General features: G+C 65.5%; 49 protein-coding genes (2 of these 49 running past the window's edge). 20 read left to right on the top strand and 29 right to left on the bottom strand.

Translation table 11 applies throughout. The annotated features are described in order from the left end of the window. Both CK227_RS27980 and CK227_RS27975 read right to left on the bottom strand, forming a co-directional pair. Positions 1–451: the 5' portion of a PQQ-binding-like beta-propeller repeat protein gene (locus CK227_RS27980; RefSeq protein WP_095775206.1), read on the bottom strand. 182 nt of this gene lie to the left of the window's left edge; 451 of the gene's 633 nt are visible here — the first part of the coding sequence; its start codon is at positions 449–451; its stop codon lies off the left edge, out of view. A 102-nt stretch (positions 452–553) separates the two neighbouring features. Continuing rightward, the gene (locus CK227_RS27975) at positions 554–1,774 is read right to left on the bottom strand and encodes a helix-turn-helix domain-containing protein (RefSeq protein ID WP_095775185.1); all 1,221 of its coding nucleotides are present in this window, start codon (positions 1,772–1,774) and stop codon (positions 554–556) included. Positions 1,775–2,161: 387 nt separating this feature from the next. Here CK227_RS27975 and CK227_RS27970 point away from each other — a divergent pair, with 387 nt between their 5' ends. The 3 genes from CK227_RS27970 (at position 2,162) to CK227_RS27960 (ending at position 4,430) form a co-directional block, all read left to right on the top strand. Continuing rightward, a complete protein-coding gene (locus CK227_RS27970) occupies positions 2,162–2,911 on the top strand; it encodes a thioredoxin family protein (RefSeq protein ID WP_095775184.1) in 750 nt (249 codons plus the stop codon). Between the two features lie 194 nt (positions 2,912–3,105). Next, on the top strand, positions 3,106–3,375 hold the full coding sequence (locus tag CK227_RS27965) for a hypothetical protein (RefSeq protein WP_095775183.1): 270 nt from the start codon (positions 3,106–3,108) through the stop codon (positions 3,373–3,375). Positions 3,376–3,425: 50 nt separating this feature from the next. Then, entirely contained in the window at positions 3,426–4,430 is a 1,005-nt protein-coding gene (locus CK227_RS27960) for an NAD(P)-dependent alcohol dehydrogenase (protein WP_095775182.1), read from the top strand. Positions 4,431–4,474: 44 nt separating this feature from the next. Here the strand turns inward: CK227_RS27960 and CK227_RS27955 are convergent, their stop codons facing one another. Both CK227_RS27955 and CK227_RS27950 read right to left on the bottom strand, forming a co-directional pair. Beyond that, positions 4,475–5,233, bottom strand: a complete 759-nt coding sequence (locus CK227_RS27955; protein WP_095775181.1) for an ABC transporter ATP-binding protein — start codon at positions 5,231–5,233, stop codon at positions 4,475–4,477. Further along, positions 5,226–6,386, bottom strand: a complete 1,161-nt coding sequence (locus CK227_RS27950) for a hypothetical protein (RefSeq protein WP_095775180.1) — start codon at positions 6,384–6,386, stop codon at positions 5,226–5,228. The genes CK227_RS27955 and CK227_RS27950 overlap by 8 nt, the downstream gene beginning before the upstream one ends. 216 nt (positions 6,387–6,602) lie before the next feature. On the opposite strand from CK227_RS27950, the gene CK227_RS27945 reads away from it, so the two are divergent. Next, positions 6,603–6,875, top strand: a complete 273-nt coding sequence (locus CK227_RS27945) for a hypothetical protein (protein ID WP_095775179.1) — start codon at positions 6,603–6,605, stop codon at positions 6,873–6,875. Positions 6,876–6,894: 19 nt separating this feature from the next. Here the strand turns inward: CK227_RS27945 and CK227_RS27940 are convergent, their stop codons facing one another. The 6 genes from CK227_RS27940 to CK227_RS27915 form a co-directional block, all read right to left on the bottom strand. Further along, the gene (locus CK227_RS27940; protein ID WP_245318292.1) at positions 6,895–7,056 is read right to left on the bottom strand and encodes a hypothetical protein; all 162 of its coding nucleotides are present in this window, start codon (positions 7,054–7,056) and stop codon (positions 6,895–6,897) included. A gap of 77 nt (positions 7,057–7,133) precedes the next feature. Beyond that, positions 7,134–8,282 carry a substrate-binding domain-containing protein gene (locus CK227_RS27935; protein WP_095775178.1) on the bottom strand — a complete coding sequence of 383 codons (1,149 nt, stop codon included), beginning with the start codon at positions 8,280–8,282 and terminating at the stop codon, positions 7,134–7,136. Positions 8,283–8,355: 73 nt separating this feature from the next. Further along, positions 8,356–9,342: an ABC transporter permease gene (locus CK227_RS27930; RefSeq protein ID WP_095775177.1), complete on the bottom strand. Its 987-nt coding sequence runs from the start codon at positions 9,340–9,342 to the stop codon at positions 8,356–8,358. Further along, positions 9,339–10,910: a sugar ABC transporter ATP-binding protein gene (locus CK227_RS27925; RefSeq protein ID WP_095775176.1), complete on the bottom strand. Its 1,572-nt coding sequence runs from the start codon at positions 10,908–10,910 to the stop codon at positions 9,339–9,341. The genes CK227_RS27930 and CK227_RS27925 overlap by 4 nt, the downstream gene beginning before the upstream one ends. Before the next feature lie 113 nt (positions 10,911–11,023). After that, positions 11,024–11,767, bottom strand: coding sequence for a DeoR/GlpR family DNA-binding transcription regulator (locus tag CK227_RS27920; RefSeq protein ID WP_095775175.1), 744 nt, complete (start codon positions 11,765–11,767; stop codon positions 11,024–11,026). 332 nt (positions 11,768–12,099) lie between these two features. Further along, entirely contained in the window at positions 12,100–12,714 is a 615-nt protein-coding gene (locus CK227_RS27915; protein WP_095775205.1) for a TetR/AcrR family transcriptional regulator, read from the bottom strand. 245 nt (positions 12,715–12,959) lie between these two features. On the opposite strand from CK227_RS27915, the gene CK227_RS27910 reads away from it, so the two are divergent. Genes CK227_RS27910 through CK227_RS27900 form a run of 3 tightly spaced genes read left to right on the top strand, consistent with a single transcriptional unit; the run spans position 12,960 to position 16,722 of the window. Then, positions 12,960–13,433, top strand: a complete 474-nt coding sequence (locus tag CK227_RS27910; RefSeq protein WP_095775174.1) for a (2Fe-2S)-binding protein — start codon at positions 12,960–12,962, stop codon at positions 13,431–13,433. Continuing rightward, complete coding sequence (locus tag CK227_RS27905; protein WP_095775173.1) at positions 13,430–14,413, top strand: xanthine dehydrogenase family protein subunit M; 984 nt, start codon at positions 13,430–13,432, stop codon at positions 14,411–14,413. Before CK227_RS27910 ends, CK227_RS27905 begins: the two co-directional genes overlap by 4 nt. Then, the gene (locus CK227_RS27900) at positions 14,410–16,722 is read left to right on the top strand and encodes a xanthine dehydrogenase family protein molybdopterin-binding subunit (protein ID WP_095775172.1); all 2,313 of its coding nucleotides are present in this window, start codon (positions 14,410–14,412) and stop codon (positions 16,720–16,722) included. The genes CK227_RS27905 and CK227_RS27900 overlap by 4 nt, the downstream gene beginning before the upstream one ends. Before the next feature lie 57 nt (positions 16,723–16,779). Here CK227_RS27900 and CK227_RS27895 read toward each other — a convergent pair whose 3' ends face one another. Next, positions 16,780–17,790, bottom strand: coding sequence for an NAD(P)-dependent alcohol dehydrogenase (locus CK227_RS27895; RefSeq protein ID WP_095775171.1), 1,011 nt, complete (start codon positions 17,788–17,790; stop codon positions 16,780–16,782). A 96-nt stretch (positions 17,791–17,886) separates the two neighbouring features. On the opposite strand from CK227_RS27895, the gene CK227_RS27890 reads away from it, so the two are divergent. Continuing rightward, on the top strand, positions 17,887–18,816 hold the full coding sequence (locus CK227_RS27890; RefSeq protein ID WP_095775170.1) for a LysR family transcriptional regulator: 930 nt from the start codon (positions 17,887–17,889) through the stop codon (positions 18,814–18,816). Positions 18,817–18,905: 89 nt separating this feature from the next. On the opposite strand, the gene CK227_RS27885 is transcribed toward CK227_RS27890, so the two are convergent. Next, positions 18,906–19,289: an SgcJ/EcaC family oxidoreductase gene (locus tag CK227_RS27885; RefSeq protein ID WP_095775169.1), complete on the bottom strand. Its 384-nt coding sequence runs from the start codon at positions 19,287–19,289 to the stop codon at positions 18,906–18,908. A 142-nt stretch (positions 19,290–19,431) separates the two neighbouring features. Here CK227_RS27885 and CK227_RS27880 point away from each other — a divergent pair, with 142 nt between their 5' ends. Both CK227_RS27880 and CK227_RS27875 read left to right on the top strand, forming a co-directional pair. Continuing rightward, a complete protein-coding gene (locus CK227_RS27880) occupies positions 19,432–19,641 on the top strand; it encodes a hypothetical protein (protein WP_095775168.1) in 210 nt (69 codons plus the stop codon). Positions 19,642–19,675: 34 nt separating this feature from the next. Continuing rightward, the gene (locus CK227_RS27875) at positions 19,676–20,065 is read left to right on the top strand and encodes a VOC family protein (RefSeq protein WP_095775167.1); all 390 of its coding nucleotides are present in this window, start codon (positions 19,676–19,678) and stop codon (positions 20,063–20,065) included. A 235-nt stretch (positions 20,066–20,300) separates the two neighbouring features. Here CK227_RS27875 and CK227_RS27870 read toward each other — a convergent pair whose 3' ends face one another. From CK227_RS27870 to CK227_RS27860, 3 genes are all read right to left on the bottom strand, one after another. Then, on the bottom strand, positions 20,301–21,059 hold the full coding sequence (locus CK227_RS27870; RefSeq protein WP_095775166.1) for a slipin family protein: 759 nt from the start codon (positions 21,057–21,059) through the stop codon (positions 20,301–20,303). Then, a complete protein-coding gene (locus CK227_RS27865) occupies positions 21,056–22,495 on the bottom strand; it encodes a nodulation protein NfeD (protein WP_095775204.1) in 1,440 nt (479 codons plus the stop codon). The genes CK227_RS27870 and CK227_RS27865 overlap by 4 nt, the downstream gene beginning before the upstream one ends. Positions 22,496–22,811: 316 nt before the next feature. Beyond that, the gene (locus CK227_RS27860; RefSeq protein WP_095775165.1) at positions 22,812–23,957 is read right to left on the bottom strand and encodes a helix-turn-helix transcriptional regulator; all 1,146 of its coding nucleotides are present in this window, start codon (positions 23,955–23,957) and stop codon (positions 22,812–22,814) included. A gap of 280 nt (positions 23,958–24,237) precedes the next feature. Between CK227_RS27860 and CK227_RS27855 the strand changes: the two genes are divergently transcribed. Further along, positions 24,238–25,200 (top strand): AraC family transcriptional regulator, encoded by a 963-nt coding sequence (locus CK227_RS27855; protein ID WP_095775164.1) that lies wholly within the window; start codon positions 24,238–24,240, stop codon positions 25,198–25,200. 230 nt (positions 25,201–25,430) lie between these two features. Then, on the top strand, positions 25,431–29,975 hold the full coding sequence (locus tag CK227_RS27850) for an autotransporter outer membrane beta-barrel domain-containing protein (RefSeq protein WP_095775163.1): 4,545 nt from the start codon (positions 25,431–25,433) through the stop codon (positions 29,973–29,975). A 59-nt stretch (positions 29,976–30,034) separates the two neighbouring features. Here the strand turns inward: CK227_RS27850 and CK227_RS27845 are convergent, their stop codons facing one another. The 5 genes from CK227_RS27845 to CK227_RS27825 all read right to left on the bottom strand — a co-directional run bounded on the left by CK227_RS27845 (position 30,035) and on the right by CK227_RS27825 (position 38,106). Then, entirely contained in the window at positions 30,035–30,916 is an 882-nt protein-coding gene (locus CK227_RS27845; protein WP_095775162.1) for a DMT family transporter, read from the bottom strand. A gap of 139 nt (positions 30,917–31,055) precedes the next feature. Further along, positions 31,056–31,742, bottom strand: coding sequence for an aspartyl/asparaginyl beta-hydroxylase domain-containing protein (locus CK227_RS27840; RefSeq protein ID WP_095775161.1), 687 nt, complete (start codon positions 31,740–31,742; stop codon positions 31,056–31,058). A gap of 177 nt (positions 31,743–31,919) precedes the next feature. After that, positions 31,920–33,215 carry an HlyD family type I secretion periplasmic adaptor subunit gene (locus CK227_RS27835; protein ID WP_095775203.1) on the bottom strand — a complete coding sequence of 432 codons (1,296 nt, stop codon included), beginning with the start codon at positions 33,213–33,215 and terminating at the stop codon, positions 31,920–31,922. Positions 33,216–33,226: 11 nt separating this feature from the next. Further along, positions 33,227–34,960 (bottom strand): type I secretion system permease/ATPase, encoded by a 1,734-nt coding sequence (locus CK227_RS27830; protein WP_142885590.1) that lies wholly within the window; start codon positions 34,958–34,960, stop codon positions 33,227–33,229. A gap of 365 nt (positions 34,961–35,325) precedes the next feature. Then, positions 35,326–38,106: a hypothetical protein gene (locus CK227_RS27825; RefSeq protein WP_095775159.1), complete on the bottom strand. Its 2,781-nt coding sequence runs from the start codon at positions 38,104–38,106 to the stop codon at positions 35,326–35,328. Positions 38,107–38,582: 476 nt separating this feature from the next. Here CK227_RS27825 and CK227_RS27820 point away from each other — a divergent pair, with 476 nt between their 5' ends. After that, the gene (locus CK227_RS27820; protein ID WP_095775158.1) at positions 38,583–39,431 is read left to right on the top strand and encodes a response regulator transcription factor; all 849 of its coding nucleotides are present in this window, start codon (positions 38,583–38,585) and stop codon (positions 39,429–39,431) included. Positions 39,432–39,479: 48 nt separating this feature from the next. Here the strand turns inward: CK227_RS27820 and CK227_RS27815 are convergent, their stop codons facing one another. The 6 genes from CK227_RS27815 to CK227_RS27795 form a co-directional block, all read right to left on the bottom strand. Further along, positions 39,480–40,970: an efflux transporter outer membrane subunit gene (locus tag CK227_RS27815; RefSeq protein WP_095775157.1), complete on the bottom strand. Its 1,491-nt coding sequence runs from the start codon at positions 40,968–40,970 to the stop codon at positions 39,480–39,482. Positions 40,971–40,981: 11 nt separating this feature from the next. Beyond that, the gene (locus CK227_RS27810; RefSeq protein WP_095775156.1) at positions 40,982–44,125 is read right to left on the bottom strand and encodes an efflux RND transporter permease subunit; all 3,144 of its coding nucleotides are present in this window, start codon (positions 44,123–44,125) and stop codon (positions 40,982–40,984) included. 3 nt (positions 44,126–44,128) lie between these two features. Further along, the gene (locus tag CK227_RS27805; RefSeq protein WP_095775155.1) at positions 44,129–45,424 is read right to left on the bottom strand and encodes an efflux RND transporter periplasmic adaptor subunit; all 1,296 of its coding nucleotides are present in this window, start codon (positions 45,422–45,424) and stop codon (positions 44,129–44,131) included. Then, entirely contained in the window at positions 45,408–45,794 is a 387-nt protein-coding gene (locus CK227_RS36385) for a hypothetical protein (protein ID WP_142876931.1), read from the bottom strand. The genes CK227_RS27805 and CK227_RS36385 overlap by 17 nt, the downstream gene beginning before the upstream one ends. After that, positions 45,775–45,987 (bottom strand): hypothetical protein, encoded by a 213-nt coding sequence (locus CK227_RS27800; protein WP_095775154.1) that lies wholly within the window; start codon positions 45,985–45,987, stop codon positions 45,775–45,777. The genes CK227_RS36385 and CK227_RS27800 overlap by 20 nt, the downstream gene beginning before the upstream one ends. 132 nt (positions 45,988–46,119) lie before the next feature. Then, positions 46,120–46,800 (bottom strand): hypothetical protein, encoded by a 681-nt coding sequence (locus CK227_RS27795; RefSeq protein ID WP_095775153.1) that lies wholly within the window; start codon positions 46,798–46,800, stop codon positions 46,120–46,122. A 224-nt stretch (positions 46,801–47,024) separates the two neighbouring features. Between CK227_RS27795 and CK227_RS27790 the strand changes: the two genes are divergently transcribed. The 7 genes from CK227_RS27790 to CK227_RS27760 all read left to right on the top strand — a co-directional run bounded on the left by CK227_RS27790 (position 47,025) and on the right by CK227_RS27760 (position 54,746). Next, entirely contained in the window at positions 47,025–47,750 is a 726-nt protein-coding gene (locus CK227_RS27790) for a response regulator (protein ID WP_095775152.1), read from the top strand. Beyond that, positions 47,747–48,988, top strand: coding sequence for an ATP-binding protein (locus CK227_RS27785; protein ID WP_095775151.1), 1,242 nt, complete (start codon positions 47,747–47,749; stop codon positions 48,986–48,988). Before CK227_RS27790 ends, CK227_RS27785 begins: the two co-directional genes overlap by 4 nt. 317 nt (positions 48,989–49,305) lie before the next feature. After that, positions 49,306–49,650 carry a hypothetical protein gene (locus CK227_RS27780; protein ID WP_095775150.1) on the top strand — a complete coding sequence of 115 codons (345 nt, stop codon included), beginning with the start codon at positions 49,306–49,308 and terminating at the stop codon, positions 49,648–49,650. Then, positions 49,650–50,822: an acyltransferase gene (locus CK227_RS27775; protein WP_095775149.1), complete on the top strand. Its 1,173-nt coding sequence runs from the start codon at positions 49,650–49,652 to the stop codon at positions 50,820–50,822. The genes CK227_RS27780 and CK227_RS27775 overlap by 1 nt, the downstream gene beginning before the upstream one ends. Continuing rightward, positions 50,819–51,934: a glycosyltransferase gene (locus tag CK227_RS27770; RefSeq protein WP_095775148.1), complete on the top strand. Its 1,116-nt coding sequence runs from the start codon at positions 50,819–50,821 to the stop codon at positions 51,932–51,934. The genes CK227_RS27775 and CK227_RS27770 overlap by 4 nt, the downstream gene beginning before the upstream one ends. Next, entirely contained in the window at positions 51,931–52,962 is a 1,032-nt protein-coding gene (locus CK227_RS27765; protein ID WP_095775147.1) for a glycosyltransferase, read from the top strand. Before CK227_RS27770 ends, CK227_RS27765 begins: the two co-directional genes overlap by 4 nt. Next, entirely contained in the window at positions 52,962–54,746 is a 1,785-nt protein-coding gene (locus tag CK227_RS27760; RefSeq protein ID WP_095775146.1) for an ABC transporter ATP-binding protein, read from the top strand. Before CK227_RS27765 ends, CK227_RS27760 begins: the two co-directional genes overlap by 1 nt. Before the next feature lie 558 nt (positions 54,747–55,304). Here the strand turns inward: CK227_RS27760 and minE are convergent. From minE to minC, 3 genes are all read right to left on the bottom strand, one after another. Then, entirely contained in the window at positions 55,305–55,577 is a 273-nt protein-coding gene (gene minE / locus CK227_RS27750) for a cell division topological specificity factor MinE (protein ID WP_027047075.1), read from the bottom strand. After that, positions 55,574–56,389, bottom strand: coding sequence for a septum site-determining protein MinD (minD, locus tag CK227_RS27745; protein WP_010910549.1), 816 nt, complete (start codon positions 56,387–56,389; stop codon positions 55,574–55,576). Before minD ends, minE begins: the two co-directional genes overlap by 4 nt. A gap of 105 nt (positions 56,390–56,494) precedes the next feature. After that, positions 56,495–57,097 carry the 3' portion of a septum site-determining protein MinC gene (gene minC / locus CK227_RS27740; protein WP_095775145.1) on the bottom strand. The gene runs 219 nt beyond the window's last position, so the window shows 603 of its 822 coding nt (coding positions 220–822); its start codon lies off the right edge, out of view — the gene reads right to left on this strand; the stop codon is at positions 56,495–56,497.

Here is a 57,097-nt window from a genome sequence, read left to right as displayed (position 1 = left end):
CGTGCCACAATTCGCCATCCACCCAGGTCACACCGGTGACGAAGCGGCTGGATTCGATGCTGCGCAGGATTTTCCCGGTCTCGGGATCGATCTGGTGGATCTTGCGCTCGCGGTACTGCCCCACCCAGAGCGTGCCTTCGGCCCAGGTGAGCCCGGAATCGCGGCCGCCGCCGGGCGCCGGGATCGTGGCGAGCACCGCGCCGGTATCCGGGTCGATCTTCTGGATGCGATCATTGGCGAGCTGGAAGAAATGCCGGCCGTCAAAGGCGGTGCCGGCATGAGCGGCGACATCGATCGAACGCAGCGTCTGACCGCTTTGCGGATCGAAGGCGTTCAGCCTGTCGCCCGAGGCAAACCAGACGTTCTCGCCGTCATAGCTCACCCCATGTATCCGCTCCACACCCGGAAAGGGTCCGTATTCGCGCAGGATTTCGGCCGGTGAATGCTTCATGTCTTGATCCTCGATTGTGGTCGTCATCCGCTGATCTTCGGTACGGGATTTAGGTGGGTCGAGATTCCGGTCAGGCTGGCCTCACCTGAATCTCGCCACACCTTAGCCGTTCGGCAGCGGCGCCGGGAGTAACAAGGTGGTCGTGAATCCGGCCACCGGCGGCGTCATCCAGCGGCGCGCCCGGCCATGGCCGAAAGACTGCACCTTGCCGGTCTCGGCGAGCGGCTCGAGCGCCCGCTGCACGCTGCGCTGGCCGGTTCCGAGCGCCAGCGCCAGCGCCGAGCTCGACCAGGATTCGCCATCGGCGAGCAAGGCCAGCACGGCGGCGTGCCGTTCTTCGATCGGCCGCGCCAGCACCATCACCGCGCGCGCCAGGTGCGGCGCCAGCGTGAAACCGCGCTTGGTGGCGCTGATGTCGGCCAGCGCGGCAAGCTCGGCGCGCAGCCGGCCGATCTCGACGCGCAGCCGGGCGCGGTGCGATTCATCGGCATGCTTGCCGCCAAAGGCCCGCGCCACGAGTTCCTCGCGCGAGACATCTCCGGGCGAGGCTTCTGCGAGTGCGCGCGCCAGCGCGAACAGCACCGGCCGGCTCGCCAGCGAGACTGTTCGGTCCCCGGCGCGCACGGTGTAGCGAAAGGCATCGACGACCAGCGCCGGCGATGCCTGCAGCGCCTCGACCTCCTCGAGCAGCAACGGCCGCTCCGTGCCTTGGGTGATCAGCCGCGCCGCCGGCGTTTCCAGCGCCAGGGATGCGCTGTCGACTTCGGCCATGAGGCCTGGAATACCCGCCTGGCGGGCGGCGTTGCGCGCCCATTCCAGCGCCGCGCGCGCCGGCCGGGTCCGCAGGCGCCGCATGGCGATGCCGGCGACGGCGAGCTCATGCGCGGCCCGTGCGGCCGGCGGCAGCGGCGTCGGGTCGAGCCCGGCCAGCACATGCTCAGCCTCGTCGAGCCGGCCGATCAACAGTAGGCGCCGCACCTTGAGATGACCCGCATGCGCCGCGTTCAGCCGGTCGCCATGCTTTTCCAGCGTCGTGCGCGCCGCGTCGAGCGCCTTGGCCGGCCAGCCCAGGTCACGCGAGACCAGCGCGATCTCGGCCTCGGCGACGATGCATCTGGCGCGCGCGACGGCCTCTTTCGGGCTGAAGGCGCGCGCCGCCCGCCGCAACAGAAGCTTGGCGCGGTCGAAGTCGCCGAGCTGCGCCATGGCGATGCCGCGCAGCGCCAGCGCCGGCGCATCCTCGCGCAAGGCGACGCGGTCGAGCGCGCCGAGCGGATCGCCCGCCGCCAGCGCCAATGCCGCCGCGGTGATCAGCGAGTCCATGCAAATCCCGTCAAACTTGTAACTCCCACCGCGGCACGTTTGCGCCCTAGCTTAAATCACCACCGCCGGTCAGCAAGTCGCAACGGCGCGATGGAGACCTAGCCATGTGGCTGAGGCCGTCATCGGCACCGTTGACGCCAATTCCGGCACTCGCTAGCCTGAGCATCTCAGGTATTAACAGTAAGCATCTCATTAGGGATAGTTGAAAATGCCTGCAACCGACAATCTCGAACACACCGCACGGCCCCGCCACCCCTGCTGCGCCGGGCCGGACGATTCAAATCCCGTCGCGGATGTAACTCACCCCACCCCGCCTCATCGCTCTACCCTGGATCCCAACGCGATCGCAGGCCGCGACGGCGCCATGACTGACAAAGGAGAAGACCAATGACCAAGCACATGACGATGAAGACCCCGCCGGTCGTTTCGCGGCAGGAATGGGACGCCGCCCGCGAAAAGATGCTTGTGAAGGAGAAGGCGACGCTGCGCGCCAAGGACGCGCTCGCCGCCGAACGCCGGCGCATGCCGTGGATGGAAGTGGACAAGGCCTATGTGTTCGAGGGCCCCAACGGCAAGGCAAGCCTGCTCGACCTGTTCGAAGGCCGCCGCCAGCTGATCGTCTACCGCGCCTTCTACGAGCCGGGCGTCTATGGTTGGCCCGATCATGCCTGCCGCGGCTGCTCGCTCGGCGCCGACCAGGTCGGCCACCTCGCCCATCTCAACGCCCGCAACACCACGCTGGCCTACGCCTCGCGCGCGCCGCAGGCTGACATTGTCAGGCTGAAGGCGCGGATGGGCTGGGAGATGCCCTGGTACACGATCACCGACAGCTTCGACAAGGATTTCGGCGTCGACGAATGGCACGGCCACAACGTCTTCATCCATGACGGCGACCGCGTCTTCCGTACCTATTTCATCAGCAGCCGCGGCGACGAGCAGATGGGCACGGTCTGGAGCTATCTCGATGCCACCCCGCTCGGCCGCCAGGAGATCTGGGAGGATTCGCCCGAAGGCTATCCCCAGACGCCGCTCTACAGCTGGTGGAACTGGCACGACAATTACGAAGCTGGCGCCGACAAGAAATGGGCCGAAGTGGCCGCCGCCGGCGAAGCCGCCTTCAGGGACAAGGGTGAGTAGCAGGAACTGGCGAGAGCCAAGCCCCTGTCCAGCCTGGGTTCCTCGCTCGAGAGAGGTGGCTCGGCGAAGCCGAGACGGAGAGGCTGCGCCCGAAGGTCCCCTCTCCGTCCGCTTCGCGGACACCTCTCCTCCGCCTGTGGCGGGGGCGAGGAACCCAAGTTCTGACGGGCCGCAACCATCACGGGATCAAGATCATGAGCGATATCCATTCTGGTACCGGCAGCGCGACCCCTGAAAACACCAGCACCCTTGGCATCGCCGACTGGCTATGCCTCGCGGCGGCACCCACCTTCGCCCTGATGGCCCTGCTCTCCTGCCTTCAAGGCGGCGACGCGGCGATGCTGTGCATGGGCGCCTCGCCGCTGACCGGCCCGTTAACCGGGATGCCGGCCATGTATCTCCTGATGAGCGCCTTCCACCTGGCGCCCTGGCTGCGGGTGATTTCCGGCCGCCAGATTCGATAGCGCCGGCGCGCGCCGCCTGCATCAAACATCCCACATTTCGGAGAAGGCAGATGAAGCTCGTCAGGCTTAGAGCGCCGGGTGGCCTGGACAGGCTCGACCTGGTCGAGGAAGATCCGCCCCAGCCGGGACCCGGCGACGTGATGGTCAGGATCCGCGCCTGCTCGCTGAACATGCGCGACGATTTCGCCGTGCAGGGCAAGACACCCCTGGCCGACCGCCGCGTTCCGCTGTCCGACGGTGCCGGCGACGTGATCGCCGTCGGCAGCAATGTCGATGCGCTCAAGCCCGGCGACAGCGTCGTCAGTGTCTTCTATCCCTGGTGGCTGGATGGCGACATGACGCCCGCCACCAGGCGCGACATTCCGGGAGAAAGTTTCGACGGCTTCGCCAGCGAATATGTCTGCATGCCCGCGCAGGCCTTCACCAAAGCTCCCGCGGGCTATACGCACGCGCAAGCGGCGGCGCTCACCTGCACCGGCGTCACTGCCTGGCGAGGCCTGGTCGTGTGCGGCAAGGTCAAGCCCGGAGACACGGTTCTGGTTCTCGGCACCGGCAGCGTGTCGCTGTTTGCGCTGCAATTCGCCAAGGCCGCCGGCGCCAGGGTCATCGCCACCTCCTCCGATGAGGAAAAGCTGGAGCGGTTAAGCCGCCTCGGCGCCGACGCCGTCATCAACTACAAGGCCGTGCCGGACTGGAGCCGCAAGGTTCGAGAGTTGACGGACGGACGCGGCGTCGATCACGTGATCGAAGTCGGCGGCCCGGCCACGCTGGCGCAATCCCTAACCGCCTGCCGGACAGGCGGCCACATCGCCCTGATCGGCGTGCTCACCGGCTTTGCGGCTGATGTCTCGATCCCGGCCATATTCTCGAACCAGATCCGCATCAGCGGCATTTCGATCGGCAGCCGGGCGGACCAGGAGGACATGATCCGCGCGATAGAGGCCAATCGCATCAAACCCGTCATCGACCGCCGCTTCCCCCTGCGCGAGATAGCCGCCGCCTTCACGCACTACGCAGCGCGGAAGCATTTCGGCAAGGTATGCCTGGAGGTTTGAGCCCTGCGTGACCGCAGCGATCGCGAAACGACTGCAACGTGCCCTCACCCATCGACCGCCTGGACCGTCAGTGCCTGCATGACTTCGGCTTCGAAGGCGCCGGGCATCTGGCCAGCCTCGGCCAGTTGCCTTGCGTGCCAGTCGCGCGCCATGCGGCCATCGGCCAGGAGGACGGCGCGGTTGCACAGTCCCGGCACCGCTTCCACGACATGGGTGGAGATGATGACGGCATGGCGGCCACTGGAAGCCAGGGCTAGGATGATGCGCTTCACCTCAAAGCCGGCGAGCGGATCGAGGCCGTTCAGGGACTCATCGAGGATCAGCAGCGGTGGCGCGCCAAGCAAGGCCGCGGCAATGGCGATCTTGGCCCGCGTGCCGAGTGAATATTCGGCGATCGGCCGTTCAATCCAGCGCTTGAGCCCGAGCCGTTCGGCGACATCGACGCCAGGCCAGTCGTCTTCGGCGCAACCGCGGATCGAGGCGACGAGTTGAAGGTATTGCCGCCCGCTCAGCGCCGCCGGCAGGTCGGATGGATCGACGGCAAGGCCGAAGCCTGACTTGGCGCGTTCCGGTGCCCTGGCAAGGTCGGCGCCGTCGATCGCCACGGTCCCTCCGAGCGGCCGGATCTGGCCCGTGATCGCCCTGAGCAAGGTGGACTTGCCCGAGCCGTTGGCGCCGAGCAGGCCCAGCACGTCGCCCCGTTCGAGCGACAGATCGATGCCGCTGACGACCGCGCGACGACCATACCCGGCGCTGAGCCCGCGAACCGCGAGGATTTCGGCGGGATCGACGCTGCTATCCATGGCGATATCTCCGTTGCGCCTGGTGCCACAGAAACAGGACAAGGGCGGCAAAGCCGATCAGCACCGTGCGCCCATATTCGAGCGTCTCGTAGCTGGCGTAGGCAATGGCGCCGAGGAAGCTCAGCGCGGCAACGAACGGCGCGGTCATGAAATAGGCGGCAAACACCGCATAGGCGCCGTTCAGCGCCAGCAGCCAGAAGCCGCTGGCGAGCGGCATCGCCCAGGCCGACGGCTCCGCCGCCAGGGCGGCGCCCGCCGGCAAGAGAAAGAAGGCAAGCGACAACTGCAGCGGCAGCCGCGCCAGGCGCAGCCAGGCCCTGACGAAGCCGAGCGGAGCCGTGCGCAGCACCGGCGAGCCGAGCGGATGGAACCGAGCGCTCAGCATGAACACCAGAAGGCCCCCGGTCAGCCCTGCCATGGCCGCCGGCACGGCATCATGGTGGACAAGGCTGATGGAGCCGGCAACGACCGCCGCGAGGCCGAAAAGGATGCCTGCTCCCGCCAGCCGCCATGAAAACCTTACGCGCCCGGCGGGCAGACCCCAGGCCCAGCTCGAGAGCCAGGCCGGCGTCGATCGATCGAAGGCGCCGAGCGACGGGCGGCGCCCGCCCGGATCGCTCACCGGATCGGTATTGTCGGCGTGGACCAGGTCGCGAGCGCTCCGCAGGCGCAGCACCGCCGCCGCGCCAAATCCGGCGCCAAACAGCATCGCGGCACCGAGACCCCAGGCCGGCGCCAGCGGCTTTGCGATGACGAAACAGCCAAGGCCCACTGTCGCCGCGACGATGAAGGCAAGGGGAACGCCCAGCGCGCATGCCGCCACCGCCGCCATGCGCCGGCGCTCCATGAGTGAAAGCGGCAGTGCTTTCAGGAACGGCGCGAAGGCACACGACAGGCAAAGTCTTGCGATTGCACTGCCGGCGAAGCCGCCAAGGCAAAGAAGCGATCCCGGCAGGCCGGCCGTCCACAGCGCCTGTGCCTGCCGCAGCCCGGTGGATGCCGCCTGCAAGGCGACGACGATGTCGGCAATGGCGTAGGCGAGCAGCGCCCCGCCGCCAGCGACGATCCATGCAAGGTCGCGTCGGCGCATCGAGCGCAGGCCAGCCGAGAGCTCGCGCCAAATCAGGGTCAGGACAAGCCTGTCGTGCCGCATTGTTCCATCTTTGCGATCGCCAGCGGTTGGACATCGACATAGGTCGGCGACGATTGTGCCGCCAGTAGGGCCGTCGTGGCTCAGTCCCCGGGACGGACGTATATCAGCAACCGCTAATTGACAGTCTACGGGAAACAGCGCTCACTGGCCCGTACAGGTGGATCGCAGCATCAGGCGGGCGATATCGACCGCCGGCGTCACCCTGGGGAGGATGCCATGCCAACCGTAATCGGCCATCACAACATCTCGAAAGACAGCAAGCACTGGCTCAGTTCACCCAAGCGCAAGGAGCTTTTCGGCTCGCTGGGGATCACCAACATCCGCACCTTCGTCGATCCGCAGAACCCGAAGCGGGTGGCCGTGATGATGGACGTGCCGGACATGGACAAGATGGCCGCGCTGATGCAGAGCAAGGCGGCCGCCGACGCCATGGCGCACGATGGCGTGGTGCCGGAATCGCTGGTGATCCTCATCGAAGCGAAAGCGTAGCCGCGCCAGATCAGGCACTTCAGGTCGCGATGTCGTTGACGGGCAGCAAGGGCTTGGGCAGGTCAGCCTCGCCAAGTCCGGCGCGCAGTTCGATGTCGCGGCAGATCTGCGAGATCGGAACGTCGTTGGCATTGCCTTCGAATGGGTTGGCGCTGCTCTCGCCGACCTGGTCGAGAGACATGTAGGCCCAGCCCAGAATGGTCGTTCCGGCTGGTGGGGCGGGATCTCTCCCGCGCCCACGCAATTACCTCAATTACCTCAATTGCACTTCGGCTTGGCGCTGTTGCAGGCGTCGACGAGCTCGGCCGGCGGATCCTTGTGGAAGACGGTCTTGAAGGATTCCAGCACGTTGGACTGCACCACCGGCAGCGACTGCACGCCGACCCAGGCCGGCGTGGGTTGCCCGATCAGCGCCTTCATCATCGCCATCGCTTCGGCCACACCCTGGTCATAGGGGCGCTGAGAGCCGGTAGCCTTGAGCGGGCCGCCCTTGGCGATTTCGATCGCCGACTGCAGGCCGAGATCGACCGTGGTGATCGGAATGTCGATGCCTTGCGCCCGCATCGAGGACAGCGTGTCCAGCGCCGGCTGGTCCCAGACCGCGAACAGGCCCTTCACATCCGGATTGCCGGTGAGGAAGTCGCCGGAGATCTGCGAGACCTTCGAGGGATCGGTGAAGTCGACCTGCTTCATGACGATGTCGGGCCGGTTCTTCTTCATCCACTCGCCGACGCCCTTGGTGCGCTCATTGGTGCTGAAATAGTCGACGCCGAAATTCACCAGGCCGATCGTGCCGCCCTTGGGCATGCAGGAGGCCAGGATCTGCGCAGCGATCTGGCCGTTGCCCTGGCTGTCGGCCGAGATCATCGAGGCAAAATCCTTTGGAGATGAGAGGCCAACCGGGATGCTGTCCATGAACACCAGCTTGATGCCGGCCTCGCCCACCTTCTTGTAGGTCGGCGCCGTCGCGGTGAAATCGACGGGAATGGAAATGATGCCGTCCGGATGCTGCTGGATGGTGTTCTCGATATCGGCGATCTGCTTGTCGACCTGATATTCGGCCGACGCCACGCCGGTGACGGTGACGCCATATTTGGCCAGCGTTTCGCTAATGCCTTGCACCTGCAATTGCGACCAGTCGAGGTTCACCGTCTGCATGGAAATGCCGACCTTGAACTTGCCGGCCTTGACCTTGGCGGCCTCGTCATCGGTCAGCTTCAGCTCGTCGGGCGAGGCTGCCTTTTCACCGTGCGGGCCTTGGCCGACAATGCCCTTGGGGCCGAGCGTCGCCATGTCGACGCCGCTAACGCAGGTGTCCGGCGTTTGCGCGAGGCTGAGGATCGTCGACAGCGCGAAGGCGCTGGCGGCGAGGCTCAATGTGCAGAAAAGCGAGTGAACCGATTTCATGACTTCCTCCGTTGATTGTTGATATTGTCTTGCCGTTTGGAGCCGGCGGCTTCTGCTGATTTCCGCGTGCGCCTTACCTCCTCGTGAACGCGACAGCGGCGACGATGATTGCTCCTTTAATGACGAGTTGCAGTGACGAGCTGACGCCGAGCAGCACCAGCCCGTTGTTGAGCGTGCCGATGATCAGGCTGCCGAGCAGCGTGCCGAGCACGAAGCCGCGGCCGCCGAACAGACTGCAGCCGCCAAGGATGACCGAGGCGATGACATCGAGCTCCATGCCTTGCACCACATCGGGCCGCGCCGCGTGCGAGCGCGCCGACAGGATCAGCGACGCCAGCCCGGCGAGCGTGCCGGTCAGCACGAAGGCAAGCGTCGTGACCTGCTTGATATGCACGCCGGAATAGAGCGCGGCCGTCGGGTTGCCGCCGGCGGCGTAAACCCGCCGCCCATAGACGCTGTAGTGCAGCAGCAAGATGCCGGCGATGGTGACGCCGAGCGTCCACAGGATCGGCGCCGGGATACCGAGCACCGAGCCTTCGCCGAAGATCGCGAAATAGTACTCGTTGGTGATGATGACCGGCTTGGTGTTGGTGACCATCAGCGCCAGCCCGCGTGCGCCGCTCAGCGTGCCCAATGTCACCAGGAAGGACGGGATTTCCAGACGCGTGGTCAAGACGCCGTTGAGCAGCCCGATCAGCGCCCCGGTGCCCAGCCCGGCCACGGCGCCGACGACCCAGTTGTTGGCGACAAAGGCCATCGCCAGCGACGCGCTCATGCCCGAAAGTGCCAGGGTCGAGGCCACCGACAGGTCGATCTGCCTGGAGATGATGACGAATGTCATGCCCACCGCAATGATCGACACCAGCGTCGTCTGACGGCCGATGTTGAGAAAATTGTCGATAGACAGGAACCATGGTGACGCCAGGCTGAAAACGATCAGCATGACGGCGAAGGCGACATAGAGCATGTAGGGACGCTCGCCCTTGAGCAGATGCTGCAAGGCCGAGCGCCCGCTCGGCTGGTTGGTGGCGGCTTTTGCCGGGCTCTGGATGTCGGTCATGCCGCGTGCTCTTCCGATGGCTGCGAAAGTTGAATGAGGTGATGCAGGTCCTCGGCGCTGCCGAATTCCGGCCGCGCGATCGTCCTGGTGATGCGGCCATCGACGACGATGGAGATGCGGTCGCAGAGCTGCAGCAATTCGGAGAGATCCGAAGACACCAGCAGCACCCCGCTGCCGGCCGCCGCAGCCGTGCGAATGACGCCGTAAATCTCCTCGCGCGCGCCGACATCGACCCCGACCGTCGGCTCGTCGAGCAACAGCACGCGCGGCCGCGGCTCGTTCCATTTGCCGAACACGACCTTCTGCTGGTTGCCGCCCGACAGGTTCTTCACCATGGTCGACGCGCTTGGCGCCTTCACGGCCAGCCTGCGCATCGCCGCATTGGCATGTTCGCTCGCCGGCCGGCGCTGCAGCCAGCCAAGGCGCGAGAAATAAGGCAGCCGCGGCAAGGTCAGATTGCGCTCGATCGAATGTTCGAGGACCAGGCCCTGGACGTGCCGGTCCTCCGGCACCAGTGCGATGCCTTGCCCGATCGCCGCCGCCGGGTCTGTTCCCTTCAGCGACACGCCGTCCAAGCTGGCCTCGCCCGACTGGATGGGCCGCAGGCCGAAGATGGTCTGCAGGATTTCGGTGCGTCCGCTGCCGATCAGCCCGGCAAGGCCGTGGATTTCGCCCGCGCGCAATTCGAGACTGGCCCCGTCGAGCCGGTCATTGCTGACGCCTTTCAATTCGAGCACGGGCTTTTCAGAGGAACCGGCGGACGGCGCCTGCCCTTGTCCGGATGCGGCGCCATCTGCTTTTAGCACAGCGTGATCCGGCCCGACGATCGCGCCGACCAATTGCCGCATATTGGTTTGCGCCGTGACGAAAGTTCCGGCGTTCTGGCCGTCGCGGAACACCGTCACCCGGTTCGAAATGCGGAACACTTCGTTGAGGCGGTGGGTGACGTAGATCACCCCGACGCCACGTGCTGCAACCGCCCGGATCGCCTCGAACAGGATCTTCTCCTCATCATCGGTCAGCGCCGAGGTCGGCTCGTCGAGGATGAGCAGGCGGACATCGCCCATCAGCGCCTTGGCGATCTCGGTCATCTGGCGATAGGCGAAGGGCAGCGAGCCGACCATGGCGCGGGCATCGAGCGGAATGTTCTGCGATTTGAGGAAGGCCTCGGCCTGCGCCACCAGCTGGCGCTTTTTCAGGAAGCCGAGCCGCGTCTGCGGCTCTCGCCCCAAAAGCAGATTGTCGGCGACCGACAGCGACTCGACCAGGCTCAGATCCTGGTAAACCACCGCCACGCCGGCATCGCGCGACTGGGCGGGCGAAGAAAACGAGACAGGCTTGCCGTCGATTTCGATCGAGCCGCCATCATGCACGTGCACGCCGCTCAGGATCTTGATCAGCGTCGACTTGCCGGCGCCGTTTTCGCCGAGCAGTGCGTGGACTTCACCGGACAGGATCTCGAGACTGACGCCGCGCAGCGCATTGACGCCGCCGAACCGCTTTCTGACGCCCTCGACGCGCAGCAAGGGAGCCTCGGAAATCAGCGCAATCGAACCCTGTTCGACCATGACGCCCGCACTTCCTCCCGTTGACGCGTCCTCTACCCCTGCCGAGCCCCTTTTGAGACTTCTCTTACTTTTTTTGTGACTTTTCCATCAGACCGGTGAAATGTCAAACGGAGTCAGGCCTGCGGCAGGAATGAATCCGGCCCGACCTCGCCATGTTCGGTGATGATGGCGTCGAAGCCGTCCATGGCCGAAAAAAAGGCGCGCTTGAGCTTGCCGATCTTGCTCGAGTCGATGACCAGATAATTTTCGCGCGCCAGGCTCATCACCTTCTGCTTCACCACCGCTTCGTGGAAATGCTCGCAGGTGGCGCCGCGCTTGGCGTCGACGCCGGCGGCCGACAGGAAGGCCGCGTTGATGCCGACGCTGTTCAAAATGTCGAAATCATGCGTGCCCGAGAAAGACGCCGAGGCCGGATGATAGACACCACCCAGCATGATGATGGTGACATTGGGCTTGCGGCTCAGGCGTTCCGCGACATTCATGGCGTAACATATTGCCGTTATTTGATAATTGTCGGGAATGAGATCGATCAGATGGATCAGCGTCGTGCCGCAGTCGATGAAGATCGTCTCGTCGGGCCGTATCTTGCGCACCGCATGCGCGCAGGCTTCGCGCTTGGCCGCCGCATGGCTGTCGGCCGCGGTCGCCAGTTCATAGGGAATATCGGGCTCGATCTCGGCCGCCGCCAATATGTGCCCGCCGAGATAGGCGATCTGCCCCTGGTTGGTGGCGATGTCACGCCGCACCGTCATCTCGGAAACGCCGAGCAGCGCCGCGGCTTCGCTGAGATGGATAACCCGCCGCTGCGACAGCAGATCGATAAGCCGTGCCGTCCTTTGCGCCTTGCGAGCCGTCATGCGTGGGCCTGTGCATCCCTTGAAATGTGAGGATTTTAACAACCGCTCGCATTTGGTTGCAAGCCCTGCGTCCCGCTTCGCTCTAGATCTCTTTAGGTGCGGCGCGAAAGATAATCGCGAAGGCGATGCAAGCGCCGTTGAATCTCCAGCTTATCGAAGAGAAATGGGCCGCCGCCGGGTCTGTAGCTCGCAAGGTCTATGACCACATCTTGAACAAGCTCATCATCGGGATAGGCCGCGTCGAGCAACGCTTCCAGACTGTTGGCGGCTGCCAGGCTGGTGTCCTCCCCGCTGACGAACCAGTCAGCAGCAAGCTGAGGTCGTCCACGATGTCAGCCCTTCCCCGCCCCGAACCGCAGCCCGTCCATCAACAGCTTGACCAGCCGCCGCGAGCGGTCGCGCCACTCCGGCGTGTCGGGCGCGGAGTAGATGCCCGACAGCGCGTGCAGCACGTCGGAGGCATCGACGTCGCCACGGATGGTCCCGTCGGCCACCGCCGCCTCGACCAGTTGCCGCAAGGCCTGCGAGACCCGCCCCGACGTGTCGGAGAACAGCGTGGAATTGGTTGTCAGCAGGATGCGCAGGCTGGTCGCCAGGCCGCGCTTGGTGGCGATGTAGTCGACGAAGCGCCGCATCCACTCGTCCAGCGCGACATCGGAGGGATGTTTCGCGGCAAGCTCGCCGGCGGCGGCGCACAGCGCCTCGACCTCGCGGCGGTAGACCACCTCGACCAGATGCTCGCGCGTCGGGAAATGCCGGTAGAGCGTGCCGATGCCGACGCCGGCGCGACGCGCGATCTCCTCCAGCGAGGCATCGATGCCGCGCTCGGCAAACACCGAAGCCGCCACCTCGACCAGCCGGTCGCGGTTGCGCCGGGCATCCGCGCGCAGCGGCTTTTCCTCTGCGGCGGTCTTCGTTTCGGCGATTGCGGACGGCTCGACGGCCAATTTTTTCTCCACATTGTGTCAGGGGCTTGAACCCGGCCGGGTCAGCCCCCACGTAATAAACGGAGGCACCTCCGCTTTAGTGGAGTGCCTTCATCATATAAGAAGGGGAACGGGTATGTCACGTCTTTCAAAGCCGCTAGCCACAGCTCCCCTGCCAGCCGGGGATTGACGAAGACGCCCTTGCCCTCCCCCGCCCCGACACCAGATCATTCCCCTCAGCGTCAAGCAACTGGAGCCAGACGCCCATGACGAAAATCCCCGTCCATCTCGACATCAACGGCCGGCACCACGAATTGCAGATTGAGCCGCGCGTGACGCTGCTCGATGCTCTGCGCGAGCGGCTCGGCCTGACCGGCACCAAGAAGGGCTGCGACCATGGCCAGTGCGGCGCCTGCACCGTGCACATAGACGGCGAGCGCGTGCTGGCTTGTCTGACGCTGGCCGCGCAAGCCGAGGGCCGCGCCATCACCACCATAGAGGGGCTTGCACGGGAGGGCGAACTGCATCCCGTGCAGGCTGCCTTCCTCGAACAGGACGCCTTCCAGTGCGGCTATTGCACGCCCGGCCAGATCATGTCGGCGGTGGCCTGCATCCGCGAGGGCCATGCCGGCTCCGACGAGGAAATCCGCGAATACATGGCCGGCAATCTCTGCCGCTGCGGCGCCTATCCGCACATCGTTGCCGCCGTCCGCCAGGCAGCCCAGGAGTTCGCATCATGAGGGATTTTTCATACCTGCGCGCCACTTCGACTGACGCCGCACGCCAGGCGGCCGCCCTGCCCGGCGCCATGCTGCTGGCCGGCGGCACCGCGCTGATCGACCTCGCCAAATGCGGCGTCGCCGAGCCCGACACGCTGGTCGACATCACCCATCTCAAGGGGCTCGACCGGATCGCGGTCGACGAGCGCGGCGCCACCATCGGCGCGCTCGCCAGAATGGGCCATGTCGCCGACCATGCCGACATCAAGAGCCGCTTCCCCGCCATCTCGGAAGCGCTGTGGCAGGCGGCGTCGGCGCAGATCCGCAACATGGCGACCATCGGCGGCAATCTGATGCAGCGCACGCGCTGCCCCTATTTCCGCGATCCCGTGAATTTTGCCGCCTGCAACAAGCGTGTATCAGGCAGCGGCTGTTCGGCCATCGGCGGAGTCACCAGGGGACACGCGGTGCTCGGCACCAGCGAGGCCTGTATCGCCATGTATCCCGGCGACCTCGCCACCGCCTTGGTCGCCTTCGACGCAACAGTTCATCTGGGCGAGCGCAAGCTTCTGGTGGATGACTTCTTCCTGCTGCCCGGCACCACGCCCGACAGGGAACACGCGATCGAGCCGGGCGAGATGATCACCGCAATCGCAATCCCTGCCTCCGCGGCAGCCCGCCGCTCGACCTATCTGAAGATCCGCGACCGGCAATCCTATGAATTCGCCGCCGCGAGTGCCGCTGTCGGCATCGAATTCGAAGCAGATGGCCGCACCATCCGCGATCTGCGCGTCGCGCTCGGCGGCGTCGCGACCAAGCCCTGGCGCGTCCGTGCCGTGGAAGACGCCCTGAAGGGGAAGGTGCTGGAGCCGGAAACCGTCCGTGCCGCCAGCCTGCTCGCCGTCGAAGGCGCCGTCGACCATGGCGCCAACCATTACAAGATCGAGCTCGCGCCGCGCGTTGTCGCGCGCGCCATCCTCAAATTGGGAGAGACGGCATGACCGTTCACAACATCAGAGTTGGTGAATCGAAACGGGGCGACGCCTCCGACGGCACACTGGCGGAGGCCGTCGGCGGCCGGCTGTCTCGCGTCGACGGCCCGGCCAAGATCACCGGTGCCGCGAAATACGCGGTCGAACAGCAGCTCGAAGGACTGGCTTATGCCGTGCTGGTCGAAAGCACGATCGCCTCGGGCAAGGTACGCGCGATCGACACGGCAAGCGCTGAAGCCTCGCCCGGCGTGCTGCAAATGCTGACGCCGGATACCATCATCAGCCTGAGGACCGCGTCGGACTGGCTCGGCACGACGCCGCCGGACAAGCCCTATTGCCCGCTGGCCCGCGACATCACCTTCTCGGGCCAGCATGTCGCGGCGGTTGTCGCCGAAACCTTCGAGCAGGCGGTCGCCGCCGCAGCCCTGGTCAAGGTCAGCTACGACGAGACGCCTTCCATCGTCGACCTCAGCGACGGCAAGGCCGGTGACGGCATTGCGATCGACGCCATGACCAAGGAATGGGGCGATGCGCCCGCCGCCTTCGCCGCCGCGCCGGTGCGCATCTGCGCCGCCTACAACACGCCGCGCGAATACCAGGCGCCGATGGAGCCGCATGGCCTGATTGCGCGCTGGGAAGGTGATCGTCTGACCGTGTGGGAGCCGAGCCAGTGGCTCGACGGCATGGCCCGCACCTATGCCGAATGGTTCGAAGTGCCGTTCGAGAATGTGCGGCTGGTCTCGCCCTATATTGGCGGCGGCTTCGGCTCCAAGGCGCTGGCGCTGAGCCACGGTGCGGTGGCGGCAAGTGCCGCCAAAATGATCGGCCGCCCGGTGAAGCTGGTGATGACGCGGCCGCAGACCTTTACCGGCTATGGCGGCCGCGCCGCGACGCGCCAGACCGTGACCATCGGCGCCGACCGCGACGGCGTGATTCAGTCGATCGTGCATCGCGGCGTCAATGAAACGTCCATCGACGGCATGTGGGTCGAGCCGCTGGGTTCGGTCACCTCGATCATGTACGCGACGCCGAATTTCTCCTCGAAGCAGAATGTCGTGCGGGTCAATTCCGTGGTGCCGGGCGCCATGCGCGCGCCGGGCGAAAATCCCTCGGCCTTCGGCATCGAAAGCGCCATCGACGAGCTCGCCTATGAGGTCGGCATCGATCCATTGGAAATCCGCCTGCGCAACTATGCCGAACAGGATCCGCACGCGAAAAAGGCCTGGTCGACCAGGCAGTTGCGCGAGGCTTTTGCCGCGGGCGCCGAACGCTTCGGCTGGTCCAGGCGCTCGCCGAAACCGCGCTCGATGCGCGACGGCAACCAGCTGATCGGCTGGGGCGTCGCCGCCGGCACCTATCCGGTGCGGCGCGCCTATGGCGAGGCCGTCGTGCGCATCCTGGCCGACGGCTCGGTCGAGGTCGAAAGCTCCTCGATCGACATGGGCCAGGGCACCTACACCATCCTGGCGCAGACCGCCGCCGAGACGCTCGGCGTGCCGGCCGACGATGTGGTGGTGAAGCTCGGCGACTCCCGCTTTGCCCGCGCCGGCGTCAGCGGCGGTTCGCGCCTGGCCGGCGTGATGACGGGTGCTGTTCACAAGGCCGCGACCTCGGCGCTCGATCAACTGGTGGGGCTCGCCATCAGTGATCCGCGCTCGCCCTTCCACGCACTGCAGGCCAACACTCTGGTTGTCGCCAATGGCCGCATCGGCTCGCCGCGCGGCGATGGCCCCGATGTCTCGATCGCCGAACTGTTCAAGAGCGTCGGCCGCGACCGCATCGAGGCGACCGGCGACACCATGCCGGCCAATTCGACCGCCGAGGACCGCTACAAGAACTACACCACCATCGCCATGGCGTTGCCGCACACCGAGGGCGACTATTCGCGCTATTCCTGGTGCGCGCATTTCATCGAGGTCCGCGTCGACGAGGATTTCGGCACGGTGCGCGTCTCGCGCGTGGTGTCGGCGCTGGATTCCGGCCGGCTCTACAACCCCAAGCTCGCCGAAAGCCAATGGAAGGGCGGCATCATCATGGGCATCGGCCAGGCGCTGCTGGAAGAAGGCATCATGGATCGTCGCCATGGCCGCATCGTCAACAACAACCTCGCCGACTACCTGGTGCCGACCAATGCCGACATCCCGGACATCGAGGTGATCTCGGTCGGCATTCCCGACCCGCACTCCTCGGCGCTCGGCGGCAAGGGTGTGGGTGAGCTCGGCATCGTCGGTGTCGCGCCCGCGATCGCCAATGCGGTGTTCCACGCGACGGGGAAGAGGGTACGCGATTTGCCGATCACGCTGGAGAAGCTGATCTGAAATGGAGCGCGTAATCTCCTTTTGCGGTGGAGATTACGCGCTCGGTCACTTTCGCCCCTACCACTCCAGCCCGAACACCAGCTTGCCGAAGTGCAGGCCGCCGGCGGCCATGTGGGCGTAGGCCTCGGTCGCCTCGTCAGGTGAAAACACCTTGTCGACGACCGGCTTGATCCCCGCGGCGCCGATGGCGCGGGCGGCGTCGCGAAGGTCGGACACCGACCCGGTGTTGTTGCCGATCACCTTCAGCGCCTTGATGATGATCGGCAGCAGGTTGATCGTGGCCTCGGCGCCGGTGACGAAACCGATGGTGAACAGCGTGCCGCCGGGCGCGGTGGCGTTGACGGCGCGGGCGAAGGTGGCGGTGCCGCCGGTCTCGACGACGAGGTCGGCGCCGAGCCCGCCCGTCAGCTCAAGCACCTTGCCGTCCCAGTCTGACGTCGCGCGGTAGTTGATGAGATGATCGGCGCCCAGCGCCTTCGCCCGTTCCAGCTTCTCGTCCGACGACGAGGTGATGATGACGGTGGCGCCGGCCGCCTTGGCAAGCTGCAGGGTGAAGATCGAGACGCCGCCGGTGCCGAGCAGCACGACGACCGAGCCCGGCCCGACATTGGCGGCGCGGATGGCATTCCATGCCGTGGTGCCGGCGATCGGCAATGTCGACGCCGCCTCGAAGGAGAGATGCGCCGGGACCGGCACGAGCGAATTGGCCGGCAGCGCCACATATTCGGCCAGCGACCCCGGCAGCGAGATGCCGCGCATCTGCGTCATCTCGTAGGGCCGCGGCCGGCCGCCGATCCAGCGCGGCTTGGCATGGGCGACGACGCGATCGCCGGTGCTGAAACTCGTAACGCCCTCGCCCAGAGCGACGATCTCGCCGGCGCCGTCGGCGACGGGGATGAGCGGAAAGCTCGGGCCCGGATAATTGCCGCTCGCCACCGCGACGTCGACGAAATTGAGGCTTGCCGCACGCTGGCGGATCAGCACCTCGCCGCGCTGCGGTTCGGGGGTGGCGACGGTGGCGGCACGGAAGGCGTCGAGCCTGGGTTGGCTCAGTTCGATGGCTTTCATGGTTTCACTCCGGTGAGATGATTGAGGGTTGAGTGAACCTATCTGTTGCGCTATTTATGGATAATCGTTCCATTTTGCATTTGAGTAATGCGAAACATGCAGCAATCTCATGAACCGGCGGCCCTTGCCGAAATGGCGGCCTTCGCGGCCATCGCCGAGGCGCGCTCCTTCACCAGGGCGGCGGCGCGTGTCGGGCGCGACGCGACCATCCTGTCGCGGCGCCTGCAATCGCTGGAGGAGCGGCTGGGGGTCAGGCTGCTGCATCGCACGACACGCAGCGTGTCGCTGACCGAAGCCGGTGCCGAATTCCTGGTGCGCGTGCGCGCCATCCTCGCCTCCGTCGACGAGGCCGAGGCCGCCGCGTCGGCGCATGCCGGTGGCAGCCCGCGCGGCCTGCTCAGGCTGGCGCTGCCTGGCACGTTCGGGCGCATGTGGATTGGACCGCTGCTGCCGCAATTCCTTGCCGAATTTCCCGATATCCGCATCGAGGCCGAATTCTCCAACCGCTTCGCCGATCTGGTCGCCGAGAATTTCGACGTCGCCGTGCGGCTCGGCGCGCTGGAGGATTCGCGCCTGGTGGCACGCAAGGTGGCGACGCGGCGCCGGCTGCTTTGCGCCGCCCCCGCCTATCTCGCCCGAAGAGGCAGGCCACGGACGCCGCAGGCGCTGCTCGAACATTCCTGCCTGGGCTTCAGCGGCTTCCAGACCTTTCCGGCCTGGGAGATGACCGACCACGAGGGCCGGCGCGCACGCGTCGAGGTTTCCGGGCCGTTGGTCAGCGACGATGCCGAGGTGCTGGTCGAGGCCGCGGTGCAGGGCCTCGGCCTGATGATGAGCACCGACTGGCTGATCGGACGCGAACTCGCCGACGGACGGCTGGTGCCTGTCCTGGAGGAGTGGACGCTGGCCGATGAAGGCGCGGTCTATGTCGTCGTGCCCTCGGCCAAGGGACAAGCCGCCAAGACCCGCGCCTTCGCCGACTGGATCGGTAAGCGATTTTCGCCGGAGCCACCCTGGCGAAGGTAAGGGCGACGTAGCGGGCGTTCGCGCCGGCGATCGAACGCGGTGCACACACCCCAAAAAAAGGGGAGATAGGCACTTCCGGCGGTCGCGCCCTACCCTTTCGCCGCCAGCAAATTCGCATCCCGCGCCAGCCGCCAGCGGCCGTCATTCTCCTTGCGCAGCAACGTCAGCGTATAGCCCGACCGATGCACCGGCTCGCCGCCGGGCGGTGTCGCCGTCATATCGATGCGGTTGCGTATATAGGCCCAGTCGCCGAGCAGTTTGAGCTCAACGATCTCGCTGTCGCCATCGATCTTGGTCTCGCCCATGCTCCTGGAGGTGGCGGCGAAGGCTTCCTTGCCGAAGGGCTCCTTGCCGGGAACCATGAAGACGACATCGTCCGTCATCAGGCCAAGCACGGTCTCCAGATCGCCATTCCGGCTCGCCGCCATCCAGGTCTCGACCACGTGGCGGATCGCGGTTGCGTCATCGGTCATCGGTTTATCTCCTTGCAATCGTCGGCGATCGGATTGTCGTAAATACCTAGTGCAATCGCCTTCGCCAGCAACGCCGCAGGCGGAACCCGAGCGCTATCGCCCGCGTTTTGTGACGGAGGACTCCACGAAATGGAGAAGGACAATGGCAAGCGCAGCTGACCGCGATCCGCGGCACCACACACAGAAGATGCAGAAGGCATTCAAGGAGATTCAGGACCACCTGCGGGAAGATGTCGCAAAGGTCGATGAGCCCCAGTTCAAGGCGATGTTCGAGACGTCGGCGGAGGTTCTGGGCGGATTGATCAAGGCGTTCCAGGATTATGAGCAGAAGAATGAAGCAGCTTGGCGGTAGCCTGGCTTCGTCGTGAAAAAAGAGAGGCAGGACCATGTCCGCGTCCGCGACTGTCAATGTCCGCTATATGGTCAGCGACGTCGATGACGCCGTGGCCTGGTACACGCAGCATCTGGGGTTTGAGCAACTTTCGAACCATGCGCCGGCGTTCGCGGACGTCAGACGCGGAGCGCTTCGCCTGCTTTTGAGCGGTCCGACCAGCTCGGCGGGCAGACCGATGCCCGACGGTGAACGGCCGGGACCCGGAGGTTGGAACCGCATTCATCTGATCGTCGAGGACCTGGCGGCGGAGGTCGCCCGGTTGCGCACTGCGGGCCTCAACTTCCGCAATGAAATCGTGACGGGGCCAGGCGGCTCGCAGATCTTGCTGGTCGACCCTTCCGGCAATCTGGTGGAACTGTTCGAGCCGGCCAAGAGCAGATAAGCGATCCACTCAGGGGAGATTGGCAGCTCGCCGGTTTTCACCAATCTCTATATGATGCCCCCGCCACGGTCGGGACCGATAATGAAAAGCGCGCTGGCAATCGTCGCACTAGCACTTGTAGCCACCCCTTTCGCCCATGCCGCACCTTGCGACTGGTCGCCCGGATGGAGGAGGACGAAGGCGGCGAGGCCGATTGACTCTGCCGACGAGGGAAGAGACCGGCAGCGTCAATGCCTCACTTCCCCTGCCCCTTCATGAACTGGCTGAGCAGATCCACCGGCAGCGGGAATACCACCGTCGACGAGCGCTCGCCGGCAATGTCGTGCAGGGCCTCGAAATAGCGCAGTTGCATGGCCTGCGGCTCGGCCGCCAGCATCCGGCCCGCCTCGACCAGTTTCGCCGCCGCCTGCTGCTCGCCATCGGCATTGATCACCTTGGCGCGCCGCAGCCGCTCGGCCTCGGCCTGCTTGGCGATGGCGCGGATCATGCTCTCGTTCAGGTCGACATGCTTGATCTCGACATTCGAGACCTTGATGCCCCAGGCGTCGGTGCGCTGGTCGAGGATCTCCTGGATGTCGCTGTTGAGCTTGTCGCGCTCGGCCAGCATCTCGTCGAGCTCGTGCTTGCCGAGCACCGAGCGCAGGGTGGTCTGCGCCAGCTGGTTGGTGGCGGCCATGTAGTCCGCGACCTGGATGATCGCGCGCTCGGCGTCGACGATGCGGAAATAGAGCACCGCGTTCACCTTCACCGAGACGTTGTCGCGCGAAATCACGTCCTGCGGCGGCACATCCTGCACCACCACGCGCAGGTCGACCTTCACCATCTGCTGCACGAAGGGGACGAGGATGATGAGGCCAGGACCCTTGACCCCGGTGAAGCGGCCAAGCGTGAAGACCACGCCGCGCTGATATTCCCTGAGGATACGGACAGCCGCCGACAGGAACATGATCACGACCAGCGCAACGACCAGATAGGCCACATAACCAACCATCATTGTCTTGCTCCATTCCTTGCCGCATCGCGCCGCCGCACGGTCAGCACGAGGTCGCTTATCTCGGTGACCTCGACGCTGTCGCCGGCTGCGATCGGTTCGTCCGCCCTTGCCCGCCAGCGCTCGCCCAAAGCCAGCACATGGCCCTCGCCGCCCTGCCAGTCGAGGATCTCGACCGGCAGGCCGCGCATCGCCTCGCCGCCGACGCGCGGCGGGTTCCTGCGTGCCGCCCAGACATAGGTGCCGGTCAGCAGCGCCAGCCCAAGCGTCAGCGCGGCGGCGGGGCCGATGACGGCCCATGACATGGCAAAGCCCGGCCCCTCCACCCTCAGCAGCATGGCGGCGCCGAAAAGAAAGGCGGCCACGCCGCTGACCCCAAGCAAGACGGTGGGATTGAGGGCCTCGATGATGAGGAAGGCGATGCCGAGCAGCATCAGCGCAAGGCCGGTATAGTTGATCGGCAGGAGGTTGAGTGCATAGAGCCCGAGCACCAGGCAGATGGTGCCGATGACGCCGGGCGCGACCGCGCCGGGACTGGTGAACTCGAAGACGATGCCATAGACTCCGACCAGCATCAGGATGACCGCGATGTTCGGATCGGTGATGACCGAAAGAAGCTGGATGAACCAGCCGGGCTCCAGCGTCTCGACCGGCAGCCCCTTGGTCGCCAGCACCACTTTTTTGCCGGCCACATCGACGGTGCGCCCATCGGCCAGTTGCAACAGCTCGGTGGTGTCGTGGGCGACGAAGTCGATGACATGCTGCTGCAGCGCCGCATTGGCCGACAGGCTTGCCGCCTCGCGCACCGCCTTCTCGCCCCAGTCGCCATTGCGCCCGCGCAGTTCGGCGAGCGAGCGGATCAGGGCGACCGCGTCGTTGGTCACCTTGGCCATCATCGCGTCGCCCGCCGGCCGACCGTCCTCACCCTTCTGGTCGCCTTGGTCCTTTTGGTCGCCCCGGTTCTTCTGGTCGCCCTGGTTCTTCTGGTCGCCCTGGTTCTTCTGGTCGCCATTGTCGCCGCCCGGCAGCGACGGCAGCCCGCCGATCTCGACCGGTGTCGCCGCGCCGAGATTGGTGCCGGGCGCCATCGCCGCGATATGGGTAGCGTAGAGGATATAGGTGCCGGCACTCGCCGCATGGCCTCCGGCCGGCGCGACATAGCCGATGACGGGCACCGGCGAGGCCAGGATGTCGGCGATCATCTCGCGCATCGAGGTGACCAGCCCGCCGGGCGTATCGAGTTGCAGGATGAGGACTGCGGCGTCCCGCTTGGCGGCGACATCGAGCGCTTCCTCGAGTTGCCTGGTGCTCGCTGGCCCGATGGCGCCGTCAATGGCGACGCTGAGCGCAACCCTCTCGCTCCCAACCGAGGCGAAGGGAGAAAATGCAGCCGCGGCGACAAAAGCCACGGCAAGAAGGGCCACCCGCGCGAAGGACACGCTCAACGCTCCATGGACTCAATATGGGTGGTGTCCCGGCGAAGTCCAATGGAAGCTGATGGCGCCGATTGGGGCGAAGGCCGATGTGACGGCGAATGGCGTTTCCCCGCGCGGCACGTGCGCGGGGCGTTCGGCGACGCGCCGGTGTTGCATTGTCCCGCGCCTGGCGTCTTGGGCTGGATCGCACTGGAATTGCCCTGGAATGCACCGCCGCGCTTTCCCGATCGCTGTGGCCGATCAGCCGCGGCCGATCGGCGCGTCAGGAAATCGCTGATTCCTCGGCGAGGCGGAGATTGGCAGCCTCAGGCGGCCCGCACTATGATCCGGGAGCCGCGACGGGCGTGCCAATATCCGCAATGAGTTTGACCAGATCGGCCTGGCGGCGCGTGCCGGTCTTGGCGAAGATGCGGTTGAGGTGGGTCTTCAGCGTGTTCTCGCCGATGCCGAGCGACAACGCGCTTCTGGACGCGGACAATCCGCTGCCGATGCGCAGCAGTACCCGCGCCTCCGCCGGCGTGAGATCGAACAGCGTGGTCAGGACGGCCTCCGGCAGTGGCGAAGAGGACGTCGTGGTCGAGACGAAGACAGCGGCACAGGCGGGCCGGAAAGCCGCGCGCGCGGTGCCTTCGCTCAACGGCAGCACATAGGCGACGGCGGGCGGCTGGCCCGGGGCCGAAATGGGCAGACCGATGCCGCGTGACCCAAGCGAGCCATCCGCCTCCGCGGCGCCGGCGATCGCTTCCAGCAAGGCGCGGGCAACCGCCGGATTCTCCGTCTGCAGCACGCCGTTCCTGGAAAGAATGGGACCATGTCCCGAGAGCATCAGCTCGGCGGCTCCATTGGCATGGAGGATCGCGCCGTTGGCGCCGGTCAGAACGACCGGGACGGCGAGATGGTCAAGCGCCGCGCGATAGAGATTGGCGGCCATGCGGGCCTGATCGAGCAGATCGCCGATCAGCGACGCACGGCGCAGATGCGGCGAGAGCATTGCCAGGAAGCGCTGCTCCTCGGCCGAAATCACCCCCCTGCTTGCCCGCGTGGTGCAACCCATGAGCCCGATCCGGTCCGGCGTATGAACGAATTTGGTGATGCAGCCCTCACGCAATCCCTGCGGTTTGGCCCAATTCTGAAAAAAGGGCGTCCGCTGGAGGTCAGCTTCGCTCATATGCGACAGTGTCGCGACGGGCGTGTCGATATCGCCGACGACCGCGGCCTTCAGCCCGGGAATCGCGTCAAAGTCATAATCCTCCTGGAGCACGCGCATCCGCTCCGGATCCCACGGTGATTGGGCCGCGAAGCGGCCGTGATTGCCGGCGGTGCTGGCAAGCGCGATGGTGGCATAAGCCGCATCCATGGCTTCGGTGATGCGGACCATTACCCCAGTCCACCCGTCGGGGTTCAACACGCAGTCGTAGATATCGCCGACAATCGAATAAAGGACTTCGCTGCTCAGCCTTTCCACCGTTTCTCCTACACCCCGGCATGCCCGCCCCTCCCATGATGGATGGTGGGCAAAAGATGAAACCAGCAATTTTGGACGGCGGGCCGGTGCAAGGACGCCGACCGCGTCTGGACGATTTTGCTGGCGTCATACTTTCGGGTGACGCCAAGCGTGATTGAGCTCGACTAAAGGTCCAATTCGATCCGTTGAACGCTTGGCGACCTATGTCGCTGGTTATTCCTGGAATGGGAAGCGCCGCGTTCGATTTTTTTGAGACTGCGGGTTTAGCGGGGGCGCTTCCTTGTCAAGAAAGACGGTGTTCTCATCGACCGATTTGCCGCCGCATCTTGGCGAAAGCGACCGTTTTTCCCTCTGGCAGGACATCCATGTCGCCGAGATCTGGTCGGTCGAATACGGCATATCGGAAAAACTGCCTTTCCAGGCCGCGATCGAAGCCACGGCCGTCGGATCGCTGGTGCTTGGCCAGATGGCCGGAACGATCCGGCAGGCGACGCGGAAGGCGAGCAACATCGCCGATGACGGCAATGACGGCTACCTGCTGCTGATCAACAAGGCCGACACCGTGCTGAGCGGGGCGCAGGCCGGCCGTGAATACGGCGTCGGTCAGGGGGAAGCCGTCCTGGTCACCGCGGCGGAAGCGCTGAAAATGACCGGCGCCGACTGGAATGTGTGGACGAACGTGGTCGTGCCACGCGCAGTCCTCACCCAGGCCTTCCCGCAGATCGATGACAGGCTGGCGTTGAAGATCGGCGCCGAAAACGAAGCTCTCGATTTCCTCAAACGCTATTGCCAATTGCTCGAGACCGGCCCCCCTCTCGCCTCGCCCGATCTCATAACACATGCCACGGAAACGATCGTCGACCTGATCGGGCTGGTGACCGGCGCAAAGGGCGAGGCTGCCGAACTGGCCGGCCTGCGCGGCCTGCGGGCGGCGAGACTGCAGGCAATCCTGGCCAAGATCACCGACAATTTTGCCAACCCCGGCATCTCCGCGCAAGGCGTCGCGAAGGAACTCGGGCTGTCGGCGCGCTATGTCCAGGATCTGCTCCAGGAGACAGGCGTCAGCTTTTCCGAACGTGTTCTCGAACAGCGCTTGCAGGGAGCACGCAAGATGCTCTCGCAAAGGCACAATGACGCCATGCGCGTCAGCGAAATTGCGCTGATAAACGGCTTCAGCGACGTGTCCTACTTTAACCGCTGTTTCCGCCGCCGCTTCGGCCACACGCCAACGAGCGTGCGATAGATGCGGATGGTTCCGCTGCGGACGGGCGACATGATCCCCTTCCTTCCGGGGCGGAGGGCGGTCCTTCAGCCGCGCCCGAAGCGACCGATGATGCCAAACCATCACAGTGCAGGGAAAAGCCACCGCACCTCGCTCCAGTCCAATTCCGGTGCGGCCCTGCCCAAGACAACAGCCTGCCGCCGATGACATGTCAGCGCCAGGGCGAAACGACTGCCATATCAGGGGATTGAATGCCGCAACACGAATTTGCAAGCCGCAAGGCGAAGGCGTTGAAGTATCTGGCGCTGACGTCGACCGCGCTGGTCTGTCTCGGCCAGCCAATCATTGCCTCGGCAGACGCGATATGGACCGGCGCTGCCTCCACGGACTGGTTCACCGCCGGAAACTGGAAAAACAGCGCTGTTCCCACCTCGGGTGACGACGTCGTGCTCAATCCGAAGTTTCCGAATCCGACCGTGATAGACGGGGCAAATGCGGCCGCGCATAATCTCCTTCTTGGCACCATTGCGAGCTACACAGGCTCGCTGACGATCAAAAGCGGCGGCACGCTCGCCAGCAGTGCGGGCTTTGTAGGCTACCTTACGGACGCGAACGGGGTCGTGACCGTTACGGGAGCAGGCTCGGCCTGGAACAACAGTTCGGACCTCTTCCTTGCCGCCAGTCCGGGCAGCACCGGCACCTTGACGATCTCCAACGGCGGCGCGGTCAGCGACACGGTGGGTCATGTCGGCTCCGGCGGCACCGGCACCGCGACCGTCGACGGGATCGGCTCGACCTGGACCAACAGCGGCGACCTGTACATCGCCGAACATGGCACGGGCACGCTGAACATCACCAAGGGCGGCGCGGTCAGCAATGCGGTAGGCACAATCGGCTGGCATGCGGGCTCCAACGGCGCGGTGACGGTCGATGGTGCGGGTTCGACCTGGACAAACAGTTCGTCGCTCTTCATCGGCCATGCCGGCGTCGGCGCTCTGACCATCTCCAACGGCGGCGCAGTAAGCAATTCCCTCGGTTCGATTGGTGAGCAGGCCGGTTCCAGTGGCTCAGCGACTGTCACCGGCGTCGGCTCGTCCTGGACCAATTCCGGCAATCTACTTGTCGGCTGGGGCGGCGCCGGCACGCTGACGATCCAGAGCGGCGGCGTGGTGAGCAGCGCCAACGGCCAGATCGGCGCCAAATCCGGTTCGACCGGCAGCGTGACAGTCGCCGGCGCCGGCTCGTCCTGGACCAATTCCGGCGAGCTTTATGTCGGCTGGAGCGGCGCCGGCACGCTGACGGTCCAGAACGGTGGCACGGTGAGCAATACCAACGGCTATATCGGTGACAATTTCAGCCCGGCCGCCGCCGCGACGGTGGACGGTGCGGGCTCGCACTGGACCAATTCCGGCCTTCTCTCAATCGGCAATTACGGTGCCGGCGCGCTGACGATCCAGAACGGCGGCGCAGTGAGCGCCATGTCGGGTTACCTCGGCATCAATGCCGATTCGAGCGGCACCCTTACGGTCACCGGAAGCGGATCGACCTGGAGCGACACGAACGGCCTCTACGTTGGAAATGGCGGCACTGGCATACTGAACATCCAGAACGGCGGTCTTGTCAGCAGCAACATCGGCTTTGTCGGTGCCATAGCGGGCTCGACCGGCACGGCGACGGTCGATGGCATAGGTTCGATCTGGAGCATCGCGTCGAGCCTGTTTGTCGGCGACGCCGGCACGGGCACGTTGACGATTTCGAATGGCGGCACGGTCAGCAATGGCGCGGGGGTCATTGGCGCGAAAGCAGGCTCGACCGGCATGGCATTCGTCGATGGCGCGGGTTCGACCTGGACCAATAGCGGCGATGTGCAGGTCGGGCTTGATGGTTCCGGCACGTTGAACATTACAAATGGAGGCAGTGTCGGCGATGTCAATGCCGTGCTTGGGTACGGTGCCGGCGTAGGTACCGGTATCGTAGATGGTGCGGGTTCGAGTTGGTCCAACAGCGGCTATCTACAGGTCGGCGCCGGTTCGATCTCCACATTGGCGATCACGAATGGCGGCGTCGTAAGCGCAGCTAGCGGTTCGGTGGATTCTTCGAGTAAGGCGACTGTCGATGGCATCGGCTCGACCTGGATGAACGTCGGCGGCTTTACTGTGGGCGTTGGCGGAGCAGGCACCGTTTCCGTGTCCGGTGGGGGTGCCCTCGGCGACGTAGACGGCATTTTGGGTTACTATCAGGGCTCCAGCGGAACCGCGACTGTGGATGGCGTGGGTTCGAACTGGGCGAATACCGGCAAACTCATTGTCGGCCAATCAGGAACCGGCACGCTCGAAATCACCAATGGCGGCGCCGTCAGCAACCAGACTGGCTCCGTGGGCTACGACGTGGGGTCCGTGGGAACCGTCGCGGTGGATGGACCGACTTCGAGCTGGACCAATTTCTCGGACCTGCGCGTCGGCTATTTCGGTACGGGCAAGTTGACGATCTCGAATGGCGGCAGCGTCGTCAACCTGGTGAGCACTGTAGGTTCCGCCGCGGGCGCCATCGGCGCCGTGACGGTCGACGGCGTCGGCTCGGTCTGGACCAACAATTCTTCCCTCTATCTCGGCGAAAACGGCACCGGCACGCTGGCGATCTCAAACGGCGGTACGGTCACCAGCTCTGCCGGCTATCTGGCTTTTGAGGCCGGGGCCACGGGGACGGCCGCAGTCAGCGGCGCGGGCTCAACCTGGACCAGCAGCAACCTCCTTCTCGTCGGTCAGCGTGGTACGGGCTCATTGACCGTCTCGAACGGCGGCAAGGTCTCCAGCACCACTGGCAATCTAGGCTTTTATGCCGGGTCCACCGGCAAGGCTGACGTCAGCGGGCCCGGCTCGACATGGGCCAATAGCGGAGATCTCGATATCGGCCTTGGTGGCACAGGCACGCTGACGGTCGCGGATGGCGGCGCCGTGTCGGCCGGCGGCGCGGTCAACATCGCCTTGCTGGCGGGCTCCGTCGGCACGCTGAACATCGGTGCAGCGAGTGGATCGCCGGCGGCGGCCGCGGGCACGCTCGATGCGGCGAGCATCCAGTTCGGCGCCGGCACCGGCTCGCTCAATTTCAACCATACCAGCACGAACAATGGCTTCGCTTCGGCGATCGGCGGACTGGGGACGATCAACCAGATCGCCGGCATCACCAAGTTGACCGGCAATTCCTCCGGCTTCACCGGGACGACGAACCTTTTCGGCGGCGGCCTCTACGTCAACGGCTCCCTCGGCGGCGCGATCAATGTCACCGGCGGCCTGCTTGGCGGGTCGGGCACGGCAGGCAATGTGACCATTGCTTCGGGCGGCACCTTTGCACCGGGAAATTCGATCGGCACGATCAATGTCAGCAACACAACCTTCTCGGCGGGTTCGATTTATGCGGTTGAAGTCGAAAGCGGCGGCACATCCGATCGGATCAGCGCCACCGGTACGGTGACGATCGGCGGCGGCACGGTCGACGTCACCCCCTATCCGGATTATGCGACCGGCACGACCTATACGATCGTCACGGCGGCAGGCGGTGTCACCGGCGCCTTCGACAAGGTCAGTTTTGAAGGCAGCAGCTCGATCTTCATTGCGCCGACGCTCACCTATGACGCGAACAATGTCTATCTCAACCTGGCCAAGGCAAGCTTTGCCAGTGCAGGCCTGACGCCCAACCAGATCGCCACCGGCGGCGGCGCCGACAGCCTTGGCGCCGGCAATCCGCTCTTCGATGCCATCCTGCTGCTACCGACGGCGGCGGCCGCCCAGGACGCCTTCGACCAGCTCTCGGGCGAGATCCATGCCTCGGCCAAGGGCATGCTGCTGGAAGACAGCCGTTTCCTCCGCGACGCCGCCACCAACCGCATCGATGCTGCCTTCGGCGATGCCGGCGCGGCACCACTGCCGGTCATGGCCTATGGCGAGGGCGGACCGGAAATGGTGGCCGCCGACACCGATCGCTTCGCCGTCTGGGGCCAGGCTTTCGGCTCATGGGGCAAGGCGGATTCCGACAGCAACGCCGCCGCCTTCGACCGTTCGACCGGCGGCCTGCTGGCCGGCGCCGACACGCTGCTCGGCGGCTGGCGCGTCGGTGTTCTCGGCGGCTACAGCCATTCGTCCTTCGACGCCGATGATCGCAATTCCTCCGGCAAGAGCGACAGCTACCATCTCGGCCTCTATGGCGGCACCAATTGGGGCGCCATCGCCTTCCGCACCGGTGCCGCCTACAGCTGGAGCAGCCTCTCGACCAGGCGCTCCGTCGCCTTCAACGGCTTCACGGATGCGCTCTCGGCCGACTACGACGCCGGCACCGCGCAGATGTTCGGCGAACTCGCCTACAAAGCTGATGCCGGCAGCTTCAAGTTCGAACCCTTCGCCAACCTCGCCTATGTCAGCCTGCGCACTGACGGCTTTAGCGAAACCGGCGGTGCGGCGGCCTTGACCAGCGCCGGCGCGAGCACCAACGCCACCTTCACCACGCTCGGCCTGCGCGGCTCGACCGATTTTGCGCTTGGCGGCGTCAATGCCACCGCGCGCGGCATGCTCGGCTGGCGCCACGCTTTTGGCGACGTCACACCGACCTCGAGCTTCGCCTTCGCCGGCGGCGACGCCTTCACCATCGCCGGCGTGCCGATCGCCAGGGATGCGGCCGTCATCGAAGCCGGTTTCGACATGAGAATGTCGCCCAATGCGATGCTCGGCCTGTCCTATTCCGGGCAGTTCGGCGGCGGCGCCGTCGACAACGGCGCCAAGGCAAGCCTCAGCGTCAAGTTCTGACGACAACAGGCCGCCGGCTCGCGCCAAATTGACGTCGCCATGCGGTCTGGCATCCACCTCTATTCCGGCGACGGCACCGGCGGCTTCGAGGTCAGCGCCGTCCCGGCGGCAGCGACAATGACGGCGGCGATGCCGGCCAGTTGCGGCGGGGTCAGGCTTTCGTGCAGGAACAGGAAGCCGGCCAGCGCGCCGAGTCCCGGCTCCAGGCAGGTCAGCGTGCCGTAGATGCGGGCTGGCATGCGGGTCAGCGCCACCATCTCCAGGAAGAAAGGCAGCGCGCTGGAAAACAGGCCGACGAGCAGCGCGCTGGCCAGGACCGACGGCGCCAGCAGCCCCGTTCCCGCCTGCGCCACGCCGAAGGGCAGCACCAGCACGGCGGCGATCGCCATGCCATAGGCGGTGGTGCGGGTGCCAAGCTCCGCACCCGCCTTCTGTGCCAGCACGATATAGAGCGCCCAGAAGCCGCCTGCCGCCAGCGCCAGCATCACCCCGGTCGGATCGAGCGGCTGCAAAGAGTGGATGAAGGGCGACAACAGGATGATGCCGGCCAGCGCAAGCGCGATCCAGGCGAAGTCGCTGGCGCGCCGCGAAGCCAGCGTCGCCACCAGCAGCGGCCCGGAAAATTCCAGCGCCACGGCGACGCCGAGCGGGATCCTGGCAAGGGCTGCATAAAACAGCAGGTTGAGCGCGCAGAGCGTCACCCCATAGGCGACCAGCCACGGCAAGGTGGCGCGCGTCGGCCGCATCTGCCAGGGCCGCAGCACCGCGATCAGCATCAGCGCGCCGATCACCAGCCGCAGCGTCGTCGTGCCTTGCGCGCCGATTTGCGGGAACAGGGTTTTGGCGAAGGTGGCGCCGATCTGGATCGACACCATGGCCCCCATCAGCGCCGCGACAGGCAAGGGCGCCGCTTCGCGCCTGGCAACCGGCATCGATGTCACTTCGGTTTGTCCTTCCCTGCCGCGATATGCTGACGCGACGGTATCGGCATAGGCCGAACCGGCCCGCCTGTCCTGAGGCAGTGAAGGCGGCTTGATAGGCTCAAGACAGGTGTCGAGGCGCGCTGGCGCCCTCGCCGTTTCAGCCGCTGAACGACACGCCCCGGCGGCGCATGCCCGCCTGCACGCCGCGCACGATCATCCGGGACAGCATTTCCATGTCCCAGGGCATGCCCGGGCGCCAGACATCCAAGAGCAGGGCTATGCGCGCTTCATCGGCGTTGTTTATCACCTCGTGCGGATAGGTGTCGTCCCACAGCATGCCTTCGCCGTCACTGATCCGTCTTTCCTGATGGTCGATCATCATGATGGTTGCCGGGCGGCCATCGGCCTGGCGCGGGATGACCAGGCCTAGGTGAAACCGCATGATGCCGCGGAACGGCCCGCGATGGCTGGGTATGTGCTTGCGCGGCGCCAGGAACGAGATCGCCGCCGATTTGACTTCCGGGCATTCGGCGAGCAAGCGGCTGAGCACCGGCATGCGCGCCAGGTTCTCCGGCACCGCCATGTCATAGGCCTTGAGCACGAACATGCGCCAGTCGAGACCGTCATTGGCCGAGATATCGGCCTGCTCCGGCATGATGTCATGGAAGCGCGGGACCTTGCCCAGACGCACGCCAAGCGCTTCGTCGCGTATGTCGCGCCAGGCGCCGGTGAATTTCGCCGCGTTCGGAAATTCGCTGGCGGAATCGAGGATCGCCGGCGCGTCAATGCGCCTTTCATAGACACGCCGGATAACATCGGATGCAAGATCGTAGGTGCGCGACATCGCATGGCCTCCGTCGCATCATAAACGGACGGCCCCGATTTTGGTTACACATTTTGTTCACGACGCCGTGCGCTGGCCCCGCCAGCCGTGGCACGATCACCAGCAGCCCTGCCGTCCGTGTATGAAAAGACCGATCATCGTGCGCAGGCCGAGGCCTGCCCCGCAATTGCAGCTCCTTCATTCCCTGAAGGCGCGGCTGATCTGATCCTGCAGCGGTTTGACGAGATAGGAGATCACGGTCCGGTCCGCGGTCTTGATGAAGGATTCGACCGGCATGCCGGGAACCAGCCTGACCTCGCCGAGGCGTGCCACCTCGGCATGCGTGGTCGCGATGCGAACGGTGTAGTAGCTGATGCCGGTGCGCTGGTCGGTCGTCGTGTCCGGTGAGGTCAGTTCGACCGTGCCGTTGATTTGCGGCGTGGTGCGCTGGTTGAAGGCCGAGAAGCGCAGTGCCGCCGGCTGGCCGACCCAGAGCTGGTCGATGTCGCTCGGCGCGATCTTGGCCTCGACTGTCAGGCTGTCGCTGTCGGGCACGATCTGCATGATCGTCTGGCCAGGGGTGATCACGCCGCCGATGGTGTGGGCGATGGACTGCTGCACGACGCCGTCCTGCGGCGCGCGGATGTCGATGCGCCTGAGCTGGTCCTCGGCGGCGATCTTGCGTTCCGTCAGCTCGCCGACCTTGCCGTCGATCTCGCGCAAATCCTTGTTGACGTCGGTGCCGAGTTCGAGGTCGATCTGGAGGATCTGCAAATTGATCTCGGCGATCTTGCCCTGGGCCTGTGCCAGGGCCGCAGTCAGCTGGCCGCGCTCGCCGTCGAGCCGGGCCGACTCGCGCTCCATGGCGGTCAGGCGATCGATCGAGATCAGCCGCTTCTTCCACAGTGCGCGTATGCTGGCCAGTTCCTCCTCGACGAGCGTGATTTCCTGCGACTTGGCTTCGACCTGCGCCGTGTCGCCGCCAATCTCCTTCTGCAGCTGCTGGATGCGCTCCTGCAGCTGGCTCTTCTGGCCGGAACGACCCGCACGCCTTGTCTCGAAAACCTGTTGCTCGCCGGCCATCATCTCGGCGATCGCCGGATCGCCGCGGCGATCGAGAAGCTCTTGCGGAAAGACGATGGTGTCGGAGCCCCGGCGCTCGGCCTCGAGGCGCGCCTCGCGTGCCGACAGCTGGTCAAGCGCCTTGGTGACGACGGCAAGGTTGGCCGCCGGCACGGTCGGGTCGAGGCGCACGAGCAGCGCTCCGCGCTTGACCCGGTCGCCGTCACGCGCCGCGATCTCGCCGACGATGCCTCCGGTCGAATGCTGCACATCCTTGACGTGGGAATCGACGACGAGGACCCCGGAGGCGATGACCGCTCCCGAAATCCGCGTCAGCGAGGCCCAGCCACCGACGCCGCCGACCAGCAGCGCGACCGCAATGAGGCCCAAACGCATGTAGTGCCGGATGGATTGGTGAGAGGTGCCCTGCATCGTTGCGCCTCTCACTCGCCCGCCGCCGCCACGCCGGGCGATGGCGCCGGCCCTTCGGTGGCGAGCCTGAGGTGCGGCACGGTGGCCACAGCCGGTTGCGGCCGCGGAAACAGCTTGGCCAGAACCTCGTCCTTGAGGCCGAACGCCTGGACGCGGCCCTGGTTCATGGCGAGGATGAAATCGACCGTGCCGAGCGCGCTTGGCCGGTGGGCCACGAGCACGACGATGCCGCCACGCTGCCGCACCGAAACGATCGCCTGGAACAACGCCTGCTCGCCTTCGGCGTCGAGGTTGGAATTGGGTTCGTCGAGCACCACCAGGAACGGATCGCGATAGAGCGCGCGGGCCAGCGCGATGCGCTGGCGCTGGCCGGCCGAGACGGCCTCGCCGAGTTCGCCGATCTGCGTCTCGTACCCGTCGCGGAAACCGACAATGAGATCATGCGCGCCGGCTGCCCTGGCGGCTGCAATAACCAATGCGGGATCGGCGTCGGGCTCGAAACGCGCAATGTTCTCGGCGATCGAGCCGGCAAACAGTTCGACGTCCTGCGGCAGATAACCGATGAACTTGCCTCGGTCCTCCGGCGACCACTGGTCGAGGTCGGCGCCGTCGAGCCTGATCCTGCCGGCGGCGGACGGCCAGGCGCCGACGAGCGCCCTGACCAGCGTCGACTTGCCCGAACCGCTCTGGCCGATAATGCCGACGGCATGTCCCGCTTCCAGCGCAAAGCTGGCGTCCTGCACCAGCAGCCGCGGCGTGCCGGGCGCGGCGACGCTGGCATTTTGCATGAAAACGTGGCGGCTCGGCGCCGGCATAGCCATCGGCTCGGCATCGGCCGGCAATGCAGCGAGAATCCTGGTCAGCCGTTGCCAGCCCTGCCGCGCCGTCACGAAACCTTTCCAGTTGGCGATGACCAGATCGACGGGCGCCAACGCCCTGCCGCTCAGGATGGAGGCGGTGATGATGATGCCCGCGGTCGCCTGCTGGTCGATCACCAGCCAGGCGCCGAGGCCGAGCATGGCCGACTGCAAGAGCATGCGCAGCACCTTGGACACGGCGCCGAAGCCTCCGGCGATGTCGCTGACGCTGCGCTGCTCGGCGAGGTAGTCGCGGTTGGCCTCTTCCCATCGTTTCGCCATCCGGCCGCCCATGCCGAGGGCTGCGATGACTTCCGCGTTGCGGTTGCCGGTCGTGGTCAGGCCGTTGCGGACGATGCCGGTCTGGGTGCCCGATGTGACCGGCTTGCGCGTCAGCCGCTCGGCAAAGATGGTCAACAGCACGAGCACGATCGCGCCGATCAGGGCCGTCACGCCAAGAAGCACGTGGAACATGAAGATGATGGCCAGGTAGAGTGGCAGCCATGGCAGATCGAACAGCGCGGTCGGCCCGGAGCCCGACAGGAAGGTCCGCACGCTGTCGAGATCGCGCACCGGCTGCATGGTGTCACCGTTGCGCCCGACCTTGAGCGGCAGCTTGAGGACGCTGGAATAGACACGAGCGCCCAGCGCCTCGTCGAGGGCGCCGCCGATGCGCACCAGGATGCGACCGCGGATGAAATCGAGCACGCCTTGCCCCGCATAGAGGACGGCCACAAGCAGGCTGAGGCCGATCAGCGTCGGCACGCTGCGGCTCGGCAGCACGCGATCATAGACCTCGAGCATATAGATCGAACTGGACAGCATCAGCACATTGAGAACACCGCTGAACAGCGCGATGGCGATGAAGGCCGAGCGGCAGGATTTGATCGCCGCCGCGAGTTCCGATCCCTGCTGCCGGGCTTTGGGTGGCCGCTGCCGGACGCCGGCACTGGCGGGGCCTCGCGCCGCCGCGACGCGGGGGGCATCCGGACCGGGCTCAGCGGTGTCGCGACCGCGTGCCCGAAACAGCGCAAACGCGCCAAATCCCGCCAGAGCCAGGCAGGCCGACACAAGGCCAGGCGACCGCGCCAGCACGCCGCCCAGCCCCGAAAAAACGGCGCAGGCGATCGAAACCAGACCCAAGGACCTGGTCCTTGCCTGCGCCAAGCTGAAGATGGTGGAGCCCCTTCCCATGCCGTGTCATGCGGGCGGCGCCGCGGCTAAGGCACCCGGCCGGAAGGCCGGGGCCTGCCTCAGGCGACGCCCGTCAGGCCCCCAACGTCATGCAGCGTGAGCCAGAATTGATCGAGCGTATTGGGATGCTCGTCGACGATGTTGGTCCCATCGAACCAGGCTACATGGCCCGCCGGCCCGGATGTCACCAATTGCCCCTGGTTGAACCACATCAGCGCGTTCTTCAGGCCCTCGCCGTCGGCCTCCTTGCCGCCATTCCAGTCTGCGATGCCGGAGCTTGGATCGGTGACGTCGACATATTTGGTCCAGGCATCCGAGCTGGTCTTGACGGCACTGCCCGCCAGCGCCGTACCGGCGAGGTTGGTGTCGATTTTGCCGTCATGGTTTGTGTCGAGATTGACCAGACCGGCCCATGCCCCCTCGCCCTTCAGCCACATCACCGCCTCGCTGATCAGGTCGTTGGGCTGGGCGACGTGGTTGTCGATGTTGAGCTGGGTGGCGATCGCCTGCTGCAGCATGATGGTGCGCGCGTCACCGCCAGTCGAGCTCGATTCGATGGAGGCGGCCAGGGAGTTCGAGATCAGCAGGGTGTGTTCGCCGGCGTCGACAGCGCCGTTGCCATTGCTGTCGCCGAGCAGCAGGTTGCCGTCGTGGCGCGGGTTGATGTCCAGGCCCCAGATGACGCCACTGTTGAAAGCGCTCTTGGTGGGATTGCTCTCGTGGCCCGTGACGCCATCCCACGCATCGGTGTGGCTGCCCCAGAAACCTTGCGTCAGCGCCTTGTTCGAGAAGCCCTCGTAGTCGCTGCTGTCGGTGGCGGTCGGCGTGCGCGGATGTCCGGCCGTGTCGACATACGCATCGGTGGTGGCCGTTGCAGTGTTCACGTAATCGCCAAGCTGCGCGATGCCGGTGGCCTTGTAATGCCAGGTCTCGCCGATGTCGAATACGCCGTCGACGTTGGTATCGCCAATGTTATGGCTGAGATCGCCCCCGAGGATCGCGGTGATTGTGACGCCCTTGTCGTCGGTGACGGCTGGATTGGCGAGCGCGACATTGCCGTCATTCGTTACATCGTAGGTCCAGGTAACCGGCTTGCCCTGGAGGATGTCGAGGCCGTGGTCGACGCCATTGGTCTTCTTGTCGAGCGTTATATGCGGGTTGGCGCCGGTATAGCCGGAATCGTCGGTGGCCGTGTCGGTCCGGGTGTGGAGGGCATCGTCGGTGAAGGAGCCGGAGGCGGTGCCGGTGTTGCTGTAAGGGCCGGTTATGGAAGTACCGCTTGCCGAGAACTTCCAGACCTCGCCGATGTCGAGCATGTTGTTGTCGTTGACGTCGCCGATGTTGGTGACATGGCCGTTGCCGGTCACCGCGACCGGCGTCACGCCGCCGTCGCTGTCGCTGACCGTGACATCGGACAGGGCGACGTTGCCGCCATTGGTTACCGTGTATTCCCACGAGATCGGTTCGCCGGTCAGGATGGTCAGATTGTCGCCCTTGGCCGCACCGTCGACCGTGACCTTGTCGATGACGATCTGCGGATCGGCGCCGCTATAGCCGGAATCGTCGGTGGCCGTGTCGGTCCGGGTGTGGAGGGCATCGTCGGTGAATGAACCGGAGGCGGTGCCGGTGTTGCTGTAAGGGCCGGTTATGGAGGTGCCGCTTGCCGAGAACTTCCAGACTTCGCCGATGTCGAGCTTGTTGTTGTCGTTGACGTCGCCGATATTGGTGACATGGCCGTTGCCGGTCACCGCGACCGGGGTCACGCTGCCGTCGCTGTCGCTGACCGTGACATCGGACAGGGCGACGTTGCCGCCATTGGTTACCGTGTATTCCCACGAGATCGGTTCGCCGGTCAGGATGGTCAGATTGTCGCCCTTTTCCGCACCGTCGACCGTCACCTTGTCGATGACGATCTGCGGATCGGCGCCGAAATAGCTGGAGCCGTCGTCGTCGGTGACTGAAACAGCACCTGCCAAAGCGGAAACGTGACCGATATTGGCATAGTCGCCGGTAATGGCCGTACCGCTGCCGGTGAAGCTCCAGGTCTCGGTGGTGTCGAGCAGATTGTTGTGATTGACGTCGCCGACGTTGAAACCGCCGCTGAGAACCGGCGCCACGACCACACCCTGGTCGTCGGTGACGGCGACGTTCGACAAGGCGACATTGCCTGTGTTGCTCACGGTGTACTGCCAACTGATCGCATCGCCGGTGAGCACGGTCAGGCCGTCGCCCGCTGCCGCTCCGTCGATCGTGACCTTGTCGATGCCAATTCCGGGCGTGTCGGTGCCGGTGCCGGGTGTCGTAAGGGTGCGCCACTCCTCGAAGCCGCCATTGGAACCTGAGAAGCTCGAAAACAGCGTCACATAGGATCCGGGTGAGACACCGGCCGCCGTGAAGTCGCTGACCGGGACCAGCACCCGATAGTCGTCCGTTCCCGAACCATGGTTGGAATCGATCAGCAGCTGATCGGGACCCAGATGGAAGACGGACGTGAACCCGGCAAAGCCTGCATTGTAGTCGGCAAGGGTCGCTCCGGCATTGGAGATGTAGATGTCCAGGCCGGTCAGCGTGATGTCGCCGTTTGCCGCGCTGTTGCTTTCGTTGAGGTCCAGCCGAAACTCGATATATTGGATGCCGTTGACAGTGATCGACTGCATGTTGCTGTATTGCAGGTCGTGGGTGAAGGACGCCTTGTTGTCGAGGACGTTGCCGTTCTGGTCGGTGTTGAAGCCCTCCTCGACACCCGTCGCCTGCAGCCGCAGGAACGAATCGTAGTTACCGGTTCCCGAACCTTCGGTCGTTGCCTCGAGAAGGACACCCGAGCCCAGATCTATTGCCATTGTTGTTTCCTCCACAGTGTCGTCCGGTCAGCGCTCATGTCGCGACCGTCTATCCAGGTTGACTGCAAGCTCCGAGCGCCCGGCTCCCGCGGAACGCGGCATACCGACGAGCGATCGTTTCGTGAAAAGAAGGGGACGCATTTGGACAAAGTTCTGGAGCGGCGGCGAAGTCTGAACTCGCCTCGCCAGCCATCGCTGGACGACGGAACACAGGTGCCGTCTTGCTGCTTGCCACGCTCACGCCCCCTAGCCCAGGCTCGCCCGATCGACGCCGACCGCCAGAACCTTAATATTCCCCTAACCATATTTCGCAGGTTGCAATGAGCACGTCCATATAACCGCGGTTATAGGCGCAAATGAAAATTCAACATCGTTAAATAGCATCGCTATTTCAGTAAAAACCACGACGTTAGCCGAACTGTATAAAACTATTTCCGTGTTTTACTATCGAAGACGAGATGAGTTGATTAAAGCCCATGATCTCATCAAATCACGAACTGGCAATGACGCACCGGAACTGCCCTGTTTTCAATCCGGCACCACGCACCTTGGTGCCGGAAGCGTATCGACATCAATTAGTAGTTGCTAATTCTTATCGGAGGCGCGATGCTGCTGCCGGGGTGGGTTATCGCATGGGGTGTGCGAGCCGGATGGGGTTGGAGCGTATGGTCACCACTGTGTTCATTGTCGACGACCATCCGCTGCTCCTGCACGGCCTGGAAAACCTGATTGCCCGCGACCCCGGCTATAGGGTTGTCGGCTCGGCGCTGGACGGCAGGAGCGCTGTGACCAGGATCAGGCAGGACTTGCCCGACATCGCGGTGATCGATCTGAACATGCCGGGGTTCAGCGGGCTCGACGTCGCCGTAGAACTCGGCAAGGAAATGCCGGCCACGCGCTGTGTGATGTTGACGGCTGGCGCGTCACAAGGCCAGCTTTACGATGTGGTCATGGCCGGCGTCGCCGGGATCGTGCTGAAGGAGTCCGCCGTCGGCACGCTGCTGAGATGCATCGACCAGGTCGCCGCCGGCGGTCACTGGTTGCCTGCCGAAATTATCGGCGAAGCCCTTGAGATTGAGGCCTCCCGCCGGATCAAATGGCAGAAGCTGTCGTCACGGCTGACCAGACGGGAATTGGAGATTGCCCGGCTCGTTGCCACGGACAAGCCATACGAGCGGATCGCGCTCGATATCGGCATCTCGAAAGGCACGCTGAAAATCCATATGAACAACATCTATCGCAAGTTGGAGGTCTCCTCGCGTGCCCAGCTTTTGCAACTGGCCGCCGGCCAGACCGGACTGAACGCCCGCATCGGAAGCGAATGAGGCCGCCATCGCAAATGCCGCGCAGCCCCCATGGCAGGCGCAAACCTGTCAATGCGCCGTCACCTTGGCCAGCCTTGGCCCGGTCTTGATGTCGACGATCTCGGGTTTCGTGCTGTCGATCACACCATCCCAGCCGCCGCCGAGCGCCTTGTTGAGGGCGATGTAGTTGGTCGCCAACAGCACGCGGCTTTGCAGCAGCGAGTCTTCCGCCGAGTAGAGCGAGCGCTGGGCGTCGAGCACGTCGAGCAGGCTGGTCTCGCCGGCCTTGTAGAGTGTGCCTTCGAGATTTGCCGCCTCGCCATAGGATTTCGCCGACGCGGCAAGCTTGCTGATCCGGATGCGCTCCTGTGCCATCAGCACCAGCGCATTCTCGACATCCTCCAGCGCGGTCAGCACCGAGGACCGGTAGGCGATGAAATACTGGTCGCGCTGCGCCCGGGCGACGTCGGCGGCCGCCTGCAACTGGCCGGCATTGAACAGCGGTACGCTGATCGTCGGCCCAAAGGACCAGCCGATCGACGAGTTCTTGCCGAGGTCGCCGAGATTGAGCGCCGCCGTGCTGATGTTCCCCGTCAGGCTGACCGAGGGATAGCGTGCCGCCTCGGCCTGGCCGACCTTGGCGGTGTATTGCGCGTATTGCCGCTCGGCCATGCGCACATCCGGGCGCGACAAAAGGATGTCGGCGGGAATGCCCGTCGGCATCGGCAGGCGCGGCGACGGGATCGGCCCGCCGCGCTTCAGCCGCACGCTGAGTGCGGCCGGCGGCCGGCCGGTGAGCACCGACAGGCGATGCACCGCCTCGGCATAGCTTGCCTCCAGCGTCGGCACCGCGGCCTCGGTGCTGGCCGCCTGCCCCATCGCCTTGGCGACGTCGGCGGCCGTCGCCGACCCTGCCAGGGCCATGGTGCGGGTGAGTTCGGCGGTCTGCCGCTGCGAAACGGCCGAGCGCCGGGCGAGCGCTATGCGGGCCTGGTAGCCGCGCGCCTGGGCGTAGTAGGACGCGACATCGCCGACCATGGTCAGAAGCGTCGAGCGCAATTCCTCTTGCGCGGCGTCGACGCCGTAGCGCGCCGCCTCGACGCCCCTGCGGTTGGCGCCGAACAGGTCGAGTTCCCAGCTGGCGTCGAAACCGGCCTGATATTCGCTGTAGATGGAATTGCTCCCCGATGTGGTCTCGGATGACTGGTTGCGCGTGACGGAACCGGAGCCGTCCAGCGACGGCAGCAACGTGCCGGCGCTTTGGCGATAGCTGGCGCGCGCCTCGCGGATCTTGGCCTTGGCGGTGGCGACGTCGAGATTGCCGGCGACCGCTTCCTCCACAAGCGTGTTGAGCTGCGGATCGCGCAGGCGCTGCCACCATTGCGACAGCTGCGCCGGCTGGACGGATTTCGTCGGTTTCTCGCCGCTCCAGTTTGCCGGCATCGGCAAGATGGGCGTGCGATAGTCGGGGCCGACGACGCATCCGGTGAGCAGAACAGCCGTGATCATGGGCACAATGAGCCGCCCCGCGGCCACCGGGCCACGTTCAAAACCTGTCATGGGAAGTTTCCTTATTGCTGGTTGGCTGTCGCCGGCTTCTCGCCCGTATCTTGTCTAGCCGCCCTGCCCTGGAAGATGCGCCGCACGGTGACGAACAGCAGCGGCACCAGGAAGACGCCGATCACCGTTGCCGCGATCATGCCGCCCATCACGCCGATGCCGACCGAGTTCTGCGCCCCCGAACCGGCGCCGCTGGCGATGGCGAGCGGCGTGACGCCGAGGATGAAGGCCAGTGACGTCATCAGGATCGGCCGCAATCGTTGTCGCGCCGCCTCCAGCGTCGCCTCGACCAGCCCCATGCCGGCCGCCTGCCGCTCTATGGCGAACTCGACGATCAGGATGGCGTTCTTGGAAGCCAGCCCGATCGTGGTCAGCAGGCCGACCTTGAAATAGACGTCGTTGGTCTGGCCGAACAGCGTTGCCGCCGCGAGCGCGCCGAAAATGCCGATCGGCACAGACAGCATGACCGCGAACGGGATCGACCAGCTCTCGTAGAGTGCCGCCAGGCACAGGAACACGACCAGGGCCGAGATCGCATAGAGCGACAGCGCCTGGTTGCCCGAAAGCCGCTCCTGATGCGACAGCCCGGTCCATTCGTGGGAATATCCGGGCGGCAGCTGCGCCACCAGCCTATCGATCTCGTCCATCGCCGCACCTGAGCTCACGCCCGCGGCCGCCGCACCCTGGATCTCGACCGCCGCCGAGCCATTGTAGCGTTCCAGCCTGGGTGAACCGAATGTCCAGTGGCTGGAGGCGAAGGCCGAGAACGGCACCATGGCGCCGCTGGCATTGCGCACCTGCCATTTGTCCAAATCCTGCGGCTGCATGCGGAAATTCGGATCCGACTGCAGATAGACCGGCTTGACGCGTCCGCGATCGATGAAATCGTTGACATAGTCGCTGCCCCAGGCGGTCGACAGCGTGTTGTTGATATCGGCAAGGCTGACGCCGAGCGCGCTGGCTTTTTCCTGGTCGATGTCGACCGAGAATTGCGGCTGGTCCTCCTGGCCGTTGGGGCGCGTGTTGGCGAGCACCTTGCTCTGGCCGGCCAGGGCCAGAAGCTGGTTGCGCGTCTGGATCAGCGCGTCATGGCCGGCGCCATTGACGTCCTGCAGGTAGAAGTCGAAGCCGTTGGTATTGCCAAAGCCCTGGATGGGGGGCGGCGCGAGCGCGAAGACCTGCGCGTCCCTGATCTTGGAGAAAGCCCCCATGGCGCGGCCGGCGATCGCCTGCGCGGCGGAAGCCGGCGATTTGCGCTGGCTGAAATCCTTCAGCCGCACGAAACCGATGCCGACATTCTGCCCGGCGCCACCAAAGCCGAAGCCCGACGCGGTGAAGACACCTTCGACCGCATCCTTCTCGTCCTTGAGATAGTGCTCGGTCACCTGTGCCAGCACGCGCTCGGTGCGGTCCTGCGTCGCGCCGACCGGCAATTGCACGCTGGTGATCAGGATGCCCTGGTCTTCTTCCGGCAGGAACGAGCTCGGCAGCCTGGAAAACATCCAGCCCATGGCAATGACGATGGCGAGGAAGACGGCCAGGAAGCGCCACGACCGGTTGATGATACCGTGCGAGCCATCGCGATAGGCTGTCGTGCCGCGGTCGAAGACGCGGTTGAACCAGCCGAACGGACCGGTCTGCGTCGCATGGTCCTTGGGCCGTCGCAGGATCGTGGCGCACAGAGCCGGCGTCAGCACCAGTGCGACCAGCACGGACAGCACCATGGCCGAGACAATGGTCACCGAGAACTGCCGGTAGATGATGCCGGTCGAGCCGCCGAAGAAGGCCATCGGCACGAACACCGCCGACAGCACGGTGGCGATGCCGACCAGCGCGCCGGTGATCTCGTTCATCGATTTTCGCGTCGCCTCTTTCGGCGAAAGGTCTTCCTCCTGCATGACGCGTTCGACATTCTCGACCACGACGATGGCATCGTCGACCAGCAGGCCGATGGCCAGCACCATGGCAAACATCGTCAGCGTGTTGACCGAATAACCGAACAGCGACAGCACGCCGAACGTGCCGAGCAGCACCACCGGCACGGCGATGGTCGGGATGATCGTCGCCCGCAAATTCTGCAGGAAGACGAACATCACCAGGAACACCAGCACGATCGCCTCGGCCAGCGTCTTGACCACCTCCTCGATCGACAGCCGCACGAAGGGCGAGGTGTCGTAGGGGTAGACGACCTCGACGCCTTGCGGGAAGGTCGAGCTCAGCCGGTTGATCGTCGTGCGTACCGCCTCCGCGGTGCTGATGGCGTTGGCGCCGGTCGCCAGATTGACCGCGAGACCCGCCGCCGGCTTGCCGTTGTAATTGGCCTGCGTCGTGTAGCTTTCAGCACCGAGCTCAACGGTGGCGACGTCGTTGAGGCGCACCAGCGAGCCGTCCGTCTGGCTCTTCAGGATGATGTTGCGGAACTGCTCGGCGGTCTGCAGCCGGCTCTTGGCGGTCACCGTTGCATTGAGCTGCTGGCCCTTGCGCGCCGGCAGGCCGCCGAGCTGGCCGGCCGAGACCTGCGTGTTCTGCGCTTCGATCGCCGAGGCCACGTCGCTCGGCATCAGCGCGTATTTGGCGAGCTTGTCCGGATCGAGCCAGATGCGCATGGCATAGCCCGAGCCGAAAAGCTGCGTCGAGCCGACGCCTTCGACGCGCTTCAGCGTGTCGTTGATGGTGCTGTCGACATAGTCGGCGAGATCGGTCGAATTCATCTTGCCGTCGCTTGAGACGAAGCCGATGACCATCAGGAAGCCGGTGGAGGATTTCGAGACCGTGATGCCGTTGCTCTGCACCACCTGCGGCAGCTGCGACTGCACCAGCTGCAGCTTGTTCTGCGTCTGCACCTGGGCGGTGTCGGGATCGGCCGCACTGGTGAAGGTCAGCGTGATCGAGGCCGAGCCGGTCGAGGTCGAGGTGGCCGTCATGTAGTCGAGATTGTCGATGCCGGTCATGCCTTGCTCGATAACCTTGGTCACCGAGTTTTCGACCGTTTGCGCATCGGCTCCGGGATAGCTGGCGCTGATGCTGACCGTTGTCGGCGCGATCTGCGGGTACTGCGAGATCGGCAGCGTGGTAAGCGCGAGCAGGCCGCCCAGCATGATCACTATGGCGATCACCCAGGCGAAGATCGGCCGGTTGATGAAGAATGCTGACATCGCTCAGTTCCCGGCCGAGGCGGCGCCTTGCGCCGGTTTCTGGCCACTATCGGCAACATTGGAGGTGGAAGGTGCGGTCGAAGAGGTCTGCGCCCGGTCCTTCACCTCGCCGGTCGTCTCGTCGATCGTCACCTCAACGCCGCTGGCATCGCCGCCTGGGCGCACCAGCTGCAGCCCTTCGACGATGACACGGTCGCCGTCGCCAATGCCCGAATCCACCAGCCAGTTGTTGCCGACGCTGTTGCGCACGGCCAGGACGCGCGTCTCGACCTTCCCTTGCGCGTTGATGACCATGGCGGTCGCCTCGCCCTTGGTGTTGCGGGTAACGGCGCGCTGCGGCACCAGGAAACTGTTCTGGGCGACACCCTCCTCGACCAGCGCGCGCACATACATGCCCGGCAGAAGCAGACGGTCAGGATTGGGGAACTCGGCCCTGAGCGCAAAGGTGCCGGTGGTCTGGTCGACATTGGCGCCGGCGAATTCCAGCTTGCCGGTCTGCCGATAGATGGTGCCGTTCTCAAGCTTCAGCTTGACGCTGACATTAGGGCCGCTGAACTTCAGCCGCCCTTCTGAAATCGCCTTGCGCAGGTTGAGCAGATTGGTGCTCGACTGGGTGACGTCGACATTGATCGGATCGAGCGAGCGGATGGTGGTCAGCACGGTTTCCTGGTTAGTGGTCACCAGCGCGCCCGGCGTCAGCGTCGATTTGTCGATGCGGCCGGCGATCGGCGCGGTGATCGAGGTGCGGTCGAGGCTGATGCGCGCCGTTTCCGCACTGGCCTTGGCCGAGGCGACATCCGCCTGAGCCTGCGCCAGCGTGGCGGCGGCATCGTCATAATCCTGTTTGGAAACAACGTTCTGCTTCAAAAGGCCGGCATAACGGTCGAACTTGGCTTGCGCCGTCGGCACCGCCGCTTCGGCTTTTTGCTGTGCCGCGACCGCGCTGTCATAAGATGCCTTGTAGCTGGCCGGATCGATGAGGTAGAGCGGCTGCCCCGCCACAACTTCGGCGCCCTCCTTGAACAGGCGCTGCCGGATGATGCCGTCCACCTGCGGGCGCACCTCGGCAACCAGCGAGGCCGCGGTGCGCCCCGGCAGTTCGGCCGTGATCGCCACCGATTGCGGATGCAGCGTGACGACGCCGACTTCCGGCTTGCCGACACCGCCCATGCCGGCCGGGGCCTTGCCCTGCTCCTGCGAGCAGGCTGCCAGGAGAACCGTGGCGGCAAGCACTGCTGCCCAGGGCGCGAGCCGGCGCTGCTTGGCCGGCAAAGAAGGCTGACTAGTCTTGACGCGCATGGTCTGAAACTTTCCCTGGGGTTGCGGTCGCCTCGGCATCGGATCGCTCGGCCGGGAGCGAACCCGGACGCCGGCCAAAACGGGCAAGACCGGGCGCGGTCGACGAGACCTGAGAGCCGACAGAGGCGATCAATATCGTGACAACGGGCTGCGCCCGCTTGCGGGCGACGTCGAGTGAAGCTTCGAAGCGGCTCATGTCGCGCGCCTTCTGCGTGGCCAGGCGACAAGCAAGGCCAAGTTCCTGGCCACAATGCCCACTGGCGCCAGCATGCCGACCGACGCGGACAAGCCAAGCGGCATGCCGGCGAGGAGCCTGAAAACGCGCGGCACTGCCCTGGACCGTGGCCACTTCATGCAATTCGGCGGTCATGATGTCCGTGGCTAATGGGTTGCCGCGAAGCCGGCAGCGACAAGCGCCAGGCGGCAAAATGCAGGCGCACCGCGCCCTTCAGCGTATCGGTCGGCAGCGCCGCCGGCGTGGCGGCATGACGGGCGCGCTGGCCGAGCGAGAGCCTCGGGCTCATCGATGCGATCAGCCGCAGCATCATCATGGCTTCCCACATTGCCGTGCTTCCATTGCGTGAATTGGTACGTGAATTGAACGGTGGGATGGCGGAACATGCCGCCATCCCACGAGACCGGCCGACCCGGGGACGGGTTGGGCGCCGGGCCGGCCGGGCAGCCGGTCGGAGTTGTCAGCCGTTCCCGGGCTGGGATGGCGGAAGCTGTCCGCCCTGGTCGGGCGGACCTCCAGCTCCGGCTGCGTCATCCGGCGGACCGCCCCAGGGACCGGGGGGTGGTCCGTGGAGGCGCTCCGCCGAAGCGAGGATTTCGAGCTGTTCGGGCGATAGCTTGGTGCGCAGCGCGGCGATCGCGTCCTTCAGCTTGGCGGCCGAGGCCGCACGCGCCGTGACCTCGTCCGCCAGCCTCTCCTGGAAGGCGAAAGGATCAGGCTTTCCAGCCGGACCCGCATCGTGACCCTTGGCCTCGCGGTCGCCAGGGACCGGACCGTCGGGGCCGCCGGCACCGCCAGGACCGCGATCATGCCGAGGCGGCGCAAGCACGGCCTGCAGCGCGCTGGTATAGTCGCGCCAGGCGTCGAGTTGCTCACTGCGGATTCCGACGCGCGTCTCCAGCGCCGCCAGCCGGGCGGCCAGCATGAATTCCGGCGGTGGTCCCATGCGGTGCGGGCCCCAACCCTGAGGACCAGGCCGCATCGGCCCATGGGGGCCGGGCATCGGGCCATGGTCCGGCCCATTCTGGAGAGCGATGACCGGCGGCTCGCCGGGCGCGGCGCCCGGATCGGGCTGTGCCGCCATCACGGGGTGGATTGCGGCGACGGAAAACAGGCCGAGCGCAAGAAGTCTGCTTCGCATGACGGTGTTCCTTTCTCTCATGCATCGGACGGCCATGAGGATAGGAAGCCTGTTTGTCCGCTTCGCGTCGGCATGTTGCCGAAGGTTTCCGCAAAGCGGCAATTTGTTTCCAAATGTTTCCCGCCCCCGGCCAGAAACATTGCGTTGCAATTTTCCATGCCGCTGGCGCGCGCTCTCCCTATAATCACCGTCGAGCCCCTATCATCACGGGCAAGGGCACGATCATGCAATCACAACCCCATATCCTGGTCGTCGACGACGACCGCGAGATCCGCACGCTGCTCGGCCGCTATCTCGACGGCCAAGGCTTTCGCGTCTCGGTGGCGGCGGACCGGCGCGAATGCGAGCAGAAGCTGGGCGCCGGCCAGTTCGACCTCGTCGTGCTCGACGTCATGCTGCCGGATGGGTCGGGACTGGACATCTGCCGCACCTTGCGCGACCGCAAGCCGCATATCCCCGTCATTCTGCTGACGGCGCTGAAGGAAGATGTCGACCGCATCATCGGCCTTGAGCTCGGCGCCGACGATTATCTCGGCAAGCCCTTCAACCCGCGCGAGCTCACCGCCCGCATCCGCGCCGTGCTGCGGCGCGCCGCGCCCGAGGAGGCGCCGGCGCCGCGCCCCCGCATCTACCGCTTCGCCAGCTACCGGCTGGAACCCGACACCCGCAAGGTGACGGATCGGCGGGGCGAGCTCATCGACCTCACCGGCGCCGAGTTCGACCTGTTGCAGGTGTTCCTCGACCGCCCCGGCCGGCTGCTGTCGCGCGACCAGCTGCTTGACCTCACGCAGGGCCGCGAGCGCGACCCGCTCGAACGCTCGGTCGACGTGCTGATGAGCCGGCTGCGCCGCAAATTCGCCGACACCGGCGATGGGCCGCTGTTCAAGACCGTGCGCAATGGCGGGTACCAGCTCACCGCGCGCGTCGAGACGGTGGAGACGCCGGCGTGAACTCGCTGCGCCGCCGCCTCATCCTGTTGCTTGTCGCCTCGATCGTCGGCGTCGTCGGCCTGGCGACGGCCGCCGTCATCAGCGTGCGCGGCGGCGGGCCGCCGCCCGAACTCGTCGTGCCCTGGGTTGCCCAGCAGATGGAACTCGTGGTGCGCCTGCTGCCAGGGCCTATCCCCGATGTGCTGCAGGTCCAATTCACCGACCATCCGGCCGGCGGCAGGATCGCCCGCGCGGAGACCGCGATGCTCACCGACATCCTGCGCCGCCGCGGCTTCAACTTGCTGGCTTTCGTCAGCGAAAGGATCGGTGGACCCGGCCAGATCGCTTCGGTGCAGTTGCCCGACAATCGCTGGGCGATCGTCGAGGTGCCCCATCTCCAGCCGCCGGGGCGCGAATGGCTGATCCTGGCAGGCTGGATCTCGCTGATCGTGGCCGGCGCCACGGCCGTCTCGGTCTATTTCACCTCGGTGCTGATCCGGCCGCTGGAGATGCTGGAGGCGGCCGTCTCCAAGATCGGTAGCGACGGCGTGCTGGCAGCGGTGCCGGAGGTGGGTTCGGCCGAGGTCAAGGCGACGGCGCATGCGCTGAACCAGCTGTCGTCGCGGCTGAAGGTGGCCATGGAAAGCCGCATGCGGCTGGTGGCCGCCGCCGGCCATGACCTGCGCACGCCGATGACGCGCATGCGGCTGCGCGCCGAATTCCTCGACGAAGACCGAGACAAGTGGCTTCATGACCTCGATGAGCTCGACCGCATCGCTGACAGCGCCATCCGCCTGGTGCGCGAGGAGGTAAATCAGGACGCCGTCGAGCCACTGGACCTGGAAAAGATGGTGCGCGACATCGAAGCCGAGATGGTCTCGCTCGGCCATGCCGTCTCGATCGGTCCTCTGGACAAGGTCTCGGTGCGCGCCGGAGCGCTCGGCCTGCGCCGCGCGCTGCGCAATCTGATCGTCAACGCCGCCACCCACGGCAAGGCCTGCGCCATCGCGCTCGCCGCCACCGACAGGCGCGCCGTGCTGACCATTTCCGACAACGGCCCGGGCATCCCGCCCGACCTGATCAACAAGGCCTTCGAGCCCTTCTTCCGCGTCGACCCCGGCCGCCAGCAATTCATCCCCGGCGCGGGGCTCGGCCTGGCCATCGCGAAGGAGATCATCGAGCGTTACGGCGGAACGGTGACTCTGGAGAACCGCAAGGGTGGCGGTTTGACGCAGACGGTGGTGTTTGCGGCGGTGTGAGGCGCCGGCAAGCCACGGTCTCTTTGCCGTGTGAAAGGCCTTTGCAACACCCTGCGGCTTGGCCGAATGCCTGTCCTTTGAGGGAAGCAAGCCGCGTGGTCGCCCGACGAAAGAAGGCGACTATGCTGCACCGCAGAAGCCAATGATTTCAGTAAATTCACCGGATAATTTTGAACGAGCCCAAATAGATAAAATGTAGATTCTAAAATCCAGCGGTCTTTTTAACGAAAATTCGGGCGCTACCTATCCCTCTGGGTAGCAATGCTTCCAATCAACCAAAGCGAGCAGGCCAATACAACTCGAACCATAAGGTTGAAATGCTGTGGAAAATCGCCAAAATCCGAAAAACCGGCGGCTTTCTGCCAATTTTTGGCCTTGCTCACATAAGTATTTCAGCTCGCAAGATTTTTTGTGTTGCGCTGCACAATGCGGTGACCGAACCATCCGCCGGGGGACTCATTTGCGACTGGACATACGCCGTGAAGGATCCCGCCGGGTTCACCGACTTGAGCCGTCCGTCCGTCGATTGCGAGATCGACGCAGGCAGGCTCGCACAGCCCGGATTTGATGGTGTCCCGCCGAATTTCGTGTGCATTGGTCTGCCGCTCGAAATCGCACGCCAGCTTCATCGCGGACATCACGCCGCCGGTGGAAGCCGCTGATGGCAAACGCCCGCGACATCCAGCTGGATGCACTCAGGGCCATCGCCGTGACGATGGTGATGTACTCGCATTTCTACGCGGCGGGAGGATCTTCGTTCTGGGGCCATATCGGCGTGCGGCTGTTCTTCGTTCTGAGCGGCTTCCTGATCACCCGCCTGCTCCTGGAAGCACGTTCGGCGGCCGCGTTTGAAGCCGGCCCGGCGCTGCGGTCCTTCTACATCAGGCGGGCGCTGCGGATATTCCCTGCCTATTTTGCCGTGCTGGGTTTCGTCTGGCTGTTTGACCTGGAGCAGTCCAGGGGATCGCTGGTCTGGCATGCGCTTTACCTGTCGAATTTCTGGTATGCGCTGCGCAATGACTGGAACCCCTGGGTGCTGTGCCATTTCTGGAGCCTGAGCATCGAGGAGCAGTTCTATATTGCCTGGCCGCTGGTCGTCCTGCTGGCCCCATACCGGCGCTTCGAACAGATCTGCATCGGCGTCATCGCGCTGTCGCTGGCCTATCGCTTCTACTGGCCGGTCACCGCCACCCCGGCGCTGGCGCGCGACCTGCTGCCGCCGGCATCCATGGACGCGCTGGCGTCGGGCGCGCTGCTTGCCTGCTGGCGGTCGAGGGGCGCCGGCCTGCCGCAATGGATGCGGCTGGGCTGGCCTGCCTTCGCGGCCGCGTTCCTGATGATCGAGTGGTTTGTCCCGGCGCCTGCCGATCCGACGCTGGAGTGGGCCCGCTGGCTGCTGCTGCAAATCCTGCCGCTGGTGCCGCTGATGGTCATCGTCGCCGCCTGTTCGCGCGGCCTTGGCGGCATCCCTGGCAGGTTTGCGGAACTGCCGCCGCTGCTCGCCCTCGGCCGTATCAGCTACGGCGTCTATCTCTATCACCCGATATTGCTGTCGCTCGCCATCAAGTCGCAGCCCTGGATTCCGCTCAATGTCTCGGAGCAAGGGCCGGGACGGTTCCTGGTTGCAAGCACCGCCACGATTGCCGTGGCCTCGATTTCCTGGCTGGTTTTCGAAAGGCCGCTCAACAGTCTCAAGCGCCACTTCCCCTATGTCAGGCGAGCCCAGGCCGGTCATGCCGGCTGGTTTGCGAGGCCGGCGCAAGCCTATCCCGGCGGATCGCCCGATGGCCGCACGCCATCCCTCGACCTCCCGCGAACGGATGCAAGACCATGACCGCCGCGCCGCTCGTCTCCGTCCTGCTGCCGGTCTACAATGCCGGACCCTACCTTGCCGCGGCACTTGGAAGCATCCTGCGGCAGGACTACGGCCGCCTGGAGGTCATCGCGATCGACGACGGCTCGAGCGACAATTCGCTCGAGATCCTCCAGCGATACCGGCAGGCCGACAGCCGCGTCTCGATCATCTCGCGCGAAAACCGCGGCCTCGTCGCGACGCTCAACGAAGGACTGGCGGTCGCGAGCGGCGAGCTGGTCGCGCGGATGGACGCCGACGACGTCGCCTATCCCTGGCGCCTGTCGCGCCAGGTGGCGCTGTTCGAACAGCGGCCCGAGCTCGGCTTCTGCGGCGCCGGCGTCGACATGTTGATCCGCGGCCGCATCGCCAGGGGCAAGCCCGATCCGGTGTTCCGGTCCGGCCGCATGCCCATATTGGCGATGTTCTTCACCATCTTCATGCACCCGACGGTCGTCTACAACAGGAAGGTCATCGAAGACGCCGACCTCAACTACGACCCGACCTACAGGCACGCCGAGGATTTCGATCTCTTCAGGCGGCTGGCCGCCCGCTACCCGGCGGCCATGATGCCCGAAAACCTGCTCGTCTACCGCGTCCATCAGGCAAGCGTGACCAGCCGCCACAGCAAGGAGATGCGCAGGACGCATTTGCGGATCGTGGCCGAGAATCTCGAGCGCGACGGCCTCGCGGAAGCCACGCGCGACCTGCGCGACATCGGCGAAGCGGTCAATTTCGACACGATGACCCGCGCGGCCGACTTCATTCTCGCCTTGGAGGAGCGGATCCGCTCGCTGCCGGACGAGACGCGGCCGAGCTTCGAGGCCGGCGCGCTCAACCTGTTCTATTTCCTCTACCAGCTCGTCGCCGACGAAAGGCAGCCCGCACTGGCGCATGAACTGCTGACGCGGACCGCGAAGTGGAACGCCATCCGCCGGCGCGAGAAATATGCGCTACGGCCGGGCGCCTGGGCGCCCTGGCTCAGCCGCGCCTCGCTGTCGGCCGGCAAGCAAGCGGACGCCGTGGAATATTTCTTCAAATCCGCGCCCGCCGCGGCGGTTCTGGCATCTCATGGGGGCGGGCTAGAGGCATGACCGTCAAAGCCCACCAACCTCTGCGGCGCGATCGTTCGACGGCGCTTGTCGGCGCCCCGGCCGGTCCGCGGCCGGATCGATCGGCGCCGGAAGTCACCTTCATCATCTGTACGCGCAACCGCGTCGCGGTGCTCGAGGCCTGCATCAAGTCGGTGCAGGCCGCGTGCCGTGCGCATGCCGGCTTCGCGGCCGAGCTCGTGGTCGTCGACAACGGCTCGAGCGACCGCACGGCGGAACGCCTGGCCGGCATCGCCGCCATGTCGGATATTCCACTGACGCCTGTTTGCGAGCCGCGCCCCGGACTGGCGGCTGCCCGTAACGCCGGGTTGAGGCGCGCCAGGGGGCGCGTGCTGGTCTTCGTCGATGATGATTGCGCGGTGCATCCCGACTATCTGCGCGACCTGGAGCGGCATTATTCTTCCGGGGAACAGGGGCTCATCCGGGGAGGCCGTGTCGAGCTGGGGGATCCCAGGGACCTGCCTTTCACGATCAAGCGATCGCGGGTGCGCGAGCGGCTGACGCCCGATATTCACCCCGGCGGCTTCGTGCTCGGCTGCAACATGACGATGCACCGCGACGTCGCGGCCCGCATCGGCTATTTCGACGAGCGCTTCGGCGCGGGCGGGCCCTTGCGGTCGGCGGAGGATACCGATTACCTCGTGCGGGCGGTGCTGCTCGGCATCCCGGTCGAGTATGTGCCCGACATGACGATATTCCACCACCATGGCCGGCGCGATCGCAAAGCCATCGAAAAGCTCCACCGCGACTACAGCCTGGGCAATGGCGGGCTCTGCCTGAAACATGTCCGCCACGCGCCCTGGCTGCTTCGCCATTTCTACTGGGCCGTGAGAGGCGCCTTGCGGGAATTGGCGGGCGGGCCCGCCTTCGATCGTGAACTCGATCTGTCGCACTGGCCGATCGTCGGCATGAATGTGCTTGGCGCGGCCAGATACGCGCTGCTCCTGCTGGCCGGACGGCCGCAGGCCGAGCCGGTGCGGCAGGACCAGCAAGCCAATGCCGAGGCCTGATGCCATTGCTCCCGCCTAGCCTGCCGATGCTGTTCCGCGCCTTCGGAACGCGGCAACTGCGCCTGGTTCCGGCCGTGGTGGGCCTCGGCCTGGTCAGCGCTGCCCTCGAAGGGTTCGGCATCGGCCTGATCATCCCGCTGCTGGGCATCATCATGGGACACGGCGACGCGACGGGAATGGCCGGCTTCTCCGCTGTTCTCCAGCAAGTCGGATCGGGCTTCAGCGAGCGCGACCGGCTTGTCGTCATTTCGGCCGCCATCCTCGGCTCGATCATCCTGAAGAACGTCTTCGCCTTCGCCAACACGCTGCTGACGACCTTCATCTCCGGCAAAGCCAGTCATTCGATCCGCAGCGCATTGTCGGAGCAGCTCCTGCGGGTCGGCTATCCCTTCTTCCTGCGGCAGAGCCCCGGACGGCTGCTCAACATCATTTCGAACGAATCCTGGCGGGCGTCGGATGCCATCCAGATCATGCTGTCGGCGATCGTCAGCGCATCGGCCGCCATCATCCTCCTGGCCTTCCTGCTTCTCCTGTCCTGGCGCATGACGCTGCTGGTCACGCTCGGGCTGGCGCTCGTCCAGATCGCGCACGCCATCCTCTCGGCCAATCTGAAGGAGCCCAGCCGCAGCGTCGCTTCGCGCAACAGCCACCTTGCCTCGCAGATGCTGCATCTGGTGCATGCCGGACGCCTGATCCGCATCTTCGGCCAGGAGGGCCGGGAGAAGGCGATCTTCGACACCGCGTCCGATGCGGTTCGCCGCGCCTCCTTCGTCCTGCAGGTCCGCCAGGGCGCATTGCCGCCGCTGACGGAGGTTCTCCATGCCATGCTGTTCCTGGCGGTGGTGATCGGCGCCTGGCTGGCGCAGGTGAGTTTCCCGCTGATCATCGCCTTCGTCATCCTGCTCTACAGGCTGCAGCCTCATATGCGGGCCCTGCAGGGCTCGTGGAGCCAGCTGCAGGGCCTGAGCGGATCGCTGGAAGAGGTGACATGGATGCTGGATCCCTCCGGCAAGCCCGGGCCGCCGCAAGGCGACGGGCCGTTCCACGGTTTGCGCCGGGGCATCGGGTTCGATGATGTGACGTTCACCTATTCCGGCACGGACCAGCGTGAGGTGGTGCTGCATGCGGCGACGTTCGACATCAACAGTGGCCGCTCGACGGCGCTGATCGGCCGCTCCGGCGCCGGCAAGACGACGATCGTCAACCTTCTGTGCCGCTTCGTGGAACCGGACAGCGGCAGGATCCTCGTCGACGGATCGCCGCTCGACCACATCGACGCCAGCCAATGGCGGCGCCACATCGCGCTGGCCAGCCAGGAGCTGGAACTGGTCGACGGCACGATCTTCGAAAACATAAGCTACGGCCAGGACGCGGCGACGCTCGCGGACGCCGAGCGCGCCGCGAAACTGGCCGAAGCACATGAATTCATCGAACGGCTGCCTCAGGGCTACGAGACGCTCGTCGGCTACAGAGGCGTCAATCTGTCGGCGGGACAGAGGCAGCGGATCGCGCTGGCCAGGGCCCTGGTGCGCGATCCCGATCTGCTCATTCTCGACGAAGCCACCAACGCGGTCGACGGGCTGTCGGAGGCGGCCATCGTCGAGACCCTGAAGTCGAGAGCGGGACGGCGCACGACCATCGTCATCAGCCACCATCACAGCACCATCTCGTTCTGCGACGACGTGGTGATCCTGAGCGGTGGCCGGGTGAAGAAGCAGGCCCCTTTCGGCGCCCTGGCGTCGCTCTCGATGGACGAGCTCTACCAGCATGAACCGCAGGACTGACAAGGGCCGGGGCCGCGATTCCCGGCGCGGCCCTAGGCAATCCGAATCAACGGCCCATGACGTGCCGCTGGCACCCTGCGCGATCGCACCAATGCCATGCGGTGCGCGGACTCGCTACCGTTCCTTCGCGGCGGACCTGTCGATCCGCCCGGGCCGGTGCCCATCGCTTACTCTCCAGATGCGGCGCCGGCCTACCCTTGCTCTGGTCATCCGCCGCCTTGCGCAAAACGGCGGCGTTCGCGGCGACGTGACGGGATGGGAGGCTGGCAACGTCGGCGGGACCGCACCCCCCTCTGCCCTGCCGGGCATCTCCCCCTCAAGGGGGAGATCAGATGTCGGGTCGGCTTTCGCCAACCACCAACGTCGCAAGGAGTGAGCTGTCGCGGAAACTGCCAATCTCCCCCCTTGAGGGGGAGATGTCCGGCAGGACAGAGGGGGGCGCCTGGCGCCAGTCTTCGAGGTACAGGTCTGGGGCGTCGCGCAGCCCCCACCCCGTCTCGCAATCTCCGCTTTGCTCCGACTGCGAGCCGACCCTCCCCACAAGGGGGAGGGTAAAGATCAGCCCGCGATCGCCATCGGCACGGCGCTCTTGTTGGGGATCTGGATATCGATCTCCAGCGTCGACATGGTCTCGCCGCGGTCCATCGAGACCTGCAGGTAATCCTGGTCGATCTGCACGTGCTTGGCGATCACCGCCATGATCTCCTCGCGCAGGATGGAGACGAGGTCGGGCTGGCTGCGGTTGCGGCGCTCATAGGCGAGCAGCACTTGCAGCCGCTCGCGCGCCACCGGCGCGCTGGAGCGCCGCTTGAAAAGGTCGAACACGTTCATGCCGCCCTCCTTCCCAACAGACGGTCGAGGAAACCTTTGCGCTCGAAGGGGACGACGACCGGCAGATCCTCGCCTTCCAGCCGCCTTGCGGCGTCGATATAGGCCTTGGCCGCGGTGTTGAGCGGCTCAGACAGCGTCACCGGCGCCCCGAGATTGGAGGCGCGCAGCACGTCCTGGCTTTCCGGAATGATGCCGAGCAGCGGCACCGACAGGATTTCCAGCACATCGTCGATGCTGAGCATTTCGCCGCGCGCGGCCCGCCCCGCGTCGTAGCGGGTGACCAGCACGTGCTTGGCGATCTGCTCGCCCTGTTCGGCGCGCATGGTGCGGGCGTCGAGCAGGCCGATGATGCGGTCGGAATCGCGCACCGACGACACTTCCGGATTGGTGACGATGACCGCCTCGTCGGCAAAGCGCATGGCGAGCTGCGCGCCGCGCTCGATGCCGGCCGGGCTGTCGCAGAAGACATAGTCGAACACCGAGCGCAGCTTGTCGATGACCTCGCCGACGCCCTCCTCGGTCAGCGCGTCCTTGTCGCGCGTCTGCGAGGCCGGCAGCAGGAACAGCGTGTCGACGCGCTTGTCGCGGATCAGCGCCTGCGACAGCTTGGCCGTGCCCTGGATGACGTTGACGAGGTCGAACACCACGCGGCGTTCGGCGCCCATGATCAGGTCGAGGTTGCGCAGGCCGACGTCGAAATCGACCAGCGCCACCTTCTTGCCGGTCTTGGCCACGGCGGCACCGAGCGCCGCCGTCGAGGTGGTCTTGCCGACACCCCCCTTGCCCGATGTGACCACCACTACCTTGCCCATGAAAAAAGCCTCCGTTGTTGTCAGTTTGTTGTCCCGGGCCGGCTTGCCGGCCTTTATTCAGTCAGCGGTCGTCAGCTCCCAAGCCGCTTCAGCTCCCAAGCCGCTTCAACTCAAAGCCTCGACGCGCAGGCCGTCGCCGTCGAGGAAGGCCTGCACCGGTTTGCCGCGCGACACCCCTTCCATCTCCTCGGCGGTGATGTACCAGCCGTCGACCGACAGAAGCTCGGCCTCGTTGCGGCGGCAGAAGATGCGCGCCGCGGTGTTGCCGAGCGCGCCCGCCGAAGCGCGCCCGCGCAGCGTGCCGTAGACATGGATCGAGCCGGCGGCGACGATCTCCGAACCGGACGCGACCGAGCCCAGCACGATGACATCGCCATGCGCGTGCATGATCGCCTGGCCGGAACGGATCGGCGTCTTGATCATCAGCGTGCCCGAATCGTAGTGCGAAACCTGCGGCTCGCTTTGGTCGGTCTTGCTTGCGCCAGCCTTGCCCTTGGCAACGCCGCCGGCGTCCGCGCCATGGTCCGGCACCCTGCCCTCGGCGGTCTTGCCGTCCGGCCTGCCGGAAGCCTCTTGCCCACCCTTGCGGCCAGACAGCAGCCCCTCCGTCGTCGCCTCCTTGGCGCCGACCAGCAAGGGCGGCAGGTCGGGCCCGAGCGAGGCCCCTTCCAGCTCGATGGCATAGATGCGGATGCCGCGTGTCCCCAG

The organism is Mesorhizobium sp. WSM4308, from assembly GCF_002294905.1.
In the GTDB taxonomy this organism is placed as follows: Bacteria; Pseudomonadota; Alphaproteobacteria; order Rhizobiales; family Rhizobiaceae; genus Mesorhizobium.
This window is presented reverse-complemented; position numbering and strand designations above follow the sequence as displayed.

What these genes read in the sequence shown, in the direction of transcription:
- CK227_RS27975 (WP_095775185.1), bottom strand. Translation starts at nt 1,774, where the DNA reads ATGGACTCGCTGATCACCGCGGCGGCATTGGCGCTGGCGGCGGGCGAT.
- CK227_RS27970 (WP_095775184.1), top strand. Translation starts at nt 2,162, where the DNA reads ATGACCAAGCACATGACGATGAAGACCCCGCCGGTCGTTTCGCGGCAG.
- CK227_RS27965 (WP_095775183.1), top strand. Translation starts at nt 3,106, where the DNA reads ATGAGCGATATCCATTCTGGTACCGGCAGCGCGACCCCTGAAAACACC.
- CK227_RS27960 (WP_095775182.1), top strand. Translation starts at nt 3,426, where the DNA reads ATGAAGCTCGTCAGGCTTAGAGCGCCGGGTGGCCTGGACAGGCTCGAC.
- CK227_RS27955 (WP_095775181.1), bottom strand. Translation starts at nt 5,233, where the DNA reads ATGGATAGCAGCGTCGATCCCGCCGAAATCCTCGCGGTTCGCGGGCTC.
- CK227_RS27950 (WP_095775180.1), bottom strand. Translation starts at nt 6,386, where the DNA reads ATGCGGCACGACAGGCTTGTCCTGACCCTGATTTGGCGCGAGCTCTCG.
- CK227_RS27945 (WP_095775179.1), top strand. Translation starts at nt 6,603, where the DNA reads ATGCCAACCGTAATCGGCCATCACAACATCTCGAAAGACAGCAAGCAC.
- CK227_RS27940 (WP_245318292.1), bottom strand. Translation starts at nt 7,056, where the DNA reads ATGTCTCTCGACCAGGTCGGCGAGAGCAGCGCCAACCCATTCGAAGGC.
- CK227_RS27935 (WP_095775178.1), bottom strand. Translation starts at nt 8,282, where the DNA reads ATGAAATCGGTTCACTCGCTTTTCTGCACATTGAGCCTCGCCGCCAGC.
- CK227_RS27930 (WP_095775177.1), bottom strand. Translation starts at nt 9,342, where the DNA reads ATGACCGACATCCAGAGCCCGGCAAAAGCCGCCACCAACCAGCCGAGC.
- CK227_RS27925 (WP_095775176.1), bottom strand. Translation starts at nt 10,910, where the DNA reads ATGGTCGAACAGGGTTCGATTGCGCTGATTTCCGAGGCTCCCTTGCTG.
- CK227_RS27920 (WP_095775175.1), bottom strand. Translation starts at nt 11,767, where the DNA reads ATGACGGCTCGCAAGGCGCAAAGGACGGCACGGCTTATCGATCTGCTG.
- CK227_RS27910 (WP_095775174.1), top strand. Translation starts at nt 12,960, where the DNA reads ATGACGAAAATCCCCGTCCATCTCGACATCAACGGCCGGCACCACGAA.
- CK227_RS27905 (WP_095775173.1), top strand. Translation starts at nt 13,430, where the DNA reads ATGAGGGATTTTTCATACCTGCGCGCCACTTCGACTGACGCCGCACGC.
- CK227_RS27900 (WP_095775172.1), top strand. Translation starts at nt 14,410, where the DNA reads ATGACCGTTCACAACATCAGAGTTGGTGAATCGAAACGGGGCGACGCC.
- CK227_RS27895 (WP_095775171.1), bottom strand. Translation starts at nt 17,790, where the DNA reads ATGAAAGCCATCGAACTGAGCCAACCCAGGCTCGACGCCTTCCGTGCC.
- CK227_RS27890 (WP_095775170.1), top strand. Translation starts at nt 17,887, where the DNA reads ATGCAGCAATCTCATGAACCGGCGGCCCTTGCCGAAATGGCGGCCTTC.
- CK227_RS27885 (WP_095775169.1), bottom strand. Translation starts at nt 19,289, where the DNA reads ATGACCGATGACGCAACCGCGATCCGCCACGTGGTCGAGACCTGGATG.
- CK227_RS27880 (WP_095775168.1), top strand. Translation starts at nt 19,432, where the DNA reads ATGGCAAGCGCAGCTGACCGCGATCCGCGGCACCACACACAGAAGATG.
- CK227_RS27875 (WP_095775167.1), top strand. Translation starts at nt 19,676, where the DNA reads ATGTCCGCGTCCGCGACTGTCAATGTCCGCTATATGGTCAGCGACGTC.
- CK227_RS27870 (WP_095775166.1), bottom strand. Translation starts at nt 21,059, where the DNA reads ATGATGGTTGGTTATGTGGCCTATCTGGTCGTTGCGCTGGTCGTGATC.
- CK227_RS27850 (WP_095775163.1), top strand. Translation starts at nt 25,431, where the DNA reads ATGCCGCAACACGAATTTGCAAGCCGCAAGGCGAAGGCGTTGAAGTAT.
- CK227_RS27840 (WP_095775161.1), bottom strand. Translation starts at nt 31,742, where the DNA reads ATGTCGCGCACCTACGATCTTGCATCCGATGTTATCCGGCGTGTCTAT.
- CK227_RS27835 (WP_095775203.1), bottom strand. Translation starts at nt 33,215, where the DNA reads ATGCAGGGCACCTCTCACCAATCCATCCGGCACTACATGCGTTTGGGC.
- CK227_RS27825 (WP_095775159.1), bottom strand. Translation starts at nt 38,106, where the DNA reads ATGGCAATAGATCTGGGCTCGGGTGTCCTTCTCGAGGCAACGACCGAA.
- CK227_RS27820 (WP_095775158.1), top strand. Translation starts at nt 38,583, where the DNA reads ATGATCTCATCAAATCACGAACTGGCAATGACGCACCGGAACTGCCCT.
- CK227_RS27815 (WP_095775157.1), bottom strand. Translation starts at nt 40,970, where the DNA reads ATGACAGGTTTTGAACGTGGCCCGGTGGCCGCGGGGCGGCTCATTGTG.
- CK227_RS27810 (WP_095775156.1), bottom strand. Translation starts at nt 44,125, where the DNA reads ATGTCAGCATTCTTCATCAACCGGCCGATCTTCGCCTGGGTGATCGCC.
- CK227_RS27805 (WP_095775155.1), bottom strand. Translation starts at nt 45,424, where the DNA reads ATGCGCGTCAAGACTAGTCAGCCTTCTTTGCCGGCCAAGCAGCGCCGG.
- CK227_RS36385 (WP_142876931.1), bottom strand. Translation starts at nt 45,794, where the DNA reads ATGACCGCCGAATTGCATGAAGTGGCCACGGTCCAGGGCAGTGCCGCG.
- CK227_RS27800 (WP_095775154.1), bottom strand. Translation starts at nt 45,987, where the DNA reads ATGTGGGAAGCCATGATGATGCTGCGGCTGATCGCATCGATGAGCCCG.
- CK227_RS27795 (WP_095775153.1), bottom strand. Translation starts at nt 46,800, where the DNA reads ATGCGAAGCAGACTTCTTGCGCTCGGCCTGTTTTCCGTCGCCGCAATC.
- CK227_RS27790 (WP_095775152.1), top strand. Translation starts at nt 47,025, where the DNA reads ATGCAATCACAACCCCATATCCTGGTCGTCGACGACGACCGCGAGATC.
- CK227_RS27780 (WP_095775150.1), top strand. Translation starts at nt 49,306, where the DNA reads ATGCTGTGGAAAATCGCCAAAATCCGAAAAACCGGCGGCTTTCTGCCA.
- CK227_RS27775 (WP_095775149.1), top strand. Translation starts at nt 49,650, where the DNA reads ATGGCAAACGCCCGCGACATCCAGCTGGATGCACTCAGGGCCATCGCC.
- CK227_RS27770 (WP_095775148.1), top strand. Translation starts at nt 50,819, where the DNA reads ATGACCGCCGCGCCGCTCGTCTCCGTCCTGCTGCCGGTCTACAATGCC.
- CK227_RS27765 (WP_095775147.1), top strand. Translation starts at nt 51,931, where the DNA reads ATGACCGTCAAAGCCCACCAACCTCTGCGGCGCGATCGTTCGACGGCG.
- CK227_RS27760 (WP_095775146.1), top strand. Translation starts at nt 52,962, where the DNA reads ATGCCATTGCTCCCGCCTAGCCTGCCGATGCTGTTCCGCGCCTTCGGA.
- minE (WP_027047075.1), bottom strand. Translation starts at nt 55,577, where the DNA reads ATGAACGTGTTCGACCTTTTCAAGCGGCGCTCCAGCGCGCCGGTGGCG.
- minD (WP_010910549.1), bottom strand. Translation starts at nt 56,389, where the DNA reads ATGGGCAAGGTAGTGGTGGTCACATCGGGCAAGGGGGGTGTCGGCAAG.